Here is a 57,671-nt window from a genome sequence, read left to right on the forward strand (position 1 = left end):
TATGCCACTGTTAATTAGAAAGTTTTTGAAAGCCGTAAGTAAGCTGTAAGGGAAGGGTGTGTCAGGCATATCGAAAGCTCGGGATGTTCTTGGCGCATTATTGTTAACTTGCTCGAGGAGGAGACTACTGTGGAAGCTACGCAAGCGACACCAGTAAAGTACGATATGGAAGTCGTCCGATGGTTCACCATCGCGGCTGCCATCTATGCAGTCGTAGGTACGTTGATCGGTGTGTACATCGCATCGGAATTGGCGTTTCCGTTTTTGAACTTTGATATTCCCTACATCACCTTTGGACGTCTGCGTCCGTTGCATACTAATGCGGTGATTTTCGCATTCGGTGGTTGTGTGTTGATGGCGACCGGCTTCTATATGGTCCAGCGCACTGGCTCCACCAAGCTGTGGAGCAACGGCCTGGCATGGTTCACCTTCTGGGGCTGGAACCTGATCATCGTGCTGGCCGTGATCACTCTGCCGCTGGGGATGACCCAAGGCAAGGAGTATGCAGAGCTGGAATGGCCGATCGATATCCTGATCGCGATAGTTTGGCTGTCGTTCGGTCTGAACCACATCATGACCGTAGCGATCCGCAAGACTTCGCATATATATGTCTCCAACTGGTTCACCATGGGCATGATCGTGATGATCACTTATCTGCATGTGGTTAACAGCTTGTGTATCCCGGTCAGCCTGACCAACTCCTTTTCCATCTTCTCCGGTGTTCAGGACGCCATGGTGCAATGGTGGTGGGGTCACAATGCGGTCGGCTTCTACCTGACCGGCGGCTTCCTCGGCATCATGTACTATTTTGTGCCCAAGCAAGCCCAGCGTCCCGTGTTCTCCTATCGCTTGTCGGTGTTGCACTTCTGGGCGCTGACTTTCGGCTATGTATGGCTGGGCGCGCACCATCTGCAATATACCTCGCTGCCTGACTGGACCGGTTCGCTGGGAGCGGCAGTCTCTCTGGCGATGATCATCCCATCCTGGGGTGGAGCGATGAACGGAATGATGACTCTGTCCGGTGCATGGGACAAATTGCGCACAGACTATGTCTTGCGTTTCCTGGTCGTGGCGCTGGCTTTCTATGCGATGTCCACATTCGAAGGCCCGGTCATGTCCATCAAGACGGTCAACGCCTTGTCTCACTACACCGACTGGACTGTGGGTCACGTTCACTCCGGCGCTCTGGGCTGGATGGCAATGGTCGCTTACGGCGCGATGTACCACATGATCAAGAAACTGTGGGGCGTGAACAAGATGTACTCGGACAGTCTGGTAAACGTCCACTTCTGGCTGGCGACTATCGGTACTGTTGTGTATGTCGTGGCGATGTGGGTTTCCGGCATCATGCAAGGCCTGATGTGGCGTGATTACGACGAGTACGGCACATTGACCTACACCTTTGTTGAATCGGTCTCTGCAATGCATCCGTATTATGCGATGCGTGCCGTCGGCGGCCTGATCTTCAACATCGGTACCTGGATCGCCCTGTTCAACATCGTGATGACCGTGCGTCAGGCTAGCGCAACGCGCTCAGCCGGTGCCGTTCCCGCCAAAGCATAAGGAGTGAGACATGTCTGATCACGACAAAATCTATTCGACCAAATTTCAGGACAAGATCGAACGAAGCACTGTTCTGATGTTTGTGGTGACTGCGATCGCTGTGGCGATCGGCGGCATCGTGGAAATCGTCCCGTTGTTCTACCTCCCGAACACGGGGATGAGTGGCGGGGACGGGACCTTCAACGGAACCGCGCACAAGGATAAGGACGGCAATGTTGTTGCCATGGACAAGATCGTCTGGAATCCGGCTACTTCCGCACACAAGACGCTGGATGACTGGCAGCCCGGCGACGGTGTTCGTCCTTACAAGCCTTTGGAGTTGGCAGGACGCAACATATTCATCCGCGAAGGTTGCTTCCTGTGCCATTCCCAGCAGATTCGCCCGTTCCGTGATGAAAAGGATCGATATGGTCACTACTCGATCGCTGAAGAATCCATGTACGACCACACCTATCAGTGGGGTTCCAAGCGTACCGGCCCGGATCTGGCTCGCGTCGGCGGAAAGTATTCGGACGAATGGCATCGTCGCCATTTGAGCTATCCGCGTGAAGTGGTGCCGGAATCCGTCATGCCAAACTACTTCTGGCTGGCAAAAAGCAATGTGGACGTGCCAGAGACTATTCAGACCATGAAAGTCCTGACCATTATGCCGTTCAACCCTGTACCCAAGACCATCTACACGGATGCCTATATCGATGGCGCCGCGGCGCAGTTGGAAGGCAAATCCGAAATGGATGCCTTGATTGCTTACCTGCAGGGTTTGGGTAATCACATCAAGTTCGAAGAGGGTGTGAACTACCGTGACTAAGCTAATGGGGTACTTGGGGATGGATGTGGAAGCCATGACTACGAACGATTGGCTGGGCGTATTTTTCGTCCTGGTGGCGGCGGTAGGTATGGTATCCGTCTATTTCATGGTATTCCGTCCGGCAAACAAGGCCGCGTTCGAGTCCCAGCGCCGTATGGCGCTGGATGACGAAGACCCTATCAATATGGGAGAAAAAGATGAGTGATAAACACGATGCAGGTGGCGTGCCTACAACGGGGCACGTTTGGGACGACGACTTGGGGGACTTTACCAACCAACCTCCGAAGTGGTGGATGCTGGGTCTGGCAGCAAGTGCGATTTGGTGCGTGGTGTACTTCCTGTACTACCCGTCCATTCCGGTTTCTAATGCACACGGCTACTTCAAGGGGCTGGGGCATTGGACAGCGATCACCGAGATGGAGGCGGATAAAAGTGTTGTGGACGAGGTGCGCGGCAAGTATGAAGCCAAGTTGAAGGACATGACGCCGGCCGCAATCCTGGCTGACAGCGAATTGACCGAGTATGTGACCCGTTCCGGCAAGGTGCTGTTCGGTGACAATTGCGCAGCCTGCCATGGTACCAACGGCGTGGGTACAGTGGATAAGCAGGGGCTGTTCGCACCTATCCTGCGGGATGATGACTGGCTGTATGGCGGCAAGATCGACGACATCTACACTTCTATCGTCGGCGGACGCCAAGGCCTGATGACCCCGCACAAGGGCGTGTTGTCCGATCAGCAGATCGACGATGTGGCGCACTATGTAAAGGCAATGAGCGATGAAGGAAAGAGCGCCGCTGATACCGACTCCGCAGTTGCAGCCGGCAAGAAGGTGTTCACGGAAAGCGACTGTACTGCCTGTCACGGTGCTGATGGCAAAGGTATGCAGGCGATGGGCTCTGCAAACTTGACCGATAAGGTTTGGCGCTTTGACGGATCATTGGAAGGCATCAAGCAAACCATTGCAAACGGTGTGAACGCCGGCCCGGATGCCCGCATCGCAGTGATGCCATCCTTCCAGGCAGCCGGTAAGCTGAGCGATGCCGAGTTGAAGAAGCTAGCTGTGTATGTATACAAATTCGGCGGTGGTCAGGCCGATGCTCCTGCAACCAAGTAATTCTGTCTCGGTCTGCACGGTTTGCGCCGTGCAGACGTTTACTAACAAAAGGAGTAAATGAGATGCATAATCACGATGCGGTTTTCTGGGGTGTCATCATCAGTGTAGCCGGTTCTGCTGCAGTAATAGCATGGTTGCTCTTCATGGCATACCGAAATGCCACAAAGAACAAGGACGAGAAGTAGCCATTTGGTCGTTTGAAGGGGGAGGAGAGTTATGCTCTCCTCCTTTTTTCATAGGGTTCAAGGTATTTGCGAATCTGCTTTCTATTTATGCTGATCTTCAGAGTCGATTCGAAAATATTTTGTTGACGTTATTCTGGGCGCAACAAAAAAAAGAAATTTATAAAACTTAAGGAGTGTGAGCGTGAGCGACGAGGTAGAAAAGAAGGAGATGGGCGCCGTCACGACCATCTATCACGAATTCGAGTCATGGAACGCCAATCTGGGCGAGAAGACCATCCATGCCAAGAGGATGCCTGGTTTTTTCAGAACGGTTAAGAACTATACGCAACTTGCCCTGTGGCTCCCGTTTTTTCTGGGCCCGTACCTGCGCTGGAACGGCAAGCAGGCGATCCTGCTCGATATCCAGAATCGCCAGTTCCACTTTTTCAGCCTCACAGTATTGCCGCAAGACATCTGGATGCTGTCCCTGGTGCTGCTGATGGCTGCAATGACGCTATTCGCGGTGACATCCGTCGCATCCCGAGTGTGGTGCGGTTACTTCTGTTTCCAGACCGCATGGACAGACTGGTTCACATGGGTGGAAGACAAGATCGATGGCAACCCTGCGGCACGGCGCAAGCTTGACGATGCTCCGTGGAGCCTGGACAAGATCAGGAAGCGGGTGTTTAAACATGTCATCTGGGCGCTGATTGCATTGCTTACGGGAATCAGTTTCTCGATCTGGTTCGTTGATGCACGCGATTACTGGAATAACCTGATCCACCTGAATCTACCTAAAGTCGGCTGGGTCGTGCTTACCATGTTCTTTTTTGGCACCTATATCCTTGCGGGTTTCTTGCGCGAACAGGCTTGCTTCTGGCTCTGTCCTTACGCGCGCATACAGGGCGTCATGACAGACTCGCAGACCATCTTGCCAGCATACGACGTCAAGCGTGGAGAGCCGCGTGGCAAATTGCGCAAGGGTGGGGAGTCCACTGCTGCGCAGGGCGACTGCATCGATTGCTTCCAGTGTGTGCAGGTTTGCCCGACGGGTGTGGATATTCGCAATGGACAGCAACTTGGTTGCATCACCTGCGGACTATGTCTGGACGCCTGCGATGCGGTCATGGAAAAGATCGGCAAGCCGCACGGCTTGATCCGGTATGCTTCGCTGGATGAACTTTCAGGCAAGCCGGCCAAAAAACTGTACCAGCACCCGCGTACGCTGGTCTACCTGACCATCATATTGCTTGCCTTGTCAGGCATCGTATACGGCCTCTCGCATCTGGGCTCGATGACGCTAAGGGTGATCCCCGAGCGTCAGCCGCTGTTTGTGACCATGAGCGATGGTTCTATTCAGAACAAGTATGAATTCAAGGTGGTCAACAAGACGGACAAGGATATCCACGTGAAGGTCACGGCAGAGGGCGGTATAGCCGGGCAACAGATCATCGGAGCCGAAGAGACGCAATTGACACACCATGGCCGCGGCACCTCATTTACAATCTTTGTGAAGGCGCCTGGAGCAAATGTCATGCAGGAGATCACGCCTATTGAGTTCAGGGTGGAAGGTGTGGAAGATCCAACCGTATCTGCCGAATACAGCAGCAAATTCAACGGCCCGAAACATTAACAGGAGCGATGGCAATGATTTCACAACACAACAAGACAGGATTGCGCAATCCATGGGTATGGGGCATGTTGGCGCTGATTGCGATAGTGCTGTCAGTGAATGCGACCTTTGTGTGGTTTGCCACCAAAGATACCCGATCAACACTCGTAGAGCGCGATTACAAGACCAAGGATCGCAAATCGAACGAAGAGCTGCTGAGTGAGCTCAGGACTCAGCATGCACTTTCCTGGCAAACCGAGATCAAGCGACCTGAGGCCGTTGTGATGGGCACCCCTGCTTCCTATGAGATCGGGGTGGCCGACCGCGCTGGCAAACCGGTGAGCGGGGTCATGGAGGTGGTGGCCTATCGTGCTTCAGATGCCAGCAAGGACTTCACAACGACTTTCAACGAAGTGGCCCCTGGTCGCTATCGGGGATACATCAACTTCCCGCTCAAGGGATACTGGGAGCTGCATATCCGCATACAGCGAGGTGAAGACCGTTTTGGCGTCAATACTGAAAAGTTCATGGTTGCTGCATCATAAATCGGCAGGAGTTGAAGGCAAACATGCATGACGCAGCATAGCCATTCCATCGCGGGCGGCTGTTTCCACTGCGGGCTTCCCATCCCGCCCGAGGCGGACTTCCATGCCCGGCTGGACGCCGCCGAGCGGGATTTCTGCTGCTTCGGCTGCCAGTCGGTGAGCGCGGCCATCTATGAGGCCGGATTGCAAGGCTACTACCAGCGTACGCCTGAAGGTGTATTGCTGGCCCCGCCCCCCGAGTTGCCCAAAGACATCGATATCTACGACTTCGACGAAGTGCAGCAGGAGTTCACCACCTGTTCCGGCGACGTCCGCGACATCCATTTGCTGGTCGAAGGCATCCACTGCGCCGCCTGCGTATGGCTTATCGAACGCGGGTTGCAGCGCACGCCAGGCGTGTTGTCGGCAGATGTCAATCTGGCAGCGAAGCGACTGCACTTGCGCTGGGACAATTCGCGCAGCAAGCTTTCCGATCTGATCCGGGCATTGGGCAGGATCGGCTATGCCGCCGTACCGTACGATCCGGAAAGTGCCGAAGGTGTGATCCAGAAATCCAACCGCGCCATGCTTTACCGCTTGTTCTTCGCCGGTTTTGCCATGATGAACATGCTGTGGATATCCATTGCGTTGTACAGCGGCGCGGATCAGGACCAGTTCCGCCAATTCTTCCACTGGATCGGATTGGCACTGGCGACCCCGACCTTGCTGTATGCCGGCTATCCGTTTTACCGCGGAGCGTTTGGCGGTTTGCGCGGCGGCCACCTGACGATGGATATGCCGATCGCCATAGGCTTGAGCGTCACCTACGCCTATTCGTTGTATGTAACCGTAATGCAAAGCGCAGTCGGCGAAGTGTATTTCGATACCGTCACCAACCTGATATTCGTGATTCTGATCGGGCGTTACCTGGAAGGGATGTTCAGGCATCAGGCAGTCTCGGCCACCAAGCGCCTGATGGAATTGCAACCGCGTGTTGCCATCGTCATGCGCGACGGACAGGAGCAGATGATCCCGATACGCGGGGTGAAACCGGGCGACCACGTGCTCATCAAGCCGGGCTACAAGGTCCCGGTGGACGGGGTGGTACTGGAAGGCAGCAGTGCCGTGGACGAGTCCATGCTGAGCGGCGAATCCGCACCGGTGAACAAATCGGCGGGCGCGCAGGTGTATGCGGGTACGGTGAACAGCAACGGCGCGCTGCTGGTGGAAGTGAAGGCGCAACTGCAGGATACGACTCTGTCCAAGATCATCCGCCTGGTAGAGGAAGCGCAATCTTCCAAGGCTCCCATCCAGCGTCTCGCCGATACCATCGTGCCGTGGTTCGTGCTGGTCACATTGATCTGCGCGACGATCACTTTCTTCATCTGGAACAGCCATGATTTCGAGATTGCGCTGATGGCGGCGACCTCGGTCCTTATCATCACCTGTCCCTGTGCGCTGGGCATGGCGACGCCCATGTCCATCGCCGTGGCCTCCGGCCTGGGGGCCAAACATGGCATCCTGGTCAAAAACGGTCTGGTGCTGGAAACGCTGTCCAAGGTCACGCATTTCGTTTTCGACAAGACGGGCACATTGACCGAGGGCAAGATGAGCGTGGCGCAGATCCTGGTCGCATCAGGCCAGGATGAACGGGAAGTGCTGCGCCAGGCGGCAGCGGTGGAGCGCTTTAGCGAGCACAGTGCCGCCAAGGCCATCGTGGCCGAAACGGAGTCCCGCCAACTGCTGCACCGCGAGCTCGAGGCGAGCGATTTCCATGCGACGGCAGGGTTGGGTGTGCAAGCGAACGTCGGCGGGAGGTGCGTATTGCTTGGAAGCGCCGGGTGGTTGACGCAGCAGGGCATAGCACTGGACGCGACGCTGCAGGCAAAGGTGCATGAACTTGAGATGCTGGCGATGAGCTGCGTATACATGGCGCAAGACGGAAAACATGTGGCGATCATCGCCCTGGCCGACAGGTTGCGCAGCGATGCGCGGCAACTAGTCGATGAGTTGCGCGCGGCAGGCATCACCCTGACCTTGCTGAGCGGCGACCGACGGCCCGTCGCCGAAGCCGTTGCGCGCCAACTCGGCGGCATGGAAGTCATCGCCGAAGTGTTGCCGCAGGACAAGGATCAGGTGATCCAGCGTTTGCAGCAAAGAGGGGCCGTTGTGGCTATGGTGGGTGACGGCATCAACGACGCCCCTGCACTGATACGGGCCGATGTCGGCATCGCTCTCGGCTCGGGTACCGATGTGTCGGTGGAAAGTGCGGATATCGTGCTGATGTACAACGAACTGGATAAGGTGCGCCAGGCCACGCAGTTGTCGCGCCGTACCCTGCTTACCATCAAACAGAACATCGGCTTATCTTTCGTGTATAACGCCATCATGGTGCCGCTGGCGATGATGGCGAGAGTCAGCCCATTGGTGGCGGCGATCAGCATGCCGATCAGCTCCCTGATCGTGATCGGCAATGCGGCGCGTATCCGGACATTATTCAAGAGGCAGTGAGGTGGTTCGATGGATGTGATTTACAGCCTGATTCCGGGCATGATGTTCTTCGGCGTGCTGTTCGTCATCGTGCTGGTTTGGGCGGTGAAGAAGGGGCAATACGAGGATATGGAAGGCAGTGCCAACCGCATCCTGCTGGATGACGACGATGAGTTGCTGCGCGATCCGGATCAGGCCAAGAATGAAAGCGCCGACAAGAAGTAGTAGGCGTTTACGCCGAGAATTACTTCAATACTCCGCCGTTCGCCAGCAATGGCTGAACCAGCAAGTCGAAATTCCTGGGCGGCACATACTGCAATAACGGTTTCTCGCCGCCACCCAAGGTGATATCCAGGCCATCCTTCGGATAGAGCCAATGTATGAGGCCGCTCTTGTTTTCCTTGATGCGCTGGGCAGGCTGGCCGAAGCGTTTGAGGAAAACGGCTTCTTCCACGCTCAGGCTGGGCAGGTAAGTCAGGCTGCTTATCGGCCAGGTTCGCAATTTTGCTATATCGTCCGGCGTCATGGTGATCTTCTTGCCGCTTTCGGTTGCCGCCATGCGCAAGCCGCGTTCATACATGCCCTGCAATTCCTTCTCGGGTACGTCTATGGTCAGTACGACCCTTGAGCGCAGACCGGCCAGATTGACCTGCTCGAAGAACACTTCGGCAATCAGCTTACCTTGGGGCGATTTGAACAGACTGGGTATGGCCTCCTCCTTGAAGCGAAGTTCAGCCTCATTGGCGACAGACTCTCCCAGTGTTAAACCAAAGACACGTGTTGTATCGGGGGTCGGGTGCTCGATATGCCACGGCAGATCGTCGCTGCGTTTAGGCTCGCCCGGCACCAGCATCGAACCGACGATGAACAGCAGCGACAGGATGCCGACGCCCCAATATATCTTGCTTTCTGTAGTCATGGCGAATCGGGCTGGATTAAAGGGAGGTGGCAAGATTTGACGGTGCGGACGGTTGCTCTGCGTATTCTTTGGGCAATTTTCCGTGGCGTGCCTGATACATGGAGTCGTTGCCCAATACGATGAGCACCAGCAGCGAAATCATGAACGGCAACATTCCGGCACCGCCGAGCAGGGCAAGAGTGGCGATCTTCGACCATCCCATCGTTTTCGAGATCCACAGGCCGCTGCCGATGAGGGCACATGCGACGACCAGCAGCCGCAAGAAATGCTTATTGCGTTTTGCGGCGATCACCCAGTGCGATTTCACGAACCAGGTTTCATTGCCATTCGCGATCTGTCTGGCTTTGATCATGATGTAGCCGGTGATGACGAGGGAGGTGACCGGAACGATCAAGACCATCATTGGAAACGTGCTGAACACCCCGAAAGTCGAGGCGAACACCAGAATATGGTTGAATACCAGATTAATCAGGAAAATTTCGTGCGGCCACTTGGCGCGGACGGTTTCTTCGGGCGAAACGGAGAAATGCTGGTGCATGCTGTGCTCCCATGAATTGTTGTCAAATTACAAGAAATGGATACTTTGCAGGATACCCGTTTTGGCAACGATTGTAATGCGGCAAAACGACGCATCAGGCGCCGACGACGAAACTGCGCAAGCGCAGCATATCCATGATCTCCACCTCGCGGACCCTCACGCTGAGCAAGCCATGCTCCTGGAAACTGGACAGCGTACGACTGACCGTTTCCAGTTTCAGTCCAAGATAGCTGCCGATCTCCTGCCGCGTCATGCGCAGGTGGAAGGCATTTGGGGAATAGCCGCGCGCACTGAATCGCTGCGACAGATTGAGCAAAAAGGCCGCCAGGCGTTCTTCTGCACGCATCGAACCGAGCAGCATCATGATGCCATGGTCGCGCACGATCTCGCGGCTCATGATCTTGTGCAAGTGGCGTTGCAGGTTTGGCAGTTCGCGGCTCAACTCTTCCAGCCGGTCGAATGGGATCTCGCATATCTCGCTGTCTTCCAGTGCCACCGCGTCGCAGGAATGGGCGTCAGAACAGATCGCGTCCAGGCCGATGATTTCTCCCGGCATCTGGAAGCCGGTCACCTGTTCGCGCCCGTCCTCATGCAGCGCCTGGGTCTTGAAGAAGCCGGTACGGATGGCATACAGCGCACGGAAAGCCTCCCCGCTACGGTACAGGTATTCGCCGCGACGGAAGGTGCGCTTGAGGCTGGTCAGTGCATCAAGCTGCTGCATCTCGTGCCCGTCCAGATCGACGGGAAGGCAGAGTTCGCGCAGATTGCAGCTTGAACAGGCGATGCGTACGGAAGGATTGTTGACTGGGCTTTGCACTTGGTTTCTATGAGGGTATTCCACTGTCCGGGAGGGGAATATGACATGGTTTTTGACCTATATCAAACGCATTTTGCGGTATGCTGTCACATTCCGGAAACCGAAAATTCGAGCATTATCCATGTCCGTCAACAAAGAAATTAGCCCCCAGCTGGAAGTCGATCTGGACTTGATTCGCCGCCTGGACAAGAACGGTCCGCGCTATACCTCCTACCCCACTGCCGACCGCTTTGTCGAGGCGTTCAATGCCGAGACCTATGCGCAATGGGTAGGCAAGCGCGAAGTCGGCGGCATCAGCCGGCCACTGTCCTTGTATGTCCACATCCCGTTCTGCAACACGCTGTGTTTCTACTGCGCCTGCAACAAGGTGGTAACCAAGGATTTCAGCAAGGCCGACCAATATATTCGCTATCTCATCAAGGAGATAGGGATGCAGGCCGCGCTATTGGGCAAAGAGCGCCGTGTCGAGCAACTGCACTTCGGTGGCGGCACGCCGACTTTCCTGAGCGACGATGAGCTGCGCCAGGTGATGGGAGCGATCCGCAAGAACTTCCAGCTGGTGGAAGACGGCGAGTACTCCATCGAGATCGATCCGCGCAAAGTGAGCGATGCCACGGTGGCGCTGTTGGGTGAACTGGGGTTCAACCGTATCAGTATCGGGGTGCAGGATTTCGATCCCGAAGTGCAAAAGGCGGTGAACCGCATCCAGAGCGAAGCGGAGACCTTGCAGGTCATCAAGGCTGCGCGTGCCAACGGCTTCAAATCGGTGAGCATCGATCTCATCTACGGCCTGCCCAAGCAGACCATGGCCGGTTTCAAGGCGACCTTGGACAAGGTCATCGCGGCCAACCCTGACCGCCTGTCCATCTATAACTACGCGCACATGCCGACCTTGTTCAAGCCGCAGCGACGCATCCACGACGAAGACCTGCCGGCGCCGCAAACCAAGCTCGACATCCTGAAACTGGCGGTGAACACCCTGACCGACGCCGGTTATGTATATATCGGCATGGACCATTTCGCCAAGCCAGACGACGAACTGGCGGTGGCGCAGCGCCAGGGCCGCCTGCACCGCAATTTCCAGGGGTATTCGACTCACTCGGACTGCGACCTGATCGCGGTGGGGGTGAGCTCCATCGGCAAGGTCGGGCCGACTTACAGCCAGAACTTCCGCGAACTGGAACAATACTACGACGCGCTGGACAACGATATTCTGCCGATCATGCGGGGCATGGAACTGAATGCCGACGACTTGGTTCGCCGTGCGATCATCCAGGCCCTGATGTGTCACTTCGAGATATCGAAGGAGTCGTTCAATATCTCCTACCTGATCGATTTCGACCATTACTTCGCCACCGAATTGAAGGAACTCGCAGAATACGAAAAAGAAGGGCTGCTGAAGCTCTCGCCGCAATGGATCAGCGTGACGCCCAAAGGCCGCATGTTGATCCGCAACATCTGCATGGTATTCGACAAATACCTGCGCACGAAGCAGGAACACGCGCGTTATTCCAAAGTCATCTAGGGGATTCTTCGCAAAAGTTGGCAAGCGTCGCCGCGGCACTTTTGCGGGGGCAAGCTGACACTTTGGAGTAAAATGTCACTCGTTAGGAGCGAGAGAAACAATGAAACGTGTAGATGATTTTCGCCTGAAATTCGGCAAACAGGAGCTGGTCCCGATCATGATCGGGGGCATGGGCGTGGACATCTCCACAGCGGAGCTGGCTTTGGAGGCTGCCCGCCTGGGCGGAGTGGGACATATTTCGGATGCCATGCTGCCCACTGTTTCGGATCGGCGTTACGAGACCGACTTCGTCAAGACCAAGCTGCTGCAATTCAAGTACAACATCGACAACTCCGACAAGACCGACGTCAAGTTCGATCTCGGCCACATAGCCGAGTCCACCCGCCTGCACGTGAGCAAGACCATGGAAGCCAAGCGCGGCTCGGGCATGATCTTCATCAATTGCATGGAAAAGCTCACCATGAACGCGCCGAAAGAGACGCTCAAGGTGCGGCTGTGGGAAGCGCTGTCCGGCGGTATCGATGGCGTCACCCTGGCGGCGGGTCTGCATCTTGGTTCGTTCGCACTGATTGAAGACCATCCGCGCTTCCGCGACGTCAAATTGGGCATCATCGTTTCCTCGCTGCGCGCACTGCAATTGTTCCTGCGCAAGAATGCGCGCACCAACCGGCTGCCCGACTACATCGTGGTGGAAGGTCCGCTGGCAGGCGGACACCTCGGTTTCGGCCTGGATGACTGGATGAAATACGACCTGCGCACGATCACCAACGAGATCCACCAATACCTGCGCGACGAGAAACTGGACATACCGGTGATACCCGCCGGCGGCATCTTTACCGGCAGCGATGCGGCTGCCTACCTGGAAGAAGGTGCAGCCGCGGTCCAGGTCGCCACGCGCTTCACGGTATCGAAGGAATGCGGCCTGCCGGAGGATGTGCAGCAGGAATATTTCAGGGCCAGCGAGGGCGACATCGAGGTGAACGCCACCTCGCCCACCGGTTACCCGATGCGCATGCTGAAGAACAGTCCCTCCATCGGCTCCGGCATCCGTCCCGGCTGCGAGTCCTATGGCTACCTGCTGGATGCCAATGGCCACTGCGACTACATCGATGCCTACAACCGCGAAGTGGCGCTGCATCCCGATGCCAAGAAGATCCAGGTGTTCGACAAGACCTGCCTGTGCACGCACATGCGCAACTTCAAGTGCTGGACCTGCGGGCACTACACCTACCGCCTCAAGGACACCACGCGCAAGGCGGCGGATGGCAGCTACCAGTTGCTGACTGCCGAGCACATCTTCAAAGACTATCAATTCAGTACCGACAACAAGATCGCATTGCCGGAAGCTTGATCCGGCTTTGCCCGGAACGGGCGCTATCCTGGGAGCCGATGATGATCGAACGAGTCCTGCTGCTGCTCCCTGTTTTGGCTGTCTGTTCTTCCGCCCAGGCTGGCTGGGATGTCGGCGGCGGCCTGGAAGATTACCAATGGCAGGAATATCCGGCCGGCTATGCAGGCACCCCCAGGGAATCCGGGATGCGTTCCGCATTGTTCGTCAACTGGACTCAGGATGGCGACTCGGACACGCGGTTCGCATGGCGTGCCAAACTCTACGGCGGCACGGTCAATTACGACACGTTTGTGGTCAGCACAGGCGCACCCGTCTCGACCCAAACGGACTATAGCGGTGCGGTGAGCGAGGGGCAGCTGTTTTACCGCGATGACCTCGGTGCCTACAAACTGGACTACCTTAGCGGCCTGGGGCTGGATGCATGGCGCCGCCGCATCCAGAACTACGGCGGCGACCAGATCGAAGACTATTCCATCCTGTTCCTGCGTGCCGGGTTGAGACTTGCCAAGTCGAGACATGAAGCCGGCTTTCACGGCGAATGGGGGATCAAGTTCCCAGTCTCGACCCGGGAAAATGCGCACCTGGATAGCATGGGATATACCTCCAATCCTGCGATCTCGCCAAAAGGCGAGCTCAGCGGTTATGCCGAGATCGGCTACCGCATCAATGCCAGTTTCGATCTGGTCGGCTACTACGACAGCTGGCGTTTCGGCCAGTCGCCTGATGTGATCGCCAACCGGCCGACCGATCCCCCGGGAAGCTACTGGATCATCTATCAGCCAAAATCCAGCATGAATGCCCTGGGGGCCAAGCTGCTCGTATCGTTCTGATACACCTTGCCTGCCGTCATCATCGATGCCGGCTCTCTCGTTTATAATTCGAGCAAGTTTATAAGACAGGTGACGATATGAACAAATATCTCAAGTATGGTCTGTGGTCGATTGCCGTCGTCGTGGCAGTGGCGGCAGGCATGATCGTTTACATCGCCGCCACCTTCGATCCGAATGCCTACAAACCGCAGATCATCCAGGCGGTCAAAGACAGCAAGCATCGCACGCTCAAACTGGATGGCGATATCAAGTTGCACTTCTTTCCCAGCATCGGCGCAAGCCTGGGCAAGGTGTCGCTGTCCGAATTCGAGAGCGAGCAGGAATTCATCTCGGTCGACAGCGCCAGCGTCTCGCTCAAGCTGCTGCCATTGCTCGCCAGACAGATCGTGGTGGACGAGGTCGATGTGAGCGGGGTCAAGGCGCAACTCGTCAAGTACAAGAACGGCAAGACCAATATCGACGACCTGATCGGCAAAGAAGAAGCGACACCTGCTGCGCCAACGCCGCCAGCAGCTGCAAGCGGCGCGCCAATGCAATTCGACATCGCCTCGGTGCAAGTGGCGAAGACCGACCTGAGCTATAGCGATGAGGCAACGGGTGCCAGCTATAGCGTAAAGGATCTGAACCTCAAGACCGGGCGCATCGCAAACGATACGCCGAGCAAGATCGATTTTTCCGCGCACCTGCAGTCCAGCAAACCGAAACTGGACATCGTTGCGCAGATCAAGACCACGCTCACCTTCGATCTGGAGAAGAACCTGTTCCAGGTACAGGGGCTGGACATGCAAGCCAACGGCAACGCGCTCGACATCACGGATCTGCACGTGCAGGCCGGCGGCGATGCCAGCGCACGTGTGGCGACGAAAGAATACTCGATGAAAAAGTTCACGCTCAGTGCGAGCGGGGCGAAGGGGAAGAGCAAGGACAAGTTCGAGGCAAAACTGGACGTCCCCGAGCTGAGTCTGGCCAAGGACAAGTTCACCGGCAACGGTGTCACGCTGAACGCCAAGCTGGACGGGGCGCCGGGCAGTATCGTCGCAGTGCTTGAGTTGCCGGGGATAGAAGGCAATGCAAGCTCGTTCAAGGTGAGTGCAATGGTGCTGGATGCCGAGCTGAAGCAGCCCGACCAGACCTTCAAACTGAAACTCACCTCGCCGGTGACCGGCAGCATCGAAGCGCAGCAATTCAATCTGTCCGACCTGACACTGGCCGTCAACGCGACCGGCGACAAATTGCCGGGCAAGAGCATCAACAGCCAATTGAAAGGCAGCTTCCAGGCCGACCTCGGCAGACAAAGCATCCAGGGCAACCTTGCTGGCGGGCTGCTGCAAAGCCAGATCAAAGCCAAACTGGCGGTGAACAATTTCAACGTCCCGATGATCCGCTACGATCTGGAGGTCGACCAGTTCGATGCCGATCCCTACCTGCCGCCCAAGACTGTCACTGCCAAAGAACCAGGCCCGGCAGGCGGCAAGGCCGAGCCCGAGCAGCCGTTCGACCTTTCGGCATTGAAGACGCTGAATGTGGAAGGCAGCGTGCGCATCGGCTCGCTCAAGGCCGCGAACGTCAAGGTCGCGCAGTTGCGCGTGGACGTGAAGGCACGCAACGGACAAGTGAACATCGCACCGCTCTCTGCCAAGCTGTATCAGGGCAGCATCGACGGCAAGGCTTCGCTGAATGCGGCAAGCTACGATTTCGCCATCAACGAAAAACTCACCGGCGTCGATGTCGCGCCGTTGCTGAAAGATGCCGCCGATCTCGATCTGGCCGAAGGCCGCGGCAACATCTCTTTCGATCTGACCACGCATGGCAATACGGTGGGCGGCCTGAAGAAGGCATTGAACGGCAAAGCCTCTGTGGACCTGGCGAACGGTGCCATCAAAGGCATCAACCTGGAGAAGCTGGTGCAGGGTATACAAAGCCTGGGTAAAGACACCAGGATGCAGACCCTGGGCGTGGACAAGAGCGAGAAGACGCCGTTCAACGAATTCAAGGCCACCTTCAAGATACGCAACGGTGTGGCGCACAACGACGACCTGGCGGTGAAGTCCACCGTGCTGCGCGTGACCGGCAAGGGCGACATCGATATCGGCCACGACAACCTGGACTACAACGCCAAGGCCATCTTCGCCAAGACCGAACAGGGCAAGACCGCGACATTGCCGGTCAACGTGAGCGGCGCTTTCGACAATCTCAAATTCAAGGTGGATTACGGTGCACTGATCGCCGATGTCGCCAGACAGAAGATCGACGAGAAGAAAGAACAGGTAAAAGAAGAGGCCAAGACCAAGCTGCAGGAAGAGCTCAAGAAGGGGCTGAAAGGCCTGTTCAAATAACAACCGGACTTGCCCGCAAGCCAGTAAACACGGCCATCTGCGAGGCAATGCCTTGCAGATGGCATTTTGATTGGGTTTGCAACGATGTGCCTTGTAGATCGCCGTCTGGTGCGGCTTGCAGGGCGATGATTCTGAAAATCGATATGACATCTGCAAACAACCTACCCGGCCTGCCGATCCCGACCGTCAGGAGCCGCGCTTGAACACTTTCGCTTCCCGACTCATCGCGTGGCAGAATAAACACGGTCGCCACGACCTGCCGTGGCAGGGGCAGGATGCCTACCGCGTCTGGTTGTCCGAGATCATGCTGCAGCAGACCCAGGTCGCCACCGTCATCCCCTATTACCAGCGTTTCGTCGCGGCATTTCCGAGTGTCGCCGCGCTTGCCGCCGCCAGCGAGGATGACGTGCTCGCGCACTGGAGCGGCCTCGGCTATTACGCGCGCGGCCGCAACCTGCACAAGGCAGCGCGGATCATCGTAGAAAAATTCAACGGCTCATTTCCGCATAAGTTCGAAGACATCGTCGAGTTGCCTGGCATCGGCCGCTCCACCGCCGCTGCCGTTTGCGCGCTGGCTTACCATGAGCGTCGCGCGATACTCGATGGCAACGTCAAGCGCGTGCTGGCGCGTTACTGCGGCATAGCAGGCTGGTCTGGTGACAAGAAAGTGGAGGAGAAGTTGTGGCAACAAGCCGAAGCGCTGCTGCCGCCACAAGACGTCGCCACCTACACCCAGGCACTGATGGACATGGGGGCCACCGTTTGCACGCGCAGCAAGCCCAAGTGCGTGCTGTGCCCGGTGCAGGGCGATTGCGTCGCGTTGCAATCTGATCGCGTCGCCGAGCTTCCTTCGCCGCGCCCGCGCAAGGCCGTGCCGGAGCGGTCAGCCGTCTTCCTGTTGCTGATGCACGGCAACGACATCCTGCTGGAGAAACGGCCCGGCAGCGGCATCTGGGGCGGGCTGTGGTGTCCGCCGCAGTTCGAGGATGAGGATGCGGCGCGGGATTGGTTCGTACGCAACGGGATGGAGGCGAGTGAGGGGGAGAGATTGGATACGTTCACGCATACCTTCACGCATTTCAAATTGCATATCACGCCGTTGAGAGTTGAACTGGCGCGCAAGCCTTTGCTTGCTGCGCAGCCGGGCGCAGTGTGGCTGGATGTGGGGGAGGCGTTGGGGGCGGCGATACCGACGCCGGTGAGGAAGGTGTTGTCGGTTTTATCCCCTCTCCCTCCGGGAGATAACCAGCGACTTGGCTGACGTTGTTTGGCAGCCTAGTCGAATGGCTAGTAGTTCTATCAGGGTTAGGGTGAGGGATTGCTCTTTGACTTCTTTCATACTTTAAAACCAAAACCGTCGGGGGTTGCCCGACAGCAAGTCACTTTCTTTTGCTTCGCCAAAAAGAAAGTAACCAAAGAAAAGGCGACCCCGGTTTGCCGCCCCTGCGGGGTTCCCTCGATATTTCGCCAACAAGCGGGGCTGCGCAACTCGCCCTGGCGGGGCACACAAACCGTGCCCCACTGCGGAGCTCAAACAGTGCTCGCCTAAACCTCCGCTTGTTGGTGAAATATCGAGGCGGCGCACAGGGGAAGGAAAGCAAAAGCGAAAAGCCAGCATGGCGGGCAATGCCCGCCATGCTCTGACTAAACATTCGATTCTGTCCGGCGTTGCTTTCAGGGCTAGTTAATGTGAAAGTGTTCTCCAAGGAAGAGTTTTATGCGGATCAATCTGCGAATACCCCTCCTCGGGATCGAATGTGTATTTGAACACTTTGAAGCCCTTAGGGGTGGGGGTGAAAATCAACGTGTTCTCTTCATCCTTATCAATGGTAACTGGAGTTCCAGTTTCGGGCATTTCACTTGTATCTAGAACAAGTTCAGCAGGATGCAGCTTTGCATCAATACTGATGGCCCCGGGCTGGAAGCACCAGCGTTCTTTTTTATCGCTGGTGTAACAGCTATTTCCAAAGAGCTTAACGAAATAATATTGATTTTCGGCATAGGGGGGCACAATTGCTCCAACTTTGATGAACGGTCCTATCCATTTGCTTTTAGGGCTTGCGGGGTCTTTTATCCAAAGCTCAGAATCGCGAAAATTTGCGCATGTGACTGTGGCGCCTTCGTGCCAGCCGAAGATAATGGCAACCATGCCCGTATCGTAGATGTTGATTGCGCTTGAATCATAAGAGTTGAATTTACGTAAAGCCTCCGGCCAATTATTCACCGCAGGGAGATTGTCCCAAAATATTTTCTTTGCGTAATGTCCGGCATGCGACTTGAGATGGCTTGGTGATGCACATTCGTCTTGCGCACTTGCAGGCAAGCTAACCATTAGCAAAAGAAGCAATAGGCTTTTCAATATGGTTCTCATTTTGAATTTTCCCAAGGTGTGAGTAGTTTTTGTGGTACTTCCAAGCGACCTAATATCCTCGCCACAAAGATTTCAATGTACCGGAGTCGAGTTGTTTTGACCATGGTGGGCAGCTTGCTGCCCACCATATGGTTTTGATTATCGCTTTTCCTCCCCTGTGCGCCGCCGAGTAGCGCAGGCTGGTCAGGGGTAGTCCGACGAATATGTTTGAGCACGTGACCGCGCAGCGGGTCGTGCGAGTTTATGAGGAGGCCTGACCAGTCGAGCAACGCAGGGAACTGCGAAGCAGCGGCGCACCGGGGGCGCTTTCTTTTGGTTACTTTTCTTGGCAAGACAAGAAAAGTGACTAGCTGTCGGGCTACCCCCGACGGTGTTGGTTTTGAGATATGCGGGAATACAACGAGTGTTCCCTCACCCTAGCCCTCTCCCAGAGGGAGAGGGGACTAACCGCAGGCACCTATTCTCCCCACTTCTTCATCAACCCCTGCTCCACCCCCAAATGATCCAAAATCCGCGCAACCACAAAATCCACCATATCCTGCACACTCTGCGGATGATGATAAAACCCCGGATTCGGCGGCATGATCACCGCGCCTGCATGCGACAGCTTCAGCATGTTCTCCAGATGGATCGCCGAGAACGGCATCTCGCGCGGCACTAATATCAAAGTGCGCTTTTCCTTCAGCATCACATCGGCAGCGCGGGCGATGAGGTCGTCGCTGATGCCACCGGCGATCTTGCCCAGTGTGCCCATGGTGCAGGGGCACACCACCATCGCATCGCCGGGGTTGGAGCCGGAAGCCATCGGCGCGTACCAGTCCTGGATGCCGAACACTTTCAGCTCGCCGCTGAAGTTGCCGATGCGATCCGCGAACATCTGCTCCGCTTCCTGCGGACGGTTCGGCAGCGTGAAATCCAGTTCCTGTTTGGCGACGATCTGCGCGGCCTGGGTGTACACCAGGTGCACGCGCTGACCGCCTTTGAGCAGGCATTCGAGCAGGCGCATGCCGTAGGGCAGGCCGGAGGCGCCGGTGAGGGCGAGTGTGATCGTTTTCATGGTTGTCGTTCCGTGTCTGTTTTCTCGCCATTATCCATGAAACCGGCTGCGACCAAGCCGTTCACCGTGCCGAACACCAGCGAGGCTGTGGCGAAGATGGGGATGAGGTAGGCGATGCCGCTGTGCGGGATGAGCCACAGGTAGACCACGGTCATCTGCCCGGCGATATGGGCGAAGGCGGCGAGTATGCTGTCGGTCACCGGGCCGAACCAGCGCGCAGGCAGGTGCAGGCTGAGTGCGAGCACGGCAAGGCTGCATATCGCGCCGGACAGGCTGAGAAAGAATCCGGGCGCGAGGAAGTTGCCAAACAGCAGGCTGCCGGCAACGACGCGCAGCAGCGATACCCAGGCCGCCATGCGCCAGCCGTAGCGTGCCAGCACGATCAGCGTGACGATGTTGGCCAGTCCCGGTTTGACGCCGGGCAAGGGCGAGGGGATGGCGTTCTCCAGCACGGTGAGGCCGAGCGCCACCGCCGCCATCTTTGCAATGTGGTGGTCTTCGGGGGTGGTGTTGAGGAGGATTTTGGATTTTGGATTTTGGATTTGGGGAAAAACAACCCCCTCTAACTCCCCCTTGTCAGGGGGAGAACAGGGCGGCTCCTCCCCTGACTGCGGATGGGTCGTTGCGAAGCAACGGGGCACCCAACGGCGTACCCCTCGCGGGTGCAAGGGGAGGTTGGGAGGGGTTGGTTTTTCCGACATCCTAATTCCCAATTCCTAAATCCTAGTAGTTGAGGCTGTCATATTTCTTCGTCCCGCCGGTCAGCTCGACACTCACCTCGTTCGGCAGGCAGATGGCGATCTCGCCTGCCTGCTGCAGCCAGCCCTGGCGCACACAGTATTGCCTGGGGCTGGGGTCGGAGCTGATGCGCGCCTTGTTCTTTTCGATGCTGATGATGCTGGTGCCGAGCGGTCCGGGCACTTCGATCTGCTGGTCGCGCGATAACGGCACTTCCTTGAACACCTTGCCGCCGCTGCGGATGATGGCCTTGTCTGCCGCGCCGCCGGACCAGACGGTGACCGTTATCCAGACAGTGCACAGGATGCCGGTGAGCAGGGTGAGGTAGTCGCCGGGCTTGATATGGTGGAACACGGTCAGGCTTGCTGCGCGAGTTCGCGATGACGCAACAGCACCTGTTGCTGCGACCTGAAATGTCGTGTGAGCTTCTCGGCGAAGTAGACCGAACGATGCTGCCCGCCGGTACAGCCGATGGCGACAGTGAGGTAACTGCGGTTGTCGGCGACGAAGCTGGGCAGCCAGTTTTCGACGAAGCCGCAGATGTCGGCATACATCTTTTGCACGGCAGCCGTGTTTTCCAGGAAGTCGATCACCGGCTGGTCGCGCCCGGTGAGCGGACGCAGTACCGGGTCGTAATGCGGATTGGGCAGGCAGCGCACGTCGAACACGAAGTCCGCATCCAGCGGCAAGCCGTTCTTGAAAGCGAAGGACTCGAACAGCAGCGTCAGGCGCGCGCGGTCCAGTGTGATGAACTGCTTGATCCAGGCGCGCAGCGCGTTGGCATTGAGGTCGCTGGTGTCGATGTGATGCCCGATGTTGGCGATCTCGGCGAGCAGCTCGCGTTCGAGGGCGACGCTTTCCGGCAGCGTCTTCACGCCATCGCTGAGCGGGTGCAGACGGCGCGTCTCGGAGAAGCGCTTCACCAGCGTCTCGTTCTTGGCGTCGAGGAAAAGCACGTGCACATCTACTTGTTGTTGCCGCAATTTTTCGATGTATTGCGGCAACAACAGGACGCTGTTGCCGCTGCGCACATCGACGCTGACCGCGACCTTCCTGATGCCGGCCAACTTCAGATTGTTGGTCAGCACATGCAGCAGTTCGGCGGGCAGGTTGTCCACGCAATAGTAGCCGCTGTCTTCCAGTACATTGAGAGCGACGCTCTTGCCGGAGCCGGATAAGCCGCTGATCAGGAACAGCTGCATAGTCTGCCTCTACTAATCTGCTGCGCAGCACGATTGCTGCGTCGCATGCTCGTTCAATCCTTGCCTACCTGTGAGGTATGTCTCGTCATTCACTGTGCGGCTCCTTGCACTCATGCTTGCTCGCGACGATTATTAGACGCATCCATTATTTACTGCTCCTGCATGTGCTGCTCGTGGCGCTCGATGAACTCCTTCATGGTGTCGATGCCGCGCTGCTGCAGCACGAAATTGCGTGCGGCGGCTTCCACCAGCACGGCGAGGTTGCGGCCCGCCATCACCGGGAGCTCCACCTTGCTGATCTTGATTCCCAGGATCTCCTCGACGCCGGAGGTGGGCAGGCGCTCCAGCTTGGACAGGTCGTCGAAGGGCGGGCGATACAGATGGACGATCAGTTTCAGGCTCTTCTTGCGGCGCACCGCCGTCTCGCCGAACATGGTGCGGATATTGAGCATGCCCAAGCCGCGCACTTCGAGGAAATCGCGCAGCAGGTCAGGGCAGCGGCCTTCCAGCGTTTCCGGCGAGATGCGGTACAGCTCGGTGATGTCGTCCGCCACCAGGCCGCTGCCGCGCGTGATGAGTTCCAGCGCCAGTTCGCTCTTGCCCACGCCGCTGTCGCCGGTGATCATCACCCCGACGCCGAGCACATCGAGGAACACGCCGTGGCGTGTGGTGGAATCGGCCAGTCCCTTGACGATGTAGTGGCGGATCATCCACATCAGTTGCACGCTGCCCAGCGGCGAGCGGAACAGCGGGGTGTGGGTGCGGTTGGCGAAATCCAGCAGGCCCTTCGGTATCTCGGTTTCCCCAGCCACGATCAGGCACAGCGGTTCGCCTTCTTCCAGCTGGGTCAGCGCGGTGGCCAGCTCCGCCGGAGAAAGCGCGTGCAGATAATCCAGTTCGGTGCTGCTCAGTACCTGCACCCAGTTCGGGTGGATCAGGTTCATGTGGCCGATCAGGCCGCGGTTGGAGGCGTTGACGACTTCGCTTTCCAGCACGCGATCCGTGCCTTTTTCGCCGCCCACCCAGACGAGGCTCAGGCGTTCCTGCTTGTCTTCGAAGAGTTGCTGGATATTGACCTGGGCCATTACAGATACCTCTTAAAAATCCAAAGTTTCGTCGTCATGCCGCGTTGCGCGCGAAAAATCTTGCTTACATATACCAACATATGCGGCGCTACGATTTGTCGCGCGCGCCTTGCCTGACTTAGAAATTTGAATTTTAAGAGGCATCTGTTGCATCTATCCTTGCCAGTCGGCGAACAGCTTCTGGATCGCGACCGGATCATCGGTGGCCTGCAGTTGGTCGCGGAAGGTCTTGTCGCAGAACATCTGCGCCAGTTCGCCCAGCAGTTGCAGATGCAGGTCGGTTGCCCGTTCCGGAACGAGCAGTACAAAAATGAAATTCACCGGCAATCCGTCCGGTGCGTCGAAGGGGATGGGGTTCTGCATCTTGACGAAGGCTGCCGCCGCATCGCGCAAACCCTTCACGCGACCGTGCGGGATGGCCACGCCCTGGCCCAATCCGGTGGAACCCAGCTTCTCGCGCGCGAACAGGCTGTCGAACACCTGGCTGCGGGCGATGCCCAACGTATTTTCGAACAACAGGCCGACGCGCTCGAACACCCGCTTCTTGCTGGCCGATTCGTTATCCAGCAGCACGCATTCCGGGGTCAGGATCTTACTGATTAGACTCATGCTGATTCACCATTGCGAAAAAACAGGGCAACCACTTCTGATTGCCCTGTGTTGTTTCATTCTGCAGCGCTGTGCTTGCCGGATTCGTCGTGGCGGCGTGCAGTGTGTTTTTCCTTGTGTTTCAGCACCTGGCGGTCCAGCGAATCGACCAATGCATCGATCGCGGTATACAGGTTGCTGTCTTCCGTCTCGGCGAAGATGTTCTTGCCGGAAACGTGGACGTTGGCCTCGGCCTTCTGCACCAGCTTGTCCACCGACAGGATCACGTTGATGTCGATCACGTTGTCGAAATGACGTTTGACCTTGTCCAGTTTGCTGAGCACATGCTCGCGGATGGCCGGGGTGATTTCGAGATGACGTCCTGTGAGGTTGAGGTTCATGGCCTGCTCCTTATGGTTAGAGTGATTTACGAAGATTTACCGGAAGGATGTTCATGCCCTCGCGGTATTTTGCCACGGTACGGCGGGCGACCAATATGCCCTGCTGTGCCAGGATTTCGGACATGCGACTGTCGGTGAGGGGGTGCTTGGCATCCTCCTCGCTGACCAGTTGCTTGATGAGTGCGCGGATGGCGGTGGAGGAGCACGCGCCGCCTGCTTCGGTGGCCAGACCGCTGCCGAAGAAGTACTTGAATTCGTAGATGCCGCGCGGGGTGAGCATGAACTTCTGCGTAGTCACGCGCGAAATGGTGGACTCGTGCAACTCGAGCTGTTCGGCGATCTCGCGCAGCACCAGCGGGCGCATGGCGATGTCGCCGTGCTCGAAGAACTGGCGCTGGCGCTCGACGATGGCCTGCGACACGCGCAGGATGGTCTCGAAGCGCTGCTGCAGGTTCTTGATGAACCAGCGCGCTTCCTGCAATTGGCCGGCCATCTCCTGCGCGTTCTTCTCGTTGCGCTGCTGCAGGATGTTGGCATACACCTGATTGATGCGCAGGCGCGGCATGGCCTCCGGATTCAGGCGTGCGCGCCAGATGCCGCCGTGGCGTTCCACCAGCACATCCGGCACCACATAGTCTGCCGCACGATGCTCGAAAGCAGATCCGGGTTTGGGTTGCAGATGCACGATCAGGTCCTGGGCGCAGCGCAGGGCATCGTCATCGCAGCGCAGGGTCTTTTTCAGTTTGCTGAAGTCGCGGGCGGCCAGCAGATCCAGATATTGGCTGACGATGGTCAAAGCCAGGTCCCGGCCCGGCACATCTTCAGGCATGTCGCGCAGTTGCAGCGCCAGGCATTCGCTCAGGTTGCGCGCACCGATGCCGGGGGCATCCAGATGCTGCAGCTGCACCAGCGCCGTTTCCAGGTCGTCCAGGGTGATATCCAGTTCCGGCGGCAGCAGCTCGACGATCTCTTCCAGCGGCTGCGACAGGTAGGCGTTCTCGTCCAGCGCATCGATGAGCAGGCCGACGATCTTTTTGTCGCGCGGATCCATCTGGCTCATGTTCAATTCCCAGAGCAAGTGCTCACGCATGCTGGGTTTTTCGGCAGCGACCTCCGAATAGCCGTCGTCCTCGTCATCCGGGCTGGAAGCGGAGGTCGATGAGAACGAGGGTTCCGGCCATTCGTTGCTGTCGTTGCGTGATTCCGCTTCGGCGGGCTCGCTGCTTTCGGCACTGCTGGATGGGGCGGGGGTATCGGTGCTGCTGTTGCCGCTGTAGGTCTGGTTGGTATTGTCGTCCTCGCGTTCGAGGAAAGGATTCTCGTCCAGCAGGCGCGCAGTCTCCTGATTGATCTCCAGCGTCGAGAGTTGCAGCAGCTTGATAGCCTGCTGCAACTGCGGCGTCAGCATCAGTTGTTGGGATTGTCTGAGTTGGAGAGAGTGTTTCATTACTGGTTTTGGCGTGTGTGCGGCGCTATCTTATAACTTGAAGTGCTCGCCCAGATACACCTTCCTCACGCCCTCATTATAGATGATTTCCTCGGGCTTGCCTTCGGCCATCACCGAGCCGGCATTGATGATGTAGGCGCGGTCGCAGATGCCCAGCGTCTCGCGCACGTTATGGTCGGTGATCAGCACGCCGATGCCACGCTCTTTGAGGAAGCGGATGATCTTCTGGATATCCAGCACGGCAATGGGGTCGACCCCGGCAAAAGGCTCATCAAGCAGGATGAAGCGCGGGTCGGTGGCCAGCGAACGGGCGATCTCGACGCGGCGGCGTTCGCCGCCGGACAGGCTGATGGCGGGATTGTCGCGGATATGGGTGATGTGCAGGTCGTTCAGCAATGCCTCCAGTCGTGCGTCCATCTCGGCGGGGGCATAGCCCTGCAATTCGAGCACTGCCTTGATGTTTTCGGTCACGGTCAGGCGGCGGAAGATGGAGGCCTCCTGCGGCAGGTAGGCCAGCCCGAGGCGCGCGCGGCGATGGATGGGCAAATGGGTGATGTCCTGGTCGTCGATGAAGATCTCGCCGCCATCGGCGGCGACGAGGCCGACGATCATGTAGAAGCTGGTGGTCTTGCCTGCGCCGTTCGGGCCCAGTAGTCCCACCACTTCGCCGCTCTTCACGGACAGCGAGACATCCTGCACCACGGTGCGGGCGCGATAACGTTTTTTCAGCGAGACGGTTCTGAGTTCGCTCATGGTTTTTGCTTTGAAAGGGTTGGGCTGGTCTGGATGGTGAGTGGCGCTGCCGAGCCGCTGGCCGGCTCTTTGGCCTTGGGCTGGATCACTGCGTGCGCTCGCCCTTTGTCGGGGTCGTTGAGGCGGGTCGGATCGCCGCTGACCTCGAACACCTCGGTACGGGTGCTGTAGGCGATGTGGTCGCCCTGTACGTCATCCTGGTCGCGCTTGACCCGGGCATGGCCGAAGAAATCCACCGTTTCGGTGCGTGTATCGTATTCGATGCGGTCGCCATAGCCTTCCATATACTGATCGGTGCCCTCGTGTTTCTGGCGGAAATTGGCGGGGCTGCCGGTGGCGGTACAGTGCTTGTTGCCCAGTTTATCCTGCGTGAGCACGATCTTCTCGGCCTGGATGAACAACGTTCCCTGGGTGAGTTCCACCTGGCCCTCGAACACGCTGGTTTGCTTCGCATCATCGATGACGACGCGATCCGATTCCACATGGATAGGTTTGTCGCGGTCTGCGTGTTCGGCGAGCGCAAGGTTGTTCCAGCCCATCAGCAGCAGGCTGCACAGTGCGGCATTAATTGCGGTTCGGCTCATGGTTGGCCCTGACGCGCGATAGCAATTTGACCGTGCGCGCTTGGTTGTCGAGTTCCATGCCGACGGCACGGATGATGTTGTACTGGTTCGTCATCACCACCGACTGGTTGGTCTCCGCCCAGTCGCGATCGGGCACGACATGCAGATAGCCGGTTACGAAACGCTGTTCGCCGAGGTCGCCGCTGGCCGGGCGCACGACATTTACGTCATCGTAAAGGTAGACGTCGTCTCCCTTGCTGGAGACCATGCCGGTCTGCGCCGAGGTGATGGTCGGCGGGCGGTCCGCATACAGGCTGGTGACCTTCGGCATCTCCAGATGGGTGCTGTCGTCGTCCGGGTAATGCCAGAGTTTTTCTGCCGAGAGCGTGTAACGCGGCCGGCCTTGCAGGTTCAGCGTGACGGCGGAGAAACTATCGACGACATAGTCGACATCGTGGCGTTGCTGGTTCTGGGCCTGGGTCAGGGGCTGTACCTGCTTATCGAGCCAGTAAGTGGCCAGCAACAGCAGCAGCAATGGCAACAATGGCAGCCATGAGCGCGCTTTGTCGAAGAACCGGTTTGCGAACATCACTTCAGGTAGGGCGCAAGTTGCGCCTCTAACGTGCCCTGTGCGCCGAGGATCAGTTCGCACACTTCGCGCACTGCGCCATGCCCGGCCTCGCGCTGGCTGACGTAATGCGCATGGTCGCGGACGATCTGCGGGGCCGCGGGAACGCTCAGCGCCAATCCGACGCGGCGCATCACGGGAAGATCGACCACATCGTCGCCCATGAAGGCAGCGGCCTCAGGTGCCAGCTTGAGTTCCGCCAGCAGTGCCTGCATCGTTGCCAGCTTGTCCTCCACGCCCTGATACAAACGGGTGATGCCGAGATTCCTGGCGCGCAACTCGACGCACTTCGAAGTGCGTCCGGTGATGATGGCCAGCTCCACGCCCGATGCCTTCAGCATCTTCAGGCCGTGGCCGTCGAGCGAATTGAAGCGCTTGAACTCTTCCCCGGAATCGGAAAGATACAGGCCGCCGTCAGTGAGCACGCCGTCCACGTCGAAGGCAACCAGGCGCAGAGGTTTGATTCGTTCGGCGAGTGACATCAGATGACTTTCGCCTTCAGCAGGTCATGCATGTTCAGTGCGCCGACCAGTTTTTTGTCGGCGTCCACCACCGGCAACTGGCTGATGTTGTACTTCTCCATCAATTGCACGGCATCGACCGCCAGTTCATCCGGGCCGATGTTGCGCGGGTTCTTCGACATCACGGTGCTGACGAGGGTGGTGCTGAAATCCAGCTTCTTTTCCAGTGTGCGGCGCAGGTCGCCATCGGTGTAGATGCCGAGCAGGCGCTTGTGGTCGTCCACGATCGCAGTCATGCCCAGGCCCTTGCGCGATATCTCGAGCACCGCATCGGCCAGCGTCGCGCCTTCACGCACTGAAGGGATACTGGCATTGGAATGCATGATGTCGCGGACGCGGGTGAGCAGGCGACGACCGAGGCTGCCACCGGGGTGCGAGCGTGCGAAATCCTCCTCGCCGAATCCCTTGGCATCGAGCAAGGCCACCGCGAGCGCATCGCCCAGTGCGAGTGCGGCGGTGGTGCTGGCGGTGGGGGCGAGGCCCATCGGGCAGGCCTCTTGTGCCACGGAGCCGTCGAGATGCACATCGGCCGCCAGCGCCAGGCTGGATCTCGGATTGCCGGTCAGGCTGATCAGGTGCGCGCCCTGGCGCTTGATCGCAGGCACGATGGTGAGCAACTCTTCGCTTTCGCCGGAATAGGAGAGCGCGATGACCACATCCTGCGCCGTGACCATGCCGAGATCGCCATGGCTGGCCTCGCCCGGGTGCACGAAATAGGCGGGCGTGCCGGTGCTGGACATGGTCGCGGCGATCTTGCGCGCGATGTGCCCGGATTTGCCCATGCCGCTGACGATGACCCGGCCTTTACAGGCGAGGATCAGATTCAGTGCATGCAGAAAATTGTCGTCGATACGCTGCGTCAGTGCCCGTACAGCATCGGCTTCGATGCCGAGTACCTGGCGTGCAAGGTCGAGCGCATGCGGTGCGGCGGAGAATGGTTTATTCATGTACTGGATTATAACAGCGCTTTTTGGGCCGGAGTTCTTTTGCGGAGCCTCGACAAAAGGGCTGCAGCGGCGCATCGCGGAGTTGCAGCAAAGGTGTTCGATCCGCCATGCGGGAATTTGGAAGCGGAATGGTCTGCGTGGTGTTCATTCCCGCGTCTACTTTTTCAGAGGTTCCTGAAAATGTGGCATCATCGGACCATGGCCAGTTCCTTCCATCTCATCCTCATTTTGCTCGCTGTCGCTGTCGGCGTAGTGGTGTTGTGCCGTATCCTGCATCTGCCCGCGATGCTCGGATATCTGCTGGTGGGCATCATGATCGGCCCGCACGCCATGGGCTGGATCCCCGATGCGCCGGAGACCCGCCATCTTGGCGAATTCGGCGTGGTGTTCCTGATGTTCAGCATCGGTCTCGAATTCAGTCTTGCCCGCTTGCGCGCCATGCAGCATCTGGTGTTCGGTCTGGGCACGGCGCAGGTGGCCGCCACCATGGTGCTGGTGATGATCTCCTCGCTGTTCTTCGAGATCGACTGGCGCGCGGGCCTGGCACTCGGCGGCATCCTCGCGATGTCTTCCACCGCCATCGTCAGCAAGATGCTGGTCGAGCGTGCGGAACTGAATGCGCCGCACGGGCAGAACATCATGGGCGTGTTGCTGTTCCAGGATCTGGCGGTCGTCCCGCTCATCATCATCATCCCTGCGCTGGCAGAAAGCGGCGCTCATCTCAGCGGCACCATCGCCGTCGCCTTGCTCAAGGCAGTCATCCTGCTGACGGCGCTGCTGACATTCGGCCAGCGGCTGCTGCGCCCCTGGTTCCATCTGGTCGCAAGGCAGAAGTCCTCCGAACTGTTCATGCTCAACGTGCTGTTGTTCACGCTCGGCATGGCCTGGCTCACCGAGCTCTCCGGCTTGTCGCTCGCCCTGGGGGCGTTCGTCGCGGGCATGCTGATTTCGGAAACCGAATACCGCTATCAGGTGGAAGAGGATATCAAGCCGTTCCGCGATGTACTGCTAGGACTGTTCTTCGTCACCATCGGCATGATGCTCGATCTGCATGCGGTGATCGCCGGCTGGGGATGGATATTGCTGCTGCTGCTCATCCTGATCCCGTTCAAGGCCGCCGTAGTGGCGTTGCTGGTGCGCGGTTTTTCGGGCGAGTGGGGCTCGGCCTTGCGTACCGGCATCGGTCTCGCCCAGGCGGGGGAGTTCGGTTTTGTGCTGTTGACGCTGGCAGGAGGAGTGCAATTGTTGCCGGCCGATGTGATGCAGAACGTGCTGGCCGCCATGCTCATCTCCATGCTCGTTGCACCGTTCCTGATCCAGCATGCCGAAGCCATCGTGCGCCGGCTGTCGCCGGAAGAATGGATGAACCGCGCCATGCTGATGCACCAGATCGCCGTCAGCAGCATGGCGAGCAAGCAGCACATCATCATCTGCGGCTACGGGCGCAGCGGCCAGGCGCTGGCCAGGTTCCTGACCGAGGAAGGCATCAGCTTCATCGCGCTCGATCTCGATTCGCGCCGCGTGCGCGAGGCGGTGGCGGCAGGCGAGAAAGTCGTTTACGGCGATGCGGGCAAGCTCGAGGTTTTGCAGGCGGCAGGCCTGATGCGCGCCAAGGCGCTGGCGATCACCTACGACGACAAGCATTCGGCGCTGAAGATATTGCACCACACCCAGTCGACCCGTCCCGAGCTGCCGGTGGTGGTGCGCACCGCCGACGATACGCATATCGCCGTGCTCAAACAGGCGGGCGCCGCCGAAGTGGTGGCCGAGGTCACCGAGGGCAGCGTCATGTTGGCCTCGCAGGCGTTGCTGCTCTCGGGCGTGCCGCTCAGCCGCGTCATCCGCCATATCCAGGAGACGCGGGCAAAACGCTACAGCATGTTCAGCGGCTATTTCCGCACGACCCCGCCGCCGGAAGAGGTCGAGACGGAGGATGGCGAGAACCAGCAGCCGCGCTTCCAGAACGTTCTGCTCAATGCGGGCGACCACGCGATCGGCCAGCGGCTGATGGAAATGAAGCTGGACCAGCTCAATGTCGAAGTGAACGCCGTGCGCCGCCATAACGTGGAAGGCAGCCAGCCGGCAGGCGATATGGTGCTGCGTGCCGGCGACGTGCTGGTGCTGCTGGGGCAGCCGGTCACGCTGGAAGCGGCAGAGAAACGCTTGCGCCAGGGCAAGTGATCTGTGACCGACATCCGGCACCGGCGCTTGGTGCCGGCTCGTGCTGTCGAGCCGTTCTGAAGCTCAACTCGCAATAGACAATACGAAAACGACGGCATGAAAAAAGCCCGCCGAAGCGGGCTTTGATTGTCACGCCGGAGTTGTTAGACACCCATGCAGACAGTGTAGACAGCAGCATCGTCCGGATTGCTGACGGCAGTCATCGACGTGCCCGCTGTTGTGGCAACACCTGCCAACACCGCGCCCGTACCTGGGTCACCATTATCCAATTGGATGTCGAGCTGTTTTACAAACTTACCCAGGATGTTGGGCGAGCAGATGATGTATGTGCCACGAATTGCGGCACCAGTGGTGTCCTTAATGGGAGTAATGAAGCCATTAGGACAGGTTGTTGTTCCACCAGTTTGACCGCAAGTTGTCCCACTCTGGATGCCAATCTTGCCTGCAACAGAGTTAACCGGCAGATAATCTGGAGAAGTCGTGTCGGTCGAGCCTGTAGCCAAGCCAGCCAAGCGGATATGTTGCCAGAAGATGTAAGCTTCACGTCCGGCAGTAGTATCGTTCCAGTTGGAATCGATCAGGCCATTTCCGTCACCGCTGGTAACCACTACACCTGCGGTGGCAACATGGCTGGCAGCCAGTCCGTCATCGCCAGGGATCGCTTTGTACTTGTCTTGGTAGCCGTAGATATACACAGGAATGTTGCGGAAATCGGTTGCCAGGCTCTTTACCTTGGCGCTGTTGATGAGTTCCTGACCCTTCAGCACGCCGCCGAGCAGCAGGCCGATGATCACCAGCACGATGGCGATTTCAATTAAGGTGAAGCCGGATTGGTTGCGTTTCATTATTTTGATTCTCCAAAATGGTTCAGTATTTGCTGGTTGGTGCCTTGCGCGGTAATGAACAGCAATACTCATGCCAAATAAAGATCGGGTCGGTCGAGGCGGAGTCTGTATCCCGGCCCGACTGGATGGCTGACCAAGCGAAACCAAGCCAAGTACGGTGGCAGACCGATGCCTCGTTGTGTGATTCCGACGCTGTCTGGCCTGAGGCAGGGTAGGGGATGTTCTGGGTTACACTGGCGATATTTATGCCTCAAATGACGAAGTTCTGACAGGATTGACGAAATGCGGACACTTGCTTCCGAAAAGTTGACACTTTCCAGCCGCTGGCTGTCTTTTGCGATGTTGGTCGTGCTGCATCTGGCGCTATGGCTGGGAACCGAGAGTTTATTCATGCACCCATTGCTGCTGATGCATCTCGGGCTGTTCCTGCTGTGGCAGCCGCTATGGCGCGGCGAGAGCAAGCTGCATATCGGCGCTGCGGCATTCATCATCGCGATCAGCCTGATCATGACATTCCTGCTGAACTGGTGGGTGCTTGCTTTCTGGGTCAGCGTGCTGTTCGCGCTGGTCGGCGGACGCGTATTTTCATTCTATGCGCGCTGGCAACGGCTGTATTACCTGCTGATGATGGCTTATCTGCTGACCATCCTGATTCTGTACATCGTTCCCAACCTGTTCCATCTGCTTGGCATGGGAGATGTGATGTCCAACCTGATGAATTTCGGTTTGCCGTTGCTGCTGCTCATCATGGCGCTCCTGCCCGTCGAGCGGGAGCAGGCAGAATCCGAGCGGGCGGTGGACTTCATCTACATCCTGCTGCTGTTCACCCTGCTGACATTGCTGGTGCTGGGCAGCCTCGCATTCATGACCCTGGGGCAACTGGATTACCTCGACGCCCTGTTGCGCACCCTGTTCATCATCGCCATCGTGTTGCTGGCGCTGGGTGGCTTGTGGAACCCGCGACTGGGATTCTCCGGATTCCAGGCGCTGTTCTCCCGCTACCTGCTTTCCATCGGCACTCCCCTTGAGAAATGGCTGGAGCAGCTCGCCACGGTGGCACATCAGGAGCAGGATCCCGAAGCCTTCCTCGAACATGCGACTGCGTACCTCGTCGAGATGCCCTGGATATCGGGGCTCTCCTGGGTATCCGATCATGGACATGGGGTGCTGGGAAAATCAAGCCCGCATCGGATCGAGATGGCCGACCAGGATCTGAACCTGACCTTGTTCAGCCACCAGGCTGTCTCGCCCACCGTGATGTTGCACGTCCGCTTGCTCACCCAGCTGATGGGGCACTTCTATCAGGCCAAGCGACGCGAACAGTCGCTGCGCGAGATCACGCGCCAGCAGGTCATCTACGAAACCGGTGCGCGGCTTACCCATGACCTCAAGAACATGTTGCAGTCCCTGTTCGCACTGACTTCCGTGGCGCAGCACCAATCGGAAAAGGCGCAGCCCATCCTGCAACAGCAACTGCCCGTGCTTACTCAGCGTATCGAAGCGATCCTTGCCAAGCTCAAGAGTCCGCAAACCCCGGAAGAGATGGTGGAGATGCCGCTGGCGACATGGTGGGAGGGATTGCGCCAGCGCCACCCGTATCGCGACATCGTGTGGCATGCTCCTAAAAATGTGGGTCGCCGTATGATTCCCGGTCCCATGTTCGATTGCGTCGCCGACAACCTGATCGACAATGCCTGCAAGAAACGCCAGAACGAACTTGGCATCACCGTCTCCGTCACGCTGGAGATCAATCCGTTCAGCCTGAGCATCAGCGATGGCGGCAGCGCCATACCGGCCGGCATCGCCCATCAACTGTTGAACACCGTCGTCTCATCGGAAGACGGGATGGGCATCGGGTTGTATCAGGTCGCCCGCTGGGCGACGCAGTCCGGCTATCGCCTGGAATTGAGCGAGAACAGGAAAGGCAGGGTGACCTTCCAACTGGTCGAGGCAAAATAGCCCGGGGAACGGGCGCTTCCTGCGCGCTTTGTCGTGCGGGCGCAAGCTGCAGCAGGTAAAATCGCATGCCATGAATCCCGCTTTATCCGCCATCGCCCAGCGCCGCCTGGCGCGCATCCAGCAACTCTCCGAGATCGAATACCCCGCCGACCTGCCCGTGGTGGCGCGGCGCGAGGAATTGGCGCAGGCCATTGAGAAGAACCAGGTGGTCATCGTCTGCGGCGAGACCGGCTCGGGCAAGACCACACAATTGCCCAAGATCTGCCTGAGTTTGGGGCGCGGCGTGCTCGGTGTGATCGGCCACACCCAGCCGCGCCGGGTGGCGGCACGCTCGGTAGGCGCGCGCATCGCGCATGAACTCAAGAGCGAACTCGGCGGCCTGGTCGGCTACAAGGTGCGCTTCAACGACAAGGTCTCGCCCGACACCTGCATCAAGCTGATGACCGACGGCATCCTGCTGGCCGAGATCCACCACGACCCGCTACTCAAACAATACGACACCATCATCATCGACGAAGCGCACGAGCGCTCGCTGAACATAGACTTCCTGCTCGGCTACCTGCGCCAGCTGCTGCCGCGCCGTCCCGACCTGAAGCTCATCATCACCTCGGCGACGCTGGATGCGGATAGGTTTGCGAAGCATTTTTCCAGTGCGGCAATTAGCCCCTCGCCCTCTGGGAGAGGGGGTGGGGTGAGGGAGGACTACCCGAAAATCCCTGAAACCTTGCTGAGTAATGCACGAGAGTTGCGCAAGAACTCAACAGATGCGGAGCAGTTGCTTTGGCAATTATTGAGAAGTCACCAACTGCTCGATCACAAATTCCGTCGTCAGCATCCTTTGGGTTCGTACATTCTCGATTTCTATTGCCATGAAACAAAGCTGGCGATTGAGCTGGATGGCGGGCAGCACGCGGAGGGTGCTCAGCTCAAGCATGATGAAATGCGTAGTGCGTGGTTGAAAACACAGGGGATTACTGTACTGCGTTTTTGGAATAACGATGTGTTGACGAATACCGAGGGGGTTCTGCAAACGATATTTGATTGCTTGAGTGCGCATTCCCTCACCCCAACCCCTGATGGAACTACTAGCCATCCGACTAAGCCCGCAAGCGGGCAAGTCGTTGGTTATCTCCCAGAGGGAGAGGGGCTAAAACCCGCCCCCATCATTCAAGTCTCCGGTCGTACCTATCCGGTCGAGGTGCGCTACCGTCCGCCGCAGCAGAACGAGGAAGGCGACACGCAGGATGTGCCGCAGGCGGTATGCAGCGCGTTGGATGAATTGAGCATCGGCGGCCTCAGGGGCGACGTGCTGGTATTCCTGCCCGGCGAGCGCGAGATACGCGACACCGCCGAGGCGCTGCGCAAACACCAGCACAAGGGCATCGAGATATTGCCGCTGTTCTCGCGCCTGTCCATCGCCGAGCAGGACCGCGTGTTCAAGCCCGCTTCCGGCATGCGCCGTGTGGTGCTGGCGACCAACGTGGCCGAGACTTCGCTCACCGTCCCCAACATCGGCTATGTGATCGACTCGGGTCTTGCGCGCATCAACCGCTACAGCGTGCGGCAGAAGGTGGAGCAGCTGCGCATCGAGAACATCGCACGCGCCGCTGCCAACCAGCGCGCCGGTCGTTGCGGCCGGGTGATGAGCGGCGTCTGCATCCGCCTCTACGAAGAGGCGGATTTCCTGCAGCGCCCCGAGTTCACCGACGCCGAGATCTTCCGCGTGTCGCTGGCCACCGTCATTCTGCGCATGAGCGCGTTGGGGTTGGGTGAGGTGGAGGAGTTTCCGTTCATCGAACCTCCGGGTTCGCGCGCCATTGCCGATGGCTACCAGTTGCTGACGGAGTTGGGTGCAATTGCGGAGAGTGTTCCCTCACCCCTAGCCCCTCTCCCAAAGGGAGAGGGGAATAAACTCCCTCCCCCTCTGGGGGAGGGCTGGGGTGAGGGAGCAGCCGTAGTGAAAACCGCTATTCGTCAGCTTACGCCGCTGGGCCACGAACTGGCCAAGCTGCCGCTCGACCCCAAGGTGGCGCGGCTGTTGCTGGCGGGGCGGCAATACCAGTGCCTCAACGAGATACTCATCATCGCCAGCGCGCTGGCCTTGCAGGATCCGCGCGACCGCCCGTCGGACCGGCGCGAAGCGGCGGATGCGGCGCACCAGCGCTTCAACGACGAGCGCTCGGATTTCCTTGCCTACATCAAGCTGTGGGCGTGGTTCCAGGATGCGATCAGGCACAAGAAGACCAACAAGCTGTGGGCGAACGAATGCCGCGAAAAGTTCCTGTCGCCGCTGCGCCTGCGCGAATGGCATGAGCTGCATCAGCAGTTGCATGCGCAGGTGTCGGAGATGGGTATGCGTTTCAATGAGCAGCCGGCCACCTACGAACAGATCCACAAGGCGCTGCTGACCGGCCTGCTCGGCAACATCGGTTGCAAGGGTGTGGACAAGGAGCCGTATTACCTCGGCCCGCGCGAGATCAAGTTCTTCATCGCGTCGAATTCGGTGCTGGCGAAGAAGGGTACGAAGTGGGTGGTGGCGGCGGAGATCGTCGAGACGACCAGACTGTTCGCGCGCTGCGTGGCGCGCATCGAACCGGAGTGGCTGGAAGAGGTTGGTGCGCACCTGATCAAGCGCAGCTATTTCGATCCGCACTGGGAGAAGAAGGCGGGGCAGGTGGCGGCGTGGGAGCGCAGCACCCTGTATGGCCTGCTCATCAATCCGAAGAAGCGCGTGCACTACGGGCCGATGAATCCGCAGGAGTCGCACGAGGTGTTCATCCGCGAGGCGCTGGTGAACGGCGAGTTCAACACGCAGGCGCCGTTCTTCGCGCACAACCAGAAACTCATCGCCGACATCGAAGCGCTGGAACACAAGGCGCGCCGACCTGATGTGCTGGTGGACGACGAACTGATCTTCGCCTTTTATGATGCACGCATCCCGGCCGGCATCCACAACGGCGCGGCGTTCGAGCACTGGCGCAAGGAAGCCGAGCGCGAGCAGCCCAAGCTGCTGTACCTGAAAAAAGATGACCTGATGCGCCACGAGGCGGCCGGCATCACCACCGAACAGTTCCCGCCGCAACTGCTGATGAACAATGTCAGCTACGCGCTGGCCTACAACTTTGCGCCGGGCAAGAGCGACGACGGCGTCACGCTGACCGTGCCGCAGGCCTTGCTCAACCAGGTATCGGCGGCGCGCTGCGAATGGCTGGTGCCTGGCATTCTGGCGGAGAAGGTCGTGCAACTGGTCAAGTCGCTGCCGCAGAAACTGCGACGCCATTGCGTGCCGGTGCCGGAGTTCGCGGCGGAATTCTGTGCGAGCGTGAAGCCTTCTGATATGCCGCTGCTGCAGGCGTTGGCACGCTACATCCGCGAGCAGAAGCAGCTAGACGTGCCGCTGGATGCGTTCCGGCTGGAGCAACTGCCGGCGCATCAGTTGATGAACTTCCGCGTGGTGGATGAGCATGGGCGACAGCTCGGCATGTCGCGCAATTTTGCTGCTTTGCGCGGGGAGTGGGCTATTTCCCTCACCCCAGCCCTCTCCCAGAGGGAGAGGGAGTCAGGGCAGCGCACCGGGTCTAGCCCCTCGCCCTCTGGGAGAGGGGTTGGGGTGAGGGAAGAGCTGAAGCGCCACACCTCTTGGGATTTCGGCGACTTCAAACCAACCCGCACCGAACCCCGCGCCGGCCAGACCGTCACCGTGTTCAATGCGCTGGTGGACGAAGGCGATGCAGTGACGCTGCAGGCTTTCGATACGCAGGATGAAGCAAAAGCCGCGCACCGCCTGGGGTTGCGGCGCATGTTCATGCTGGCGCTGAAGGAACAGGTGAAATACCTGGAGAAGAATCTGCCCGGCCTGCAGGCGATGGCGATGCAATTCCTGCCGTTCGGTAGCCAGCAAGACCTGCAGCGGCAGATCCTCGCGGTGACGTTCGACCGCTGCTGCCTCAACGATCCGTGGCCGGAAAGCGAGAAGGAGTTTGCCACGCGCTGCAAGGAGGCGAAGGCGCGCCTGAACCTGGTGGCGCAGGAGATCGCGCGGCTGGTTGGCGCGGTACTGGCCGAATACCATGCAATGCAAAAATCCCTGCCGGGTTTCAAGGCGCATGCACAGGTATTGCAGGACATCCGCAACCAGTGCGAATGGTTGCTGGGCAAAGAGTGGGTGGCGCGCACGCCCTACGAACGCATGCAGCACATGCCGCGCTACCTGAAAGCGGTCAACGTGCGGCTGGAAAAGCTGCGCGCCAACCCGGCACGCGATGCGCAGAATCTGGCGCAGATGGGTCCATTGTTGCAACAATGGCAGCGCAAACTGTCGGCGCAGCATGGTGAAGCCGATGCGCGGCTGCAGGACTTCGGCTGGATGATGCAGGAGCTGCGCGTGTCGCTGTTCGCGCAGGAATTGAAGACGCCGGTGATCGTGTCGGTGAAGCGTCTGGAAAAGATGCTGGCGGGACTAAGTTAAAATCGGAATATGTCGAACCGGGACGGATAAGTCATGACGCAGAAAAAAGTGGATGTGTTGTTGGTCGGGGCTGGGGTGATGAGCGCGACGCTGGCGTCGTTGTTGTCGCACCTGGACCCGTCGCTGAAGATCATGATGGTCGAGCGGCTGAGCAAGGTGGCGCATGAAAGCACGCACAGCCTGAACAATGCGGGTACCGGGCATGGCGGGTATTGCGAGCTGAATTACACGCCGCAGCTGGCCGATGGCAGCATCAGGATCGACCGCGCCCTGGAGATCAATGCCGCATTCGAGGTTTCGCTGCAATTCTGGTCCTACCTGGTCAAGCAGGGCATATTGCCCGAGCCGGAGAAATTCATCAATCCGATATGCCACCAGAGTTTCGTCTGGGGAGAGGAGGATGTGGCGTTTTTGCGCAAGCGCCATGCGGCGCTGCACAAGCATCACCTGTTCGAAGAGATGGAATTCAGCGAAGACCACGCGGTGCTGCGCAAGTGGATGCCGCTGGTGATGAAACACCGCGATGCCAGTCAGGCCGTGGCTGCGACGCGGGTCAAGCACGGTACCGACGTGGACTTCGGCCTGCTGACGCGCAAACTGGTGAAGTCACTGACCAAACACTCCACCTTCGACCTGATGCTGAGCCATACCATCGTCAGCATGAAGCAGCACGACGATGGCCGCTGGCATGTGCGGGTGCAGGACAATCATGCCGGCGAGACCCGCACCATCGATGCCGGTTTCGTCTTCCTGGGCGCGGGCGGCGGCGCGCTGCCGCTGCTGCAGAAGTCGGGTATCCCGGAAGCGCGCGGCTATGGCGGTTTTCCGGTCAGCGGCCAATGGCTGATCTGCAAGAATCCGGAAGTGGTGAAGCGCCACTGCAGCAAGGTCTATGGCAAGGCTGCCGTGGGTGCGCCGCCGATGTCGGTGCCGCACCTGGATGCGCGCATCATCGATGGCGAGCCGGCTTTGCTGTTCGGGCCGTTCGCCAGCATCACCACCAAGTTCCTCAAGGAAGGTTCGGTACTCGACCTGTTCTCCTCGCTCAAAACCGACAACCTGAAGCCGATGCTGGCGGTGGCGCGCGACAACCTCGACCTTACCCGTTATCTCATCACCGAAGCGTTCCGTTCGCACAAGGAGCGCATGGCGATATTGCGCGGTTTCTATATCGATGCAAAAGAGGAAGACTGGGAGCTGGCATCGGCCGGGCAACGCGTGCAGATCATCAAGAGTTGCGACAAGAAAGGCGGCAAGCTGGAGTTCGGCACCGAGATTGTCACCGCCAACGATGGCACGCTGGCGGCACTGCTGGGCGCGTCACCCGGCGCTTCCACCTCGGTGCAGGCGATGATCGAGGTGATCGAGCGTTGCTTCAAGCCGCGAATGAAGAGCGCCGACTGGAAGCACAAGATGAAAGAGATGATCCCGTCCTACGGCGAATCGCTGGACGAGAATGTCGCACTGCTGCATGAAGTGCGGCGGCACACGCTGAGTACGCTCAGGCTGGGGTGAGCATCGCCCGAAGGGCCGGGGCGATCAGCCGTTGAAGCGCTTCGCGATCAGCACGGCGTTGCTGCCGCCGAACGCGAACGAGTTGGACATCACCGTATCGAGCCTGACGTTGCTGCGGCCCTGGTTGGGCACATAGTCCAGGTCGCATTCCGGATCGGGTTCGTGCAGGTTGATGGTGGGCGGGATGGCCTGATTGTGCAGGGCCAGCACGGCAGCCATGAATTCGACCGCACCGGTCGCGCCCATCAGGTGGCCGTGCATGGATTTGGTCGAGCTCACCGGCACCCTGGGCGCGTGCGCACCGAACACCTGCTTGATGGCCTTGCTCTCTTCGATGTCGCCGGCCTGCGTGGCGGTACCGTGGGCGTTGATGTAGTGGATATCCTGCGGCTGCAGCTGAGCTTCGCGCAGCGCGTTGAGGATGGTGCGCGTCTGCCCGGCCGAGTCCGGCTTGGTGATGTGGCTGGCATCGGACGAGCAGTCGTAGCCGACCAGTTCGGCATAGATCTTCGCGCCGCGCCGCACCGCGCGTTCCACGTCTTCCAGCACCAGCACGGCAGCGCCTTCGCCGAGCACCAGGCCGCTGCGGTTCTTCGAGAACGGCTTGCAGGATGCCCCGGCATCGTGCGGGTCTTCCTGTGCCAGGGTGCGCAACGCTTCCCATGCCTTCATCGCACCCAGCGTCAGCATCGCTTCCGAGCCGCCTGCCAGCATCGCATCGGCGTAACCGTGCTTGATCTGGCGATAGGCTTCGCCGACCGCGATGGCCGAGGAGGAACAGGCGGTGGCATATGTGATGTTGGCGCCTTGCAGGCGGTATTTGATGGAAAGGTGCGAGGCCGCGGCATTGTTCATGCTGAGCAGCACGCTGAGCGGCTTGACGCGCGGTGGATTGCGCTGCAGCGTCTCGATGTAACCGTCTTCCAGCGAGCTGGCGCCGCCCAGGCAGGAACCCATGCAAACGCCGGAGCGGGTCTGTTCGGCTTCGCTGAGTTCGAGTCCGGCATCCTGCACGGCCTGTTCGGCGGCGACCAGCGCGAACTGGCTGAAGCGCTCGATGCCGCTGAGCTGGATCTTGCTGAAGTGGGCGGCGGGATCGAAGCCTTCCACCTGGGCGCCGATGCGGATGGAAAGCTGCTCGACGAAGTCTGCTTTCAGCCGTTTGATGCCGGAGTGCCCGGCCATCAGCTTGCTGAAGAATTCAGTGGGGTTATTGCCGACCGGTGAGATGACGCCCAGTCCGGTGATGACGACGCGCCTGGTCATGGGTATTACTGTGCAGTGCCTTTTTGCTCGGCGACGATCTTGTCCACCAGGTTGACCACATCCTGCAGCGTTTTGAGTTCGACGCGCTCTTCGGGCATGGTGATCTTCAGCTCGTCCTCGAGATTGAACGTGAACTCGATCACTGACAGTGAGTCGAGACCCAATCCCTCCAGGGTGGCATCGGGAGTGAGGTCTTCCAGCTTGAGGTCGAACTGCTTGACCATCATGTTCTGTATCGTTTGCAGAGAACTCATAATCGCTTGCTTCTAAAATGAAATCGCGCGGATTGTAACAGAAGCCTTTGGCTAGCTGGCGGTGCTTTGGGCGCGTGCGCCAGCGAAGAAACGGATGGTTTCGTCGGCGACCTGTTCGCGGTCGTTGTCCACGGTGATCATGTGGTAGCAGTTATGCAGCATCACGGTCTCCACGGTCTTCGAACCGATGTGTTTGGCGGTATAGAGCGCGCTGCGCGGGGAGGATATCTCGTCTTCCACGGCATGGATGATGATGGCAGGGGCCGTGACGCGCGGCATCGTCTTCTTCGCTGCGGCGATCAGGCGCTCCGCTTCCTGCACGGCTGGCATGTTCAGGCGACTGGCCCCGATCATGGAGGCATCCTTGTGCGCCATCTCGCGGGCGATCCAGCGGCGCAATTGCTGGTTCTTCAGGCCGAACGGTTCCCTTTCCTTATATGTGTAGCGATAGCGGAAAGGCCAGATATAGCCGAGATAACGGAAGATGCGGTACCAGGGCATGGCCCAGCCGTCATACCACAGTGTGGTGGAAAGCAGCGTCAGTGCGGCGACCTGGTCGCCCAGTTCGGCGGCGATGCTGAGCGATAGCGTCCCGCCGATGCACAAGCCCCCGACGGCGACACTCTTGTACTGCCGTTTGAGTGCGCGGAACTCTTCCAGTGCCTTGGCGTGCCAATCCTGCCAATGGGTGACCGAACGCGGCGTATCGCCGTGTTCGAAACCGTAACCGGCGATGTGCGGCAGATGCACCGTGTAACCGGCCTGCTGCAGGCGTTTGGCCAGCGGCAGAAGTTCGGCCGGACTGCTTTGCAGTCCGTGGAGCAGCAGCACGGCGTGTTCACCGCCAGGCAGCGTGATTGGGGTCATAGATCGTGGCCAGTATCAAAAAAGGGCGGCATTCTAGCAAAATCAGCCTCCGGAAAACTCTGATTAAATCCGCCATGAGTCGCTTACGCAACAATGTCGGAACGACTAGTGGTTTCCCCTATATCGCACTGCGTGCTTCCGCTGGTATCTCGGCATACAGGTCGAATGTGAGCGCTCAGCACGCTGAGCTATAATCGGGCTGTGGCTCATTCAGGGATCCCCAAGAAAATCATGGACAAACAGCTGCGTGAGGCTGCACTGCAGTATCACCGCCAGACCCCGGCAGGCAAGATCTCGGTTCGCGCCACCAAGCCGATGATCACGCAGCGCGATCTGGCGCTGGCCTATTCGCCGGGCGTGGCGGCAGCCTGCGAACTCATCGTGGCCGACCCTGCCGAAGTGCGCAACATGACCGCGCGCGGCAACCTGGTAGCGGTCATCAGCAACGGAACTGCGGTGCTGGGCCTGGGGGCGATCGGCCCGCTGGCGGCCAAGCCGGTGATGGAAGGCAAGGGCGTGCTGTTCAAGAAGTTCGCCGGCATCGACGTGTTCGATCTGGAGATCGACGAGCGCGATCCGGACAGGCTGGTCGAAATCATCGCTGCACTGGAACCTACCTTCGGCGGCATCAATCTGGAAGACATCAAGGCGCCGGAATGCTTCTACATCGAGCGCAAGCTGCGCGAGCGCATGCACATCCCGGTGTTCCACGACGACCAGCACGGCACCTCCATCATCGTCGGAGCGGCGCTGTTGAACGGGCTCAAAGTGGTAGGCAAGAAGATCGAAGAGATCAAGCTGGTGGTGAGCGGTGCCGGCGCGGCGGCATTGGCTTGCCTGGACATGCTGGTGTGTCTCGGCGTGAAGGCGGAGAACATCATCGTCACCGACATCAAGGGCGTGGTGTACAAGGGACGCACCGAAGAGATGGACGACAACAAGGCGCGTTATGCAGTGGAGACTGCAGCGCGCACCCTGGGCGAGGTCATCGCCGGGGCCGACGCCTTCCTGGGATTGTCCGCGGGCGGTGTGCTGAAGTCGGAGATGGTGAAGCAGATGGCGGACAAGCCGCTGATCTTCGCGCTGGCCAACCCGACGCCCGAGATATTGCCGGAACTGGCAAAGGCTGCGCGTCCCGATGCGATCATGGCGACCGGACGTTCCGATTACCCGAACCAGGTCAACAACGCGCTGTGCTTTCCCTATATCTTCCGCGGCGCGCTGGATGTAGGCGCGACGAACATCAATGAAGCGATGAAGCTCGCGGCGGTATATGCCATCGCCGAACTGGCCCAGGCCGAGCAATCCGATACGGTGGCGGAGGTCTACGGCGAAGAGAGCCTTTCCTTCGGTCCCGAATACCTGATCCCGAAGCCGTTCGATCCGCGCCTGATCACGCGCATCGCACCGGCTGTCGCGCAGGCGGCCATGGACAGCGGGGTGGCGGCACGTCCCATCGCCGACATGGATGCTTATCGCGAACAATTGTCGCAGTTCATCTACCACTCGAACATGCTGATGAAACCGGTATTCAGCATCGCCAGGAAATTTCCCAAGCGGCTGGCCTACGCCGAAGGCGAAGACGAGCGCGTGCTGCATGCGGTGCAGACCGTGGTGGACGAGGGCATCGCTTATCCGATCCTGGTCGGGCGTCCGGCGGTGATCGAGCAGCGCATCGCCAGACTGGGTCTGCGCATCCGCGCGGGCGAGCATTTCGAGTTGGTGAACCCGGAAAGCGACAGCCGCTATCGCGAGTATTGCAACGAATATCATCGCCTGATGCAACGGCACGGGGTGACGCCGGATGCGGCCAAGCGCGCCATGCGCAGCCACAACACGCTGATCGCGGCGATGCTGGTGCGCATGGATGCCGCCGACGCCATGCTGTGCGGCACGGTGTCGCAGCCGCTGCATCACCTGCGCTACATCGACGAGGTCATCGGCCGTCATCCGGGCGCAAGCGTATATGCGGCGATGAATATCCTGATGCTGCCCGGGCATACCCTGTTCATCTGCGACACGCACGTGAATCTCGATCCGACCGCAGAAGAGGTCGCCGCCATGACGCTGCTGGCGGCAGCCGAGGTGCGCCGGTTCGGGTTGACGCCCAAGGTCGCGCTGCTGTCGCATTCCAACTTCGGCAGCCACAAGGATGCCTCGGCACAAAAGATGAGCCGTGCGCGCGAACTGCTGGAGCAGCTTGAGCCCGAACTGGAAGTGGAAGGCGAGATGCATGGCGATGCGGCCTTGTCGGAAAGCCTGCGCAACCAGACTTTTCCCGCATCGCGGATGAAGGGCAACGCGAACCTGCTCATCATGCCGAATCTGGATGCGGCGAACATCGCCTACAATCTGCTCAAGATCACCGGGGGCGAAGGCATCACCATCGGTTCGATCCTGCTCGGGGCGAACAGGTCGGTACATATCCTGACTTCGAGTGCGACGGTCCGTCGCCTCGTGAACATGAGTGCGCTGGCGGTTGCCGGCGTAAAAAAACATTAGGAGGCAGTATGAACAAGCATGAAATCGAATTGCTCAGCCAGGAGATCGAGATGTTGATGAGCGAACGGGTGCGTCTGCTCAAGGTGGTGGGCGCCGCCGCAGTACTGGTGGCGAACGCCGATGCCCAAAAGCTGCAGAAGGGGGCCGTGGAAGCGGCAGAGATGTTGTCCGAAATGCTGAACGCGCTGCCCGAGGAGACACTGAAAGACGCACTGGAATCGGTTCATGCCGAGCCGGATGAGGCGTGACCACTGAATCGACGATGAGCCAGACCCAGCCCAAGATCGGACTCATGCTCACCGGCGGCGGTGCCCGCGCGGCGTATCAGGTCGGCGTGCTCAAGGCGATCGCCGAGTTCATGCCGCGACGCACGCAATGTCCGTTCCAGGTCATCTGCGGCACATCGGCCGGGGCATTGAATGCGGTGACGCTGGCGGTGAATGCGCGCCATTTCCGCAAGGGCGTGAAATATCTGCTCGGGATCTGGACCAGCTCGCAGGTGACAGACATCTACCGTTCCGACCTGCTCGGCGTCGCTGCCAACAGCGGACGCTGGCTGGCTGGTCTGATACTGAGCCTGCTCGGCATCAATCGCATGCGGCGAGTCTCGTTGCTGGACAACTCGCCGCTGGCAACCTTTCTGGAAGAGACGCTGCCCTGCGAGCAGATCCAGGAGAATATCGATGCGGGTGCCCTGCATGCCTTGAGTATCACTGCTTCCGGCTACAGTTCCGGACATTCGGTTACCTTCTACCAGGGCGTGCCGGAATTGCAGCCATGGAAACGCACGCGGCGCCTGGGCGTGGAAGCCAGCATAGGCATCGAACATCTGATGGCTTCCGCTGCCATTCCTTTCATCTTTCCGGCGGTGCACATCCACCGTGAATATTTCGGCGACGGTTCGGTCCGCCAGATCGCGCCGATCAGTTCGGCGCTGCATCTGGGTGCCGACAAAGTGCTGCTGATGGGCGCATGGCACAAGGACGATGAAGAGGAACGGCGCAACAAAGTGGATACTTACCCCACGCTGGCGCAGATCGCGGGACATGCGCTGGACAGCATCTTCCTCGACAGCCTGGAAGTCGACCTGGAGCGGCTGCAACGGATAAACGATGCGGTCAAGCTGATCCCCGAGGAACTGCGCGCGGCAACCAAGCTGCGCCACATCGACGTCCTGGTGATCACTCCCAGCCAGCCGTTGGAGAAGATCGCCGAGCGCTATATCTCGCAGCTCCCGTGGACCATACGCCTGTTGCTGCGCTCGATCGGTGTCATGCGGCGCAGCGGCGCGAACCTGGTCAGTTACCTGCTGTTCGACAAGCAATATTGCCGGGCGCTGATCGATCTCGGTTATCAGGATGCGCTGAAACGGCGCGACGAGATACTCTGTTTTCTTGGATACGACACTGCGACCCCCGGTTGCGACATGCCGCAATGAACGCAACCGACACGCCCAGGCCATTGACTTTTGCATTGCTGCGGCATTTGGCGGACGGCGAGTTCCATTCCGGAGAAGTGTTGGCCGGGATGTTCGGCGTGACGCGCGCGACGGTGTGCAACGCATTGCGCAATGTCGAAGATTACGGCCTGATCCTGTACAGCGTGCGCGGCCGCGGTTATCGCCTGGCGCATCCGTTGCACTGGCTGGATGCGGATCGGGTCCGTGCCGGGCTCGGCGCGGCGCGCGACGAACTGCATATCGAGATACTCGATCATGCCGCTTCCAGCAACGCGTTGTTATTGCAGCGTGCCGCGCAAGGCGCTGCCAACGGCACAGTGCTGGCGGTGGAGTTGCAGACCGCCGGGCGCGGTCGCCTGGGCAGGACATGGCATTCCGGTCTGGGCGATACGCTCACCTTTTCCCTGTTGTGGCGTTTCAAAAGCGGGCTTGCCGCACTGTCCGGCCTGAGCCTGGCTGTGGGCGTCGCCATGATGCGCGCGCTGGCTGAACTGGGTGTGCAGGGTGTCGGCCTGAAGTGGCCGAACGATGTGTTGTTAAATGACGGCAAGCTTGCCGGGATATTGATCGAGGCGCAGGGCGATATGCTGGGGCCCAGCGCGGTGGTGATCGGCGTCGGCATCAATCTGACCGTGCCGGAAGCGCTGCGCGGCCGCATCGACCAGCAGGTGACCGATCTTGCATCACTGGGGGCACCCGTACCGGAACGCAACCTCGTGCTTGCGGTATCATTGAAACATTTGACGGCCGTGCTGCACGAGTTCGCCGGACAAGGCTTTGCGCCGTTGCGTGCGGAATGGGAAAGCCATCATGTGTTCCAGCATAGTCCCGTGAAAATATCGCTGCCGGATGGCTCGCACATCCTTGGTACGGTGCTGGGCGTGGCCGACGACGGTACGTTGCGGCTGGCGACGGAACGCGGCGAGCAGCTTTTCCATGCAGGCGAGGTCAGCTTGAGAAAGGCATAAGTGTTACTACTGGATGTTGGGAACAGCCGCTGCAAATGGGCGTTGGTGCAGGACGGAGCATGGTTGCGCCAGGGTGTGGTGGGCAATACGGAATGGATCGCTTTGCAGCATGCGTTTGCGGCTTTGCCGGTTCCTGCGCGCATCCTGGTCTCCAATGTAGCGGGAGAAGCGATGGCTCAGTGCTTGAGCGGCGTCTGTTCGGGATGGCAGCGCCCGCTGGAATTCATAACGGCATGCGCCGAGCAATGCGGGGTGCGCAACAGCTATGAACGACCGGAGCGTCTGGGCAGCGATCGCTGGGCGGCGCTGATCGCTGCATGGGATCGCACGCATGCAGCATGTCTGGTGGTCAACTGCGGTACGGCGACGACGATCGATGCGCTCTCTGTGCAGGGCGAATTCCTGGGCGGTTTGATCCTTCCCGGCGTCAGCCTGATGCAGCACAGTCTGGCGACCAATACCGCACAGCTCGATGCGGAGCAGGGCAAGTTGCAGGATTTTCCGCGCAACACTGCCGACGCCATCCATAGCGGCATGCTGCATGCCACACTTGGTGCCATCCGGCATCAGTTCGGTTTGCTGCAGGCGCACAGCGGAAAAGCGCGCTGTCTGCTCGGCGGCGGTGCGGCGGGCATCGTCCATCCGTATCTCGACCTGCCGTCAGAGCGGATGGACAACCTGGTGTTGCAAGGGTTACAGATCATTGGAGAGACGAAGGCATGACGAAGTGGATCGTGTGGTTGTTGTTGCTGGCCAACCTGGCCTTGTTTGGCTGGATGCGTTGGGGCAGTCTGCTGACCGTCGATACCGATGCCGGTTCGACGCAGCCGGAGTTGCATCCGGAAAAGATCAGGGTGCTGGATGCGCTGCCCGCTTCCGCCGCCGCCCCGACGTCCGGCGGCATGTCGCTGGCGCTGTCACCCGTTTCAGCTGCCGCCGCGACCGCTGTGGCTGAGCCTGCGCCTGCGCCCGTACCAACACACATGCCGGCACCTGCATCCATACCGATACATGTACCAGTTGCCGGGACGCCTCCGGACAATGTTTCGAAATGCGCGGAATGGGGCGAGTTCTCGGGCGAAGACCTGTTGCGAGCACAACAGGCATTGTCCCTGATGAAACTGGGCGACAACCTGTCGCAGCGAACAGTGGAGCGTAACCACGGCTTTTGGGTATATATCCCGCCGATGAAGAAGCGATCGAGTGTGGAAAAGAAGATCGCACAGTTGAAAGAGCGCGGGATAAAGGATTACTTCGTGATCCAGGAAAAGGGCAAGTGGCAAAATGCCATCTCACTGGGGGTGTTCAAGACCAAAGACGCGGCTGAAAAATTCATCGCCGTGCTCCGAACCAAGGACGTGCGTACTGCCAGGCTGGGCGAACGCGTGAGCAAGCTCAAATACACCGTGTTTGTCGTAAACGACCTCGATTCGGGGACCGCGGACAAACTCAGTGCGCTACAAAAGGAGTTTCCCGACAGCGAGCTCAAACTATCGGCATGCAATAATTGACAGGAAGGGGTGAAATCAGCAAAATGCCGCCCTTTCCATAAGTACGCGGCCCCAGCAGTATCGGTCGCAACATGCAAAAACGGTGATATAGCTCAGTTGGTTAGAGCACAGCACTCATAATGCTGGGGTCGGTGGTTCAAGTCCACCTATCACCACCAATAAATCCCCCGGCCTGACATTGAAATCAACTGGGTTCTGTTACGGCAGATATGCAAGGATTCGGTGGCCTGAAAAATAAAAACTCCAGCACGGGCTGGAGTTTTTGATTTGGTGCGATCTAACTGGTGAATCAGTTTTTGTCGGTAAAGAGCTGTTTCAACATCCACAACGAAAAGCCAACAGCCAGCACTGCCGATCCGATTGATGCGATATCTGCGACAAATGACATTTTCTGCTCCTCTCAAAAGAATTAGATTACACGCACTTTGAAAGTGGTATTCAAATCGTAGCACAGATGCTTTTTTCTTGACAGAAATTTAACGCAAGCGAGGCAGCCTGAGGGGTAGAGCTGCAAGCGGGAAGATGGGGATCGGGTGAGGTGGGAAGCTGATGGACACAGCTTCCCGATGTTTAGTGCCTTAGTCAGCTTTCTTGAACAGCTGGATGGTGATCCATACTGCGAAGGCAACTGAGAATATTGCGGTGCCAATGGATGCTACGTCTGCAATGATAGACATACTCTGATCTCCCTAAATGCGTCAGTTATTGGATGTACTTTTATAATGGCGATGATTGATTAAAGCCTTTCGAATTATATGAGTAATTTTCCTGGTTATGACCACAATATTTTTAAGGTTATGAATGAATGGCCATCGAGCATGTTTGAACTGAGGATGAACGGGTGTCGCAAGTGTTGACCAAACTCCACATCAAGACCTATGGCTGCCAGATGAACGAGTACGACTCGGACAAGATGGTAGATGTGTTGCGCGCCTGCGAAAACATGGTGCAGACCGACAAGCCGGAAGAGGCGGACATCATTCTGTTCAACACCTGTTCCATTCGCGAGAAGGCGGAAGAGAAAGTGTTCTCCGACCTGGGCCGTGCGCGCGTCCTCAAGCAGGCCAATCCTCGATTGCTGATCGGTGTCGGCGGTTGTGTGGCAAGCCAGGAAGGCGAGGCCATCATCAAGCGTGCACCTTATGTCGATGTGGTGTTCGGCCCGCAGACCCTGCACCGCCTGCCGCAGCTCATCGCGGCGCGGCGCGAGAGCGGCAAGCCGCAAGTGGACATCAGCTTTCCCGAGATCGAGAAATTCGACCACGTGCCGGCTGCGCAGACCACCCACGGCACGGCTTTCGTCTCCATCATGGAAGGCTGCAGCAAATACTGTACGTTCTGCGTGGTGCCCTACACGCGCGGCGAAGAGATGTCGCGCCCTTACGCCGATGTGATGCGCGAAGTGGAGAGCCTGATTGCGCAGGGGGTGGGCGAGATCACGCTGCTGGGGCAGAACGTGAATGCCTATCAGGGCGAGACGGATGACGGCGACACGGTGGATTTTGCATTCCTGCTGCAGACCGTCGCTGCGCTGCCAGGCGTGCAGCGTCTGCGTTATACCACTTCGCATCCGCGCGAAATGTCGCAACGGCTGATCGATCTGTATGCGACCACGCCGAAGCTGGCCAGTCACTTGCATCTGCCGGTGCAGTCCGGTTCGGATCGAATCCTGGCCGCGATGAAACGCGGCTATACCGCGCTGGAATACAAATCCATCGTACGCAAGCTGCGTGCCGCGAGACCGGAAATCTCCATCACCTCGGATTTCATCGTCGGCTTTCCTGGCGAGACCGATGCCGATTTTGAAGCGACCATGAAGCTCATCGACGATGTCGCCTTCGACGCCAGTTTCAGCTTCATCTTCAGCGCGCGTCCCGGCACGCCGGCAGCCGAGATGGCGGACGACACGCCATATGAGACCAAGCTTGCGCGCCTGCATCGTCTGCAGGCGCGTATCGCCGAGTTGGGGCAGCAGGTCAGCGAGGCAATGTCCGGTACAGTGCAGCGCGTCGTGGTGGAGAACATCTCGCGCAAGAGTGAGCACGAATTGGCAGGCCGTACCGCGAACAACCGGGTGGTGAATTTCGTCGGCTCGCCCGGCATGCTGGGGCGTTATGTCGATGTGCGGATACTGTCGGGAACATTGCACACGCTGCGCGGTGAACTGGTAATGGAACCATGAGCGAAACGCTGAGCATCTCTTTCGAGCCGGTCGACAATGCGCGCCTGGCCAACCTGTGCGGCGCATTCGACGAGCACCTGCGGCAGATCGAGACTGCGCTGGAAGTGAGTATCGCAAGGCGCGGCGAGCATTTCAGCATCACCGGCGAGCAGGCGGGGCTGGCGCGCGACGTGCTGGAACGGTTCTATCTTGAAGCCAGGCACGACATCACGCTGGAGCGCCTGCAGCTGGGTCTGATCGAGTCGATGAAACGCAACCTGCCCGACGCGCAAAGCGAATCGGTGCCATTGCTGATGACGCGCAAGGCGGAAGTGCGCGGGCGCACCGTGCGGCAGAACGAATACCTGCAGGCGATCCAGGAACACGACATCACCTTCGGGGTCGGTCCTGCCGGAACTGGCAAGACCTACCTCGCCGTCGCTTCGGCGGTGGACGCCTTGCAGCGCGAGGCGGTGAAACGTCTGGTGCTGGTGCGGCCCGCAGTCGAAGCGGGCGAGCGCCTGGGTTTCCTGCCCGGAGACATGGCGCAGAAAGTCGATCCCTATCTGCGTCCCTTGTACGACGCGCTCTACGACCTGATGGGGCTGGACAAGGTGGCCAAGGCTTTCGAGCGCGGCATGATAGAAGTCGCGCCGCTGGCGTATATGCGCGGCCGCACGCTGAATCATTCCTTCATCATCCTGGATGAGGCGCAGAACACCACGCCGGAGCAGATGAAGATGTTCCTGACGCGCATCGGTTTCGGCAGCAAAGCCGTGATCACCGGCGACGTGACGCAGATCGACCTGGCACGCGGGCAGAAGAGCGGGCTCAACGATGCACGCATCGTGCTGAAGGATGTGCGCGGCATCGCCTTCCAGCAGTTCCTTGCCGAAGATGTGGTGCGCCATCCGCTGGTGCAGAAGATCGTCTCCGCCTACGAGAGATTCGATGGCAAACACCATGACTGATCCACACAAACTCTCGTTGTCCGTGCAATACGCCAGCAATGCCGGAAAATTGCCCACGCGACAGCAATTTCGCCGCTGGGCGAAAGCCGCGCTGGAACGGGATGTGCAGATATCCTTGCGCCTCGTGAACGAGGCCGAGGGACGCACATTGAACCGGGATTTTCGCGGCAAGGATTACGCGACCAACGTGCTGACTTTCGTCTATGACGACACAGTTCCGTTGTCCGGCGATGTGGTGATCTGCGTGCCGGTGGTGGCACGCGAAGCGAAGGAACAAGGCAAGGATCTGTTCGCGCATTATGCGCATCTCGTCATTCACGCAGTCCTGCATCTGCAGGGTTACGATCACGAAAAGAAGCGCGATGCGGAGAAGATGGAGGCGCGCGAGACTGCGTTGATGCTCAAATTAAGGTATCCTGCACCCTATCTGCTTAGTTGATGTTGAGTAATGGACGGTTCAGAAAGTAGTCACAAGCCCACCTTGCTGGAACGGCTCTCCACGATGTTGCTGCGGGAGCCGGAAGATCGCGAGCAGTTGATCGCCCTGATGCACAGCGCCTACGAGCGCAACCTGCTGGATGCCGACGCACTCTCCATGATGGAGGGCGTCATCCAGGTCTCCGAGCGCCAGGTGCGCGAGATCATGATTCCGCGCGCGCAGATGGATGTCATCGATATCAGCCAGCCGCCGGAACAGTTCATCCCCTACGTCATCGAGACCGCACACTCGCGTTTTCCCGTCACCGACGGCGACAAGGACAACATCATCGGCATCCTGCTGGCGAAGGATCTGCTGCGTTATTACGCGGGGGAAGAATTCGACGTGCGCGACATGCTGCGTCCCGCCGTGTTCGTGCCGGAGTCGAAACGCCTCAATGTGCTGCTGCGGGATTTTCGCAGCAACCGCAATCACATCGCGCTGGTGGTCGATGAATATGGCGGCGTATGCGGCATGGTCACCATCGAGGACGTGCTGGAACAGATCGTCGGCGACATCGCCGACGAGTACGATTTCGATGAGGACGGCGACAACATCATCCGTGCCGACGCGGAACACTGGCGTGTCAAGGCGGACACCAAGATCGCCGACTTCAATGAGACGCTGGGCACCGAGTTCAATGACGAAGAATATGACACCATCGGTGGCCTGGTGCTCAAATCCGCTGGCCAGTTGCCCAAGCGCGGAGAAAGTTTCCAGGTCGGCGAGTGGCGCTTCACGGTGCTGCGTGCCGACAGCCGCAGGTTGCATTCGCTGCTGGCGGAGCGTTCGCTGATAGAGTCTGGCGAGCAGGGATGATCCAGGCTTGACTAGGGTTTATCTCTTAATATTCAAAGTATCATCGCTGCCACATCGGATCGTCAGATAGTATCTGCAGTCGCAGGGTGCGGAAAAGCCGATAACGTGGCTTTGAAGAAGCGCACGGAGATACTGCAATGGGTCAGACCAGATCATTGGATATGCCGCTGTTGTCGCCGGGCATGGTGGCGTTGCTGGCGGCGCAATTCTTTTCGGCGTTGGCCGACAATGCCGTCCTGATCGCGGCCATCGCCATCGTCAAATCGCAAGGTCTTCCTCATCTTGTGCCGTTGCTGCAGGAATCATTTGTCTTTCCCTTCATATTGCTCGCCGCTTTCGTCGGGCAGGTCGCAGACGGATTCCCCAAAGCAAGGGTGATGCTGGCGGCGAACATGCTCAAGCTCATGGGTGCGCTGGCGATGCTTGCAGGTGCCAGCCCGCTCGCCGCTTACGGCTGGATCGGCGTCGGTGCGGCCATCTACTCGCCGGCAAAGTACGGCATCCTCTCGCAGATGTTCGGTACATCTGTGCTGGTGCGGGCGAACGGCATGATGGAAGGTTCCACCATCGTCGCCATCCTGCTCGGTGTGGTGCTGGGCGGCTGGCTGGCCGATCATTCACTGGCCTGGGCATTTGCGGGCGTGGTGTCGGCATACGGCCTGGCTGCGTTTGCAAATCTGTTCATCCCGTCCCTGCCCGCAGAGAATGCAGGAGCACATTTCCATCCGTGGCGGCTGATCAGGCAATTTGCGGCATCGCTGTCCGTGTTGTTCAAGAATCAGGATTCACGTTTCAGTTTGCTAGGAACCAGCGTGTTCTGGGGTAGCGGCACGACCTTGCGCCTGATGCTGTTCGCCTGGGTTCCGGCGGCTTTGCTGATCACGGATAACCAGACCCCCGCGAACCTGATGGGAGCGGTATCCATCGGCATCGTGCTGGGTGCCGCGGCGGCGGCGGTGTGGATTTCGCTGGCCAGCGTGAACCGTGCATTGCTGGGAGGGCTGTTGCTCGGTCCGGCCATCCTTGCGCTTGTGTTCGTGCATGCGCTCAGCATGGCGGCAGCGTTGATGGTGGCGATCGGTTTCTGCGGCGGCCTGTTCGTCGTCCCGCTGAATGCCTTGCTGCAGCAACGAGGTCACGAAACCATCGGTGCGGGCAATGCCCTCGCGGTGCAGAACTTCGCCGAGAACATCGCCATGCTGCTGTTCGTGGGCATGTATAGCGCAGCAGTCATGGCCGGAATATCCGTGACCACGACGGTCACCGGGTTTGGATTGATTCTGCTGGCGGTCGTCGGAGCGCTCACCGCGCTCAGGTTGAAACGCGATTGAGGACTGAAAACGGCATTGTTTTTTCAGTCAAGAAGACAGCGTGACCGGCACTCAGGGCAATCGATGATTACGCTGATGGAGATCAGAACGTCTCATCCGCACGCAGGTAGCGCCACTGTCCCTGCGGCAGGTCGCCCAACCTCACCTTGCCGATGCGCACGCGCTTCAACGCGGTGACTTTCAGTCCGACCATCTCGCACATGCGGCGGATCTGGCGTTTCTTCCCTTCATTCAGGATGAAGCGCAGCTGGTCTTCGTTCTGCCAGCTGACTTTGGCCGGTTTGAGTTTTTTGCCGTCCAGCGACAGGCCGTGATTCAGCAGGTTCAAGCCGTTGCCGACCAGTTTGCCCTGCACGCGCACCAGATATTCCTTCTCGATGGGCGAATCTTCGCCGATGAGCTGTTTGGCGATGCGGCCGTCCTGTGTGAGTACCAGCAATCCTGTCGAATCGATGTCGAGGCGACCGGCAGGAGCAAGGCCGAGTAGCTGGCTGCGGTGGAAACGATGCGGTGCCGTGTCCTGTTCCCAGCGTGTTGCAGCGTCAAGCAACAGGATGGCGGGTTTGTGTCCTTCCTCGGCCTGACCCGAAACGTAGCCCACGGGCTTGTTCAGCAGGATGGTGACGCGCCCCTGCTGTTTGGCCTGGGCGGCTTTTTCCAGCGTGATCTTCTGCGTCGGCAGGACCTTGGTGCCGAGTTCGCTGACGATCTCTCCATCCACCTTGACCCAGCCTTTGGCGATGAAGTCGTCCGCTTCGCGGCGCGAGCAGAGTCCCTGTTCGGACATCAATTTCGAGAGACGTATTTTTTCCATGATTAACCTAATGCGGGAAACAGGCCGCGCAGCCCCCCGGCGATGAATTCGACTGCGATGGCGGCGAGCAGCAAGCCCATCAGCCGCGTGAAGATGGTGCTGGCGATCTTGCCCAGGCGTTGCGATATCCACGGCGCGACGAGGAAGGTGATCCACACGATGAGGCTCAGCAGCATGAGCACCAGCGCCATCACACCGTAATGTCCGGCGCCCGTCCCCTTGTGTGCGTCGAGGATCACCGTGCTGATCGCACCGGGCCCGGCCAGCAAGGGTGTGGAAAGCGGCACGATGGCGACGGAAGCCGTCGCATCGCCATCGCTGCTTTCATTGGGCGCCATGGACGGCTTGTCACCGATGAGCATGTTGATGGACATCAGCAGCAGCAGGATGCCGCCCGCCGTACGGAACGAATTGATGCTGATACCGAAAAACTCCAGTATCGCCTCGCCCAGCAACAGCGCGGCGAGCAGGATGCCGAACACCGACAGCGACGCCACGCGCCCGACGCGTTCGCGCCGCTGTGCGGACATGCCGGCAGTGAACGCGATGATGATGGGAATGATCCCGAACGGATCGATGATCGCGAACAGGCTGATGAAGATCTTGGTGTATTCGGTGAAGTCGAGCATGAAGCCTTATTGTCAAATGATATGGTCGACCAGTTGCCCCACCGCCATGCGCAGGCGGCGCGACAGGCTCACGGCGATGGCGCGGATGACGCGAGCCCCGATGCGCGGGTGTTCCTCCAGCATCTTGTCCAGTGCCTCTTTCGAGAGCGTCAGCAGGATGCTGTCTTCCGACGCCTGGCAGGTGGCGGAACGGCGCTCCCCGTCCAGCACGGCCATTTCGCCCAGGGCACGACCGTGCCCCAGCCTCGTCACCTCCACCTGTTCTTCGTTCAGGTTGGCCTTGAACACGGCGATGTTGCCGGAATGGACGATGCACATGAATGTGCCGGCATCGCCTTCGTTGAAGATGATCTCGTCCTCCGCGATCTTGTTGACGCCGAAATAATGCGCGGCGGCATGCAGTTCGGCAGGGGACAGGTGGCTGAACAGATCGCAATCGAGCAGCATGGAGCTGATCTCTTCGAGAAAGGCGGAATGATCGGACATGATCGAATCTGGGTAACGATGACGTGCGGCGGAAGTTACACCGTATAATTCGGCGAATCAACTTTATCGCTGCCATCCGTGAAAAGAATCGTCGCTTCGCCCTGCTTGCAGGCATTCCTCGCGGGTGCGGTCGCCGTCTTCGGCTTCGCACCGTTCGATATCTTCCCCTTGCCCATCCTTGCGCTCGCCGTGCTGTTCCGGCTGTGGAGCCGGACTGAGCGCCCCGCGCAAGCCGCCTGGCTTGGGTTCGCCTTCGGCATGGGGCTGTTCTGCGTCGGCATCCACTGGATCTATGTCGCCCTGCATACCTACGGCTACATGCACCCCGTCCTCGCAGCCATCGCCACGGCATTGTTCGCCGCCGTGAATGCCGCGCTGCCTGCATTTGCGGGATATGTGCAGTGCAGGTTCAAGGCATCGTCGAACCTGCGCATGCTACTGCTCATGCCCGCGATCTGGACGCTCGCCGAATGGCTGCGCGGCCTGCTGTTCACCGGCTTCCCCTGGCTGACTATGGGTTATGCGCAGGTGCCGAACAGTCCGCTGGCGGGCTATGCGCCGCTGCTCGGCGTGTATGGCGTGTCGCTGATCGTGGCGGCAAGTGCGGCACTGTTGCTGTTCCTGTGGAACCAGCGCTGGAGCAAACAGGGCAAGATCGCCCTGGCCGTGGTGCTGGTCTTGTGGGCGAGTGGCGCGGCCTTGCGCACCATCGAATGGACACAGGCGACAGGCGCACCGCTCAAGGTCAGCCTGCTGCAAGGCAACATCGCCCAGGACACCAAATTCTCGGAAGATGCGCTGGTGGGCACGATGGAGACCTATCGCCGGCTGGCGCAAAGCAGCGATGCGCGCCTGACGGTCATGCCGGAAACGGCGTTGCCGCTGCTGCGCAGCAACGTGCCGGAGAGCTACCAGACCCTGCTGAGCGACCATGCGCGCCAGAACGGCGGCGACATCCTCATCGGCGTGTTCGAGAAGGAGGACGGCAATTACTACAACAGCGTGTACTCGCTCGGCAGCGCGGAAAGCCAGCACTACCGCAAGGACCATCTCGTTCCCTTCGGCGAATTCATCCCGCTGCGCAGCGTGCTCGGCTGGTTCATCAACGACGTGCTGGACATCCCCATGGGCGACCTCGCCAGCGGCGGCGCGCACCAGGCGCCGCTCAACGTCGCCGGGCAGAAGGTCGCGGTGGACATCTGCTACGAAGATGCCTTCGGCGAGGAGATCATCCGTGCCTTGCCGCAAGCCACGCTGCTGACCAACGTCACCAACGATGCATGGTACGGCGATT

53 protein-coding genes and 1 tRNA gene (1 of these 54 cut by a window edge) are annotated in these 57,671 nt (G+C 59.0%); 30 read left to right on the top strand and 24 right to left on the bottom strand.

Annotated features, from left to right (window positions below):
- Window positions 1-129: 129 nt before the first annotated feature.
- The 8 genes from ccoN (at window position 130) to ccoS (ending at window position 8,501) form a co-directional block, all read left to right on the top strand.
- Window positions 130-1,563, top strand: coding sequence for a cytochrome-c oxidase, cbb3-type subunit I (gene ccoN, locus SLIT_RS02050; RefSeq protein ID WP_013028551.1), 1,434 nt, complete (start codon window positions 130-132; stop codon window positions 1,561-1,563).
- Window positions 1,564-1,573: 10 nt separating this feature from the next.
- On the top strand, window positions 1,574-2,371 hold the full coding sequence (ccoO, locus tag SLIT_RS02055) for a cytochrome-c oxidase, cbb3-type subunit II (RefSeq protein WP_013028552.1): 798 nt from the start codon (window positions 1,574-1,576) through the stop codon (window positions 2,369-2,371).
- 34 nt (window positions 2,372-2,405) lie between these two features.
- On the top strand, window positions 2,406-2,576 hold the full coding sequence (locus tag SLIT_RS02060) for a cbb3-type cytochrome c oxidase subunit 3 (RefSeq protein ID WP_190272144.1): 171 nt from the start codon (window positions 2,406-2,408) through the stop codon (window positions 2,574-2,576).
- Window positions 2,569-3,486, top strand: coding sequence for a cytochrome-c oxidase, cbb3-type subunit III (gene ccoP / locus SLIT_RS02065; protein ID WP_013028554.1), 918 nt, complete (start codon window positions 2,569-2,571; stop codon window positions 3,484-3,486). Before SLIT_RS02060 ends, ccoP begins: the two co-directional genes overlap by 8 nt.
- Before the next feature lie 366 nt (window positions 3,487-3,852).
- Complete coding sequence (ccoG, locus tag SLIT_RS02070) at window positions 3,853-5,283, top strand: cytochrome c oxidase accessory protein CcoG (protein WP_013028556.1); 1,431 nt, start codon at window positions 3,853-3,855, stop codon at window positions 5,281-5,283.
- 14 nt (window positions 5,284-5,297) lie between these two features.
- Entirely contained in the window at window positions 5,298-5,807 is a 510-nt protein-coding gene (locus SLIT_RS02075) for a FixH family protein (protein ID WP_013028557.1), read from the top strand.
- Window positions 5,808-5,834: 27 nt separating this feature from the next.
- Window positions 5,835-8,297, top strand: coding sequence for a heavy metal translocating P-type ATPase (locus SLIT_RS02080; RefSeq protein ID WP_013028558.1), 2,463 nt, complete (start codon window positions 5,835-5,837; stop codon window positions 8,295-8,297).
- A 9-nt stretch (window positions 8,298-8,306) separates the two neighbouring features.
- Window positions 8,307-8,501 carry a cbb3-type cytochrome oxidase assembly protein CcoS gene (gene ccoS / locus SLIT_RS02085; protein WP_013028559.1) on the top strand — a complete coding sequence of 65 codons (195 nt, stop codon included), beginning with the start codon at window positions 8,307-8,309 and terminating at the stop codon, window positions 8,499-8,501.
- Window positions 8,502-8,520: 19 nt separating this feature from the next.
- On the opposite strand, the gene SLIT_RS02090 is transcribed toward ccoS, so the two are convergent.
- The 3 genes from SLIT_RS02090 to fnr form a co-directional block, all read right to left on the bottom strand.
- On the bottom strand, window positions 8,521-9,195 hold the full coding sequence (locus SLIT_RS02090) for a hypothetical protein (protein WP_013028560.1): 675 nt from the start codon (window positions 9,193-9,195) through the stop codon (window positions 8,521-8,523).
- Between the two features lie 16 nt (window positions 9,196-9,211).
- Window positions 9,212-9,733, bottom strand: a complete 522-nt coding sequence (locus SLIT_RS02095; RefSeq protein ID WP_013028561.1) for a hypothetical protein — start codon at window positions 9,731-9,733, stop codon at window positions 9,212-9,214.
- A 94-nt stretch (window positions 9,734-9,827) separates the two neighbouring features.
- On the bottom strand, window positions 9,828-10,550 hold the full coding sequence (gene fnr, locus SLIT_RS02100) for a fumarate/nitrate reduction transcriptional regulator Fnr (RefSeq protein ID WP_013028562.1): 723 nt from the start codon (window positions 10,548-10,550) through the stop codon (window positions 9,828-9,830).
- Between the two features lie 121 nt (window positions 10,551-10,671).
- Between fnr and hemN the strand changes: the two genes are divergently transcribed.
- From hemN to mutY, 5 genes are all read left to right on the top strand, one after another.
- Complete coding sequence (gene hemN / locus SLIT_RS02105; RefSeq protein ID WP_013028563.1) at window positions 10,672-12,075, top strand: oxygen-independent coproporphyrinogen III oxidase; 1,404 nt, start codon at window positions 10,672-10,674, stop codon at window positions 12,073-12,075.
- A 100-nt stretch (window positions 12,076-12,175) separates the two neighbouring features.
- On the top strand, window positions 12,176-13,426 hold the full coding sequence (locus tag SLIT_RS02110; protein ID WP_013028564.1) for a nitronate monooxygenase: 1,251 nt from the start codon (window positions 12,176-12,178) through the stop codon (window positions 13,424-13,426).
- 38 nt (window positions 13,427-13,464) lie between these two features.
- A complete protein-coding gene (locus tag SLIT_RS02115; protein ID WP_041420731.1) occupies window positions 13,465-14,256 on the top strand; it encodes a hypothetical protein in 792 nt (263 codons plus the stop codon).
- Window positions 14,257-14,333: 77 nt separating this feature from the next.
- Complete coding sequence (locus tag SLIT_RS02120; protein ID WP_013028566.1) at window positions 14,334-16,592, top strand: AsmA family protein; 2,259 nt, start codon at window positions 14,334-14,336, stop codon at window positions 16,590-16,592.
- Window positions 16,593-16,791: 199 nt separating this feature from the next.
- Window positions 16,792-17,853 carry an A/G-specific adenine glycosylase gene (mutY, locus tag SLIT_RS02125; RefSeq protein WP_013028567.1) on the top strand — a complete coding sequence of 354 codons (1,062 nt, stop codon included), beginning with the start codon at window positions 16,792-16,794 and terminating at the stop codon, window positions 17,851-17,853.
- A 423-nt stretch (window positions 17,854-18,276) separates the two neighbouring features.
- On the opposite strand, the gene SLIT_RS02130 is transcribed toward mutY, so the two are convergent.
- The 14 genes from SLIT_RS02130 to SLIT_RS02195 form a co-directional block, all read right to left on the bottom strand.
- Window positions 18,277-18,963, bottom strand: a complete 687-nt coding sequence (locus SLIT_RS02130; RefSeq protein WP_013028568.1) for a hypothetical protein — start codon at window positions 18,961-18,963, stop codon at window positions 18,277-18,279.
- A gap of 457 nt (window positions 18,964-19,420) precedes the next feature.
- Window positions 19,421-20,020 carry a flavin prenyltransferase UbiX gene (locus SLIT_RS02135; RefSeq protein WP_013028569.1) on the bottom strand — a complete coding sequence of 200 codons (600 nt, stop codon included), beginning with the start codon at window positions 20,018-20,020 and terminating at the stop codon, window positions 19,421-19,423.
- A complete protein-coding gene (locus tag SLIT_RS02140) occupies window positions 20,017-20,499 on the bottom strand; it encodes a Gx transporter family protein (RefSeq protein ID WP_041420732.1) in 483 nt (160 codons plus the stop codon). Before SLIT_RS02140 ends, SLIT_RS02135 begins: the two co-directional genes overlap by 4 nt.
- A gap of 244 nt (window positions 20,500-20,743) precedes the next feature.
- Window positions 20,744-21,112 carry a NusG domain II-containing protein gene (locus tag SLIT_RS02145; RefSeq protein ID WP_013028571.1) on the bottom strand — a complete coding sequence of 123 codons (369 nt, stop codon included), beginning with the start codon at window positions 21,110-21,112 and terminating at the stop codon, window positions 20,744-20,746.
- A gap of 2 nt (window positions 21,113-21,114) precedes the next feature.
- Complete coding sequence (gene rapZ / locus SLIT_RS02150; protein WP_013028572.1) at window positions 21,115-21,960, bottom strand: RNase adapter RapZ; 846 nt, start codon at window positions 21,958-21,960, stop codon at window positions 21,115-21,117.
- Between the two features lie 149 nt (window positions 21,961-22,109).
- Window positions 22,110-23,045 (bottom strand): HPr(Ser) kinase/phosphatase, encoded by a 936-nt coding sequence (hprK, locus tag SLIT_RS02155; RefSeq protein WP_013028573.1) that lies wholly within the window; start codon window positions 23,043-23,045, stop codon window positions 22,110-22,112.
- Window positions 23,046-23,198: 153 nt separating this feature from the next.
- Window positions 23,199-23,654, bottom strand: coding sequence for a PTS sugar transporter subunit IIA (locus SLIT_RS02160; RefSeq protein WP_013028574.1), 456 nt, complete (start codon window positions 23,652-23,654; stop codon window positions 23,199-23,201).
- A gap of 56 nt (window positions 23,655-23,710) precedes the next feature.
- Window positions 23,711-24,034, bottom strand: coding sequence for a ribosome hibernation-promoting factor, HPF/YfiA family (gene hpf, locus SLIT_RS02165; protein WP_013028575.1), 324 nt, complete (start codon window positions 24,032-24,034; stop codon window positions 23,711-23,713).
- Between the two features lie 16 nt (window positions 24,035-24,050).
- Entirely contained in the window at window positions 24,051-25,481 is a 1,431-nt protein-coding gene (locus SLIT_RS02170; RefSeq protein WP_013028576.1) for an RNA polymerase factor sigma-54, read from the bottom strand.
- Between the two features lie 30 nt (window positions 25,482-25,511).
- Window positions 25,512-26,234 carry an LPS export ABC transporter ATP-binding protein gene (gene lptB / locus SLIT_RS02175; RefSeq protein WP_013028577.1) on the bottom strand — a complete coding sequence of 241 codons (723 nt, stop codon included), beginning with the start codon at window positions 26,232-26,234 and terminating at the stop codon, window positions 25,512-25,514.
- Window positions 26,231-26,818: a lipopolysaccharide transport periplasmic protein LptA gene (lptA, locus tag SLIT_RS02180; RefSeq protein ID WP_013028578.1), complete on the bottom strand. Its 588-nt coding sequence runs from the start codon at window positions 26,816-26,818 to the stop codon at window positions 26,231-26,233. The genes lptB and lptA overlap by 4 nt, the downstream gene beginning before the upstream one ends.
- Entirely contained in the window at window positions 26,799-27,386 is a 588-nt protein-coding gene (gene lptC / locus SLIT_RS02185) for an LPS export ABC transporter periplasmic protein LptC (RefSeq protein ID WP_013028579.1), read from the bottom strand. Before lptC ends, lptA begins: the two co-directional genes overlap by 20 nt.
- On the bottom strand, window positions 27,386-27,907 hold the full coding sequence (locus tag SLIT_RS02190) for a KdsC family phosphatase (protein WP_013028580.1): 522 nt from the start codon (window positions 27,905-27,907) through the stop codon (window positions 27,386-27,388). Before SLIT_RS02190 ends, lptC begins: the two co-directional genes overlap by 1 nt.
- A complete protein-coding gene (locus SLIT_RS02195) occupies window positions 27,907-28,893 on the bottom strand; it encodes a KpsF/GutQ family sugar-phosphate isomerase (RefSeq protein WP_041420733.1) in 987 nt (328 codons plus the stop codon). The genes SLIT_RS02190 and SLIT_RS02195 overlap by 1 nt, the downstream gene beginning before the upstream one ends.
- A gap of 198 nt (window positions 28,894-29,091) precedes the next feature.
- Between SLIT_RS02195 and SLIT_RS02200 the strand changes: the two genes are divergently transcribed.
- On the top strand, window positions 29,092-31,074 hold the full coding sequence (locus tag SLIT_RS02200) for a monovalent cation:proton antiporter family protein (RefSeq protein WP_041420734.1): 1,983 nt from the start codon (window positions 29,092-29,094) through the stop codon (window positions 31,072-31,074).
- Between the two features lie 143 nt (window positions 31,075-31,217).
- Here the strand turns inward: SLIT_RS02200 and SLIT_RS02205 are convergent, their stop codons facing one another.
- On the bottom strand, window positions 31,218-31,919 hold the full coding sequence (locus tag SLIT_RS02205) for a prepilin-type N-terminal cleavage/methylation domain-containing protein (RefSeq protein WP_013028583.1): 702 nt from the start codon (window positions 31,917-31,919) through the stop codon (window positions 31,218-31,220).
- 282 nt (window positions 31,920-32,201) lie between these two features.
- On the opposite strand from SLIT_RS02205, the gene SLIT_RS02210 reads away from it, so the two are divergent.
- From SLIT_RS02210 to mqo, 3 genes are all read left to right on the top strand, one after another.
- Window positions 32,202-33,878: a sensor histidine kinase gene (locus SLIT_RS02210; RefSeq protein WP_013028584.1), complete on the top strand. Its 1,677-nt coding sequence runs from the start codon at window positions 32,202-32,204 to the stop codon at window positions 33,876-33,878.
- A gap of 70 nt (window positions 33,879-33,948) precedes the next feature.
- The gene (hrpA, locus tag SLIT_RS02215) at window positions 33,949-38,346 is read left to right on the top strand and encodes an ATP-dependent RNA helicase HrpA (RefSeq protein ID WP_013028585.1); all 4,398 of its coding nucleotides are present in this window, start codon (window positions 33,949-33,951) and stop codon (window positions 38,344-38,346) included.
- Between the two features lie 33 nt (window positions 38,347-38,379).
- Window positions 38,380-39,861 (top strand): malate dehydrogenase (quinone), encoded by a 1,482-nt coding sequence (mqo, locus tag SLIT_RS02220; RefSeq protein ID WP_013028586.1) that lies wholly within the window; start codon window positions 38,380-38,382, stop codon window positions 39,859-39,861.
- A 24-nt stretch (window positions 39,862-39,885) separates the two neighbouring features.
- Here mqo and SLIT_RS02225 read toward each other — a convergent pair whose 3' ends face one another.
- From SLIT_RS02225 to SLIT_RS02235, 3 genes are read right to left on the bottom strand one after another with little or no spacing between them, the layout of a single operon-like run.
- Window positions 39,886-41,127: a beta-ketoacyl-[acyl-carrier-protein] synthase family protein gene (locus SLIT_RS02225; RefSeq protein ID WP_013028587.1), complete on the bottom strand. Its 1,242-nt coding sequence runs from the start codon at window positions 41,125-41,127 to the stop codon at window positions 39,886-39,888.
- A gap of 5 nt (window positions 41,128-41,132) precedes the next feature.
- Window positions 41,133-41,381, bottom strand: coding sequence for an acyl carrier protein (locus SLIT_RS02230; RefSeq protein ID WP_013028588.1), 249 nt, complete (start codon window positions 41,379-41,381; stop codon window positions 41,133-41,135).
- A 51-nt stretch (window positions 41,382-41,432) separates the two neighbouring features.
- On the bottom strand, window positions 41,433-42,248 hold the full coding sequence (locus SLIT_RS02235) for an alpha/beta hydrolase (protein WP_013028589.1): 816 nt from the start codon (window positions 42,246-42,248) through the stop codon (window positions 41,433-41,435).
- A 231-nt stretch (window positions 42,249-42,479) separates the two neighbouring features.
- On the opposite strand from SLIT_RS02235, the gene SLIT_RS02240 reads away from it, so the two are divergent.
- From SLIT_RS02240 to lplT, 12 genes are all read left to right on the top strand, one after another.
- Window positions 42,480-44,750 (top strand): NADP-dependent malic enzyme, encoded by a 2,271-nt coding sequence (locus tag SLIT_RS02240; protein ID WP_013028590.1) that lies wholly within the window; start codon window positions 42,480-42,482, stop codon window positions 44,748-44,750.
- Window positions 44,751-44,758: 8 nt separating this feature from the next.
- Window positions 44,759-44,998, top strand: a complete 240-nt coding sequence (locus SLIT_RS02245; protein ID WP_013028591.1) for a hypothetical protein — start codon at window positions 44,759-44,761, stop codon at window positions 44,996-44,998.
- Complete coding sequence (locus SLIT_RS02250; protein ID WP_013028592.1) at window positions 44,995-46,188, top strand: patatin-like phospholipase family protein; 1,194 nt, start codon at window positions 44,995-44,997, stop codon at window positions 46,186-46,188. Before SLIT_RS02245 ends, SLIT_RS02250 begins: the two co-directional genes overlap by 4 nt.
- Window positions 46,185-47,177 (top strand): biotin--[acetyl-CoA-carboxylase] ligase, encoded by a 993-nt coding sequence (locus SLIT_RS02255; RefSeq protein ID WP_013028593.1) that lies wholly within the window; start codon window positions 46,185-46,187, stop codon window positions 47,175-47,177. The genes SLIT_RS02250 and SLIT_RS02255 overlap by 4 nt, the downstream gene beginning before the upstream one ends.
- Window positions 47,178-47,900, top strand: coding sequence for a type III pantothenate kinase (locus tag SLIT_RS02260; protein WP_013028594.1), 723 nt, complete (start codon window positions 47,178-47,180; stop codon window positions 47,898-47,900).
- Window positions 47,897-48,688, top strand: a complete 792-nt coding sequence (locus tag SLIT_RS02265; RefSeq protein WP_013028595.1) for an SPOR domain-containing protein — start codon at window positions 47,897-47,899, stop codon at window positions 48,686-48,688. Before SLIT_RS02260 ends, SLIT_RS02265 begins: the two co-directional genes overlap by 4 nt.
- Before the next feature lie 81 nt (window positions 48,689-48,769).
- Window positions 48,770-48,846: transfer RNA gene (locus SLIT_RS02270), tRNA-Met, on the top strand.
- A 692-nt stretch (window positions 48,847-49,538) separates the two neighbouring features.
- Window positions 49,539-50,870 carry a tRNA (N6-isopentenyl adenosine(37)-C2)-methylthiotransferase MiaB gene (gene miaB / locus SLIT_RS02275; RefSeq protein ID WP_150102919.1) on the top strand — a complete coding sequence of 444 codons (1,332 nt, stop codon included), beginning with the start codon at window positions 49,539-49,541 and terminating at the stop codon, window positions 50,868-50,870.
- Window positions 50,867-51,820, top strand: a complete 954-nt coding sequence (locus SLIT_RS02280; protein ID WP_013028599.1) for a PhoH family protein — start codon at window positions 50,867-50,869, stop codon at window positions 51,818-51,820. Before miaB ends, SLIT_RS02280 begins: the two co-directional genes overlap by 4 nt.
- Window positions 51,813-52,259 carry an rRNA maturation RNase YbeY gene (gene ybeY / locus SLIT_RS02285; RefSeq protein ID WP_041420736.1) on the top strand — a complete coding sequence of 149 codons (447 nt, stop codon included), beginning with the start codon at window positions 51,813-51,815 and terminating at the stop codon, window positions 52,257-52,259. The genes SLIT_RS02280 and ybeY overlap by 8 nt, the downstream gene beginning before the upstream one ends.
- A 9-nt stretch (window positions 52,260-52,268) precedes the next feature.
- The gene (locus SLIT_RS02290) at window positions 52,269-53,117 is read left to right on the top strand and encodes a CorC family transporter (protein WP_013028601.1); all 849 of its coding nucleotides are present in this window, start codon (window positions 52,269-52,271) and stop codon (window positions 53,115-53,117) included.
- 137 nt (window positions 53,118-53,254) lie between these two features.
- Complete coding sequence (gene lplT, locus SLIT_RS02295; RefSeq protein WP_013028602.1) at window positions 53,255-54,448, top strand: lysophospholipid transporter LplT; 1,194 nt, start codon at window positions 53,255-53,257, stop codon at window positions 54,446-54,448.
- Between the two features lie 82 nt (window positions 54,449-54,530).
- Here lplT and SLIT_RS02300 read toward each other — a convergent pair whose 3' ends face one another.
- Genes SLIT_RS02300 through SLIT_RS02310 form a run of 3 tightly spaced genes read right to left on the bottom strand, consistent with a single transcriptional unit; the run spans window position 54,531 to window position 56,377 of the window.
- Window positions 54,531-55,262 (bottom strand): pseudouridine synthase, encoded by a 732-nt coding sequence (locus tag SLIT_RS02300; RefSeq protein WP_013028603.1) that lies wholly within the window; start codon window positions 55,260-55,262, stop codon window positions 54,531-54,533.
- A 2-nt stretch (window positions 55,263-55,264) separates the two neighbouring features.
- Window positions 55,265-55,891 carry a MarC family protein gene (locus SLIT_RS02305; RefSeq protein ID WP_013028604.1) on the bottom strand — a complete coding sequence of 209 codons (627 nt, stop codon included), beginning with the start codon at window positions 55,889-55,891 and terminating at the stop codon, window positions 55,265-55,267.
- 12 nt (window positions 55,892-55,903) lie between these two features.
- Window positions 55,904-56,377 (bottom strand): Crp/Fnr family transcriptional regulator, encoded by a 474-nt coding sequence (locus SLIT_RS02310; protein WP_013028605.1) that lies wholly within the window; start codon window positions 56,375-56,377, stop codon window positions 55,904-55,906.
- A gap of 78 nt (window positions 56,378-56,455) precedes the next feature.
- On the opposite strand from SLIT_RS02310, the gene lnt reads away from it, so the two are divergent.
- Window positions 56,456-57,671, top strand: partial view of an apolipoprotein N-acyltransferase gene (lnt, locus tag SLIT_RS02315; RefSeq protein ID WP_013028606.1) — the 5' portion only. It continues 275 nt past the right edge of the window; 1,216 of the gene's 1,491 nt are visible here — the first part of the coding sequence; the start codon lies at window positions 56,456-56,458; its stop codon lies off the right edge, out of view.

Source organism: Sideroxydans lithotrophicus ES-1 (assembly GCF_000025705.1).
Taxonomy (GTDB): Bacteria; Pseudomonadota; Gammaproteobacteria; order Burkholderiales; family Gallionellaceae; genus Sideroxyarcus; species Sideroxyarcus lithotrophicus.

Coding starts and splice junctions, on each gene's coding strand:
- SLIT_RS02090 (WP_013028560.1), bottom strand. CDS start 9,195: ATGACTACAGAAAGCAAGATATATTGGGGCGTCGGCATCCTGTCGCTG.
- ccoS (WP_013028559.1), top strand. CDS start 8,307: ATGGATGTGATTTACAGCCTGATTCCGGGCATGATGTTCTTCGGCGTG.
- SLIT_RS02130 (WP_013028568.1), bottom strand. CDS start 18,963: ATGAGAACCATATTGAAAAGCCTATTGCTTCTTTTGCTAATGGTTAGC.
- SLIT_RS02115 (WP_041420731.1), top strand. CDS start 13,465: ATGATGATCGAACGAGTCCTGCTGCTGCTCCCTGTTTTGGCTGTCTGT.
- SLIT_RS02160 (WP_013028574.1), bottom strand. CDS start 23,654: ATGAGTCTAATCAGTAAGATCCTGACCCCGGAATGCGTGCTGCTGGAT.
- ccoO (WP_013028552.1), top strand. CDS start 1,574: ATGTCTGATCACGACAAAATCTATTCGACCAAATTTCAGGACAAGATC.
- rapZ (WP_013028572.1), bottom strand. CDS start 21,960: ATGCAGCTGTTCCTGATCAGCGGCTTATCCGGCTCCGGCAAGAGCGTC.
- SLIT_RS02265 (WP_013028595.1), top strand. CDS start 47,897: ATGACGAAGTGGATCGTGTGGTTGTTGTTGCTGGCCAACCTGGCCTTG.
- SLIT_RS02280 (WP_013028599.1), top strand. CDS start 50,867: ATGAGCGAAACGCTGAGCATCTCTTTCGAGCCGGTCGACAATGCGCGC.
- SLIT_RS02060 (WP_190272144.1), top strand. CDS start 2,406: ATGACTACGAACGATTGGCTGGGCGTATTTTTCGTCCTGGTGGCGGCG.
- hpf (WP_013028575.1), bottom strand. CDS start 24,034: ATGAACCTCAACCTCACAGGACGTCATCTCGAAATCACCCCGGCCATC.
- SLIT_RS02135 (WP_013028569.1), bottom strand. CDS start 20,020: ATGAAAACGATCACACTCGCCCTCACCGGCGCCTCCGGCCTGCCCTAC.
- SLIT_RS02200 (WP_041420734.1), top strand. CDS start 29,092: ATGGCCAGTTCCTTCCATCTCATCCTCATTTTGCTCGCTGTCGCTGTC.
- hemN (WP_013028563.1), top strand. CDS start 10,672: ATGTCCGTCAACAAAGAAATTAGCCCCCAGCTGGAAGTCGATCTGGAC.
- SLIT_RS02225 (WP_013028587.1), bottom strand. CDS start 41,127: ATGACCAGGCGCGTCGTCATCACCGGACTGGGCGTCATCTCACCGGTC.
- SLIT_RS02290 (WP_013028601.1), top strand. CDS start 52,269: ATGGACGGTTCAGAAAGTAGTCACAAGCCCACCTTGCTGGAACGGCTC.
- SLIT_RS02305 (WP_013028604.1), bottom strand. CDS start 55,891: ATGCTCGACTTCACCGAATACACCAAGATCTTCATCAGCCTGTTCGCG.
- SLIT_RS02205 (WP_013028583.1), bottom strand. CDS start 31,919: ATGAAACGCAACCAATCCGGCTTCACCTTAATTGAAATCGCCATCGTG.
- SLIT_RS02075 (WP_013028557.1), top strand. CDS start 5,298: ATGATTTCACAACACAACAAGACAGGATTGCGCAATCCATGGGTATGG.
- lplT (WP_013028602.1), top strand. CDS start 53,255: ATGGGTCAGACCAGATCATTGGATATGCCGCTGTTGTCGCCGGGCATG.
- hprK (WP_013028573.1), bottom strand. CDS start 23,045: ATGGCCCAGGTCAATATCCAGCAACTCTTCGAAGACAAGCAGGAACGC.
- ccoP (WP_013028554.1), top strand. CDS start 2,569: ATGAGTGATAAACACGATGCAGGTGGCGTGCCTACAACGGGGCACGTT.
- SLIT_RS02190 (WP_013028580.1), bottom strand. CDS start 27,907: ATGTCACTCGCCGAACGAATCAAACCTCTGCGCCTGGTTGCCTTCGAC.
- SLIT_RS02110 (WP_013028564.1), top strand. CDS start 12,176: ATGAAACGTGTAGATGATTTTCGCCTGAAATTCGGCAAACAGGAGCTG.
- SLIT_RS02210 (WP_013028584.1), top strand. CDS start 32,202: ATGCGGACACTTGCTTCCGAAAAGTTGACACTTTCCAGCCGCTGGCTG.
- SLIT_RS02120 (WP_013028566.1), top strand. CDS start 14,334: ATGAACAAATATCTCAAGTATGGTCTGTGGTCGATTGCCGTCGTCGTG.
- ybeY (WP_041420736.1), top strand. CDS start 51,813: ATGACTGATCCACACAAACTCTCGTTGTCCGTGCAATACGCCAGCAAT.
- mqo (WP_013028586.1), top strand. CDS start 38,380: ATGACGCAGAAAAAAGTGGATGTGTTGTTGGTCGGGGCTGGGGTGATG.
- hrpA (WP_013028585.1), top strand. CDS start 33,949: ATGAATCCCGCTTTATCCGCCATCGCCCAGCGCCGCCTGGCGCGCATC.
- SLIT_RS02140 (WP_041420732.1), bottom strand. CDS start 20,499: ATGGCGGCGGTGGCGCTCGGCCTCACCGTGCTGGAGAACGCCATCCCC.
- SLIT_RS02170 (WP_013028576.1), bottom strand. CDS start 25,481: ATGAAACACTCTCTCCAACTCAGACAATCCCAACAACTGATGCTGACG.
- SLIT_RS02080 (WP_013028558.1), top strand. CDS start 5,835: ATGACGCAGCATAGCCATTCCATCGCGGGCGGCTGTTTCCACTGCGGG.
- SLIT_RS02300 (WP_013028603.1), bottom strand. CDS start 55,262: ATGGAAAAAATACGTCTCTCGAAATTGATGTCCGAACAGGGACTCTGC.
- SLIT_RS02245 (WP_013028591.1), top strand. CDS start 44,759: ATGAACAAGCATGAAATCGAATTGCTCAGCCAGGAGATCGAGATGTTG.
- SLIT_RS02095 (WP_013028561.1), bottom strand. CDS start 9,733: ATGCACCAGCATTTCTCCGTTTCGCCCGAAGAAACCGTCCGCGCCAAG.
- SLIT_RS02235 (WP_013028589.1), bottom strand. CDS start 42,248: ATGACCCCAATCACGCTGCCTGGCGGTGAACACGCCGTGCTGCTGCTC.
- lptA (WP_013028578.1), bottom strand. CDS start 26,818: ATGAGCCGAACCGCAATTAATGCCGCACTGTGCAGCCTGCTGCTGATG.
- SLIT_RS02310 (WP_013028605.1), bottom strand. CDS start 56,377: ATGTCCGATCATTCCGCCTTTCTCGAAGAGATCAGCTCCATGCTGCTC.
- SLIT_RS02230 (WP_013028588.1), bottom strand. CDS start 41,381: ATGAGTTCTCTGCAAACGATACAGAACATGATGGTCAAGCAGTTCGAC.
- SLIT_RS02240 (WP_013028590.1), top strand. CDS start 42,480: ATGGACAAACAGCTGCGTGAGGCTGCACTGCAGTATCACCGCCAGACC.
- lptC (WP_013028579.1), bottom strand. CDS start 27,386: ATGTTCGCAAACCGGTTCTTCGACAAAGCGCGCTCATGGCTGCCATTG.
- SLIT_RS02255 (WP_013028593.1), top strand. CDS start 46,185: ATGAACGCAACCGACACGCCCAGGCCATTGACTTTTGCATTGCTGCGG.
- lptB (WP_013028577.1), bottom strand. CDS start 26,234: ATGAGCGAACTCAGAACCGTCTCGCTGAAAAAACGTTATCGCGCCCGC.
- SLIT_RS02195 (WP_041420733.1), bottom strand. CDS start 28,893: ATGAATAAACCATTCTCCGCCGCACCGCATGCGCTCGACCTTGCACGC.